At 56.3% G+C, this 57671-nt stretch carries 39 protein-coding genes (2 of these 39 only partly in view); 24 read left to right on the plus strand and 15 right to left on the minus strand.

What is annotated here, in order from left to right; genetic code table 11:
- Both Poly51_RS19715 and Poly51_RS19720 read right to left on the minus strand, forming a co-directional pair.
- Positions 1–638, minus strand: the 5' portion of a protein-coding gene (locus tag Poly51_RS19715) for an NAD(P)/FAD-dependent oxidoreductase (RefSeq protein WP_146459500.1). Its footprint begins 508 nt before the window's first position; only the first 638 of its 1146 coding nucleotides appear in the window; its start codon is at positions 636–638; its stop codon lies off the left edge, out of view.
- Entirely contained in the window at positions 635–1450 is an 816-nt protein-coding gene (locus tag Poly51_RS19720) for a TIGR04282 family arsenosugar biosynthesis glycosyltransferase (protein WP_146459501.1), read from the minus strand. The genes Poly51_RS19715 and Poly51_RS19720 overlap by 4 nt, the downstream gene beginning before the upstream one ends.
- 289 nt (positions 1451–1739) lie before the next feature.
- Between Poly51_RS19720 and Poly51_RS19725 the strand changes: the two genes are divergently transcribed.
- The 4 genes from Poly51_RS19725 to Poly51_RS19740 all read left to right on the plus strand — a co-directional run bounded on the left by Poly51_RS19725 (position 1740) and on the right by Poly51_RS19740 (position 7802).
- Positions 1740–3251: a serine/threonine protein kinase gene (locus tag Poly51_RS19725; protein WP_246114623.1), complete on the plus strand. Its 1512-nt coding sequence runs from the start codon at positions 1740–1742 to the stop codon at positions 3249–3251.
- Between the two features lie 6 nt (positions 3252–3257).
- Entirely contained in the window at positions 3258–4478 is a 1221-nt protein-coding gene (locus tag Poly51_RS19730) for a lysophospholipid acyltransferase family protein (RefSeq protein WP_146459503.1), read from the plus strand.
- 37 nt (positions 4479–4515) lie between these two features.
- Positions 4516–6390 carry a sulfatase-like hydrolase/transferase gene (locus Poly51_RS19735; protein ID WP_146459504.1) on the plus strand — a complete coding sequence of 625 codons (1875 nt, stop codon included), beginning with the start codon at positions 4516–4518 and terminating at the stop codon, positions 6388–6390.
- Positions 6391–6521: 131 nt separating this feature from the next.
- On the plus strand, positions 6522–7802 hold the full coding sequence (locus Poly51_RS19740; protein WP_146459795.1) for a Gfo/Idh/MocA family protein: 1281 nt from the start codon (positions 6522–6524) through the stop codon (positions 7800–7802).
- A gap of 141 nt (positions 7803–7943) precedes the next feature.
- Here Poly51_RS19740 and Poly51_RS19745 read toward each other — a convergent pair whose 3' ends face one another.
- The 4 genes from Poly51_RS19745 to Poly51_RS19760 form a co-directional block, all read right to left on the minus strand.
- A complete protein-coding gene (locus tag Poly51_RS19745; RefSeq protein WP_390621794.1) occupies positions 7944–9782 on the minus strand; it encodes a serine/threonine-protein kinase in 1839 nt (612 codons plus the stop codon).
- Positions 9733–10380: an ECF-type sigma factor gene (locus tag Poly51_RS19750; protein WP_146459505.1), complete on the minus strand. Its 648-nt coding sequence runs from the start codon at positions 10378–10380 to the stop codon at positions 9733–9735. The genes Poly51_RS19745 and Poly51_RS19750 overlap by 50 nt, the downstream gene beginning before the upstream one ends.
- A 128-nt stretch (positions 10381–10508) precedes the next feature.
- Entirely contained in the window at positions 10509–12812 is a 2304-nt protein-coding gene (locus Poly51_RS19755; protein WP_146459506.1) for a sulfatase-like hydrolase/transferase, read from the minus strand.
- A 101-nt stretch (positions 12813–12913) separates the two neighbouring features.
- The gene (locus tag Poly51_RS19760) at positions 12914–13594 is read right to left on the minus strand and encodes a carboxymuconolactone decarboxylase family protein (RefSeq protein WP_146459507.1); all 681 of its coding nucleotides are present in this window, start codon (positions 13592–13594) and stop codon (positions 12914–12916) included.
- Positions 13595–13770: 176 nt separating this feature from the next.
- Here Poly51_RS19760 and Poly51_RS19765 point away from each other — a divergent pair, with 176 nt between their 5' ends.
- The 3 genes from Poly51_RS19765 (at position 13771) to ald (ending at position 19111) form a co-directional block, all read left to right on the plus strand.
- On the plus strand, positions 13771–15060 hold the full coding sequence (locus tag Poly51_RS19765) for a DUF1552 domain-containing protein (protein WP_146459508.1): 1290 nt from the start codon (positions 13771–13773) through the stop codon (positions 15058–15060).
- Complete coding sequence (locus Poly51_RS19770; RefSeq protein ID WP_146459509.1) at positions 15057–17609, plus strand: DUF1592 domain-containing protein; 2553 nt, start codon at positions 15057–15059, stop codon at positions 17607–17609. Before Poly51_RS19765 ends, Poly51_RS19770 begins: the two co-directional genes overlap by 4 nt.
- Positions 17610–18010: 401 nt before the next feature.
- The gene (gene ald / locus Poly51_RS19775) at positions 18011–19111 is read left to right on the plus strand and encodes an alanine dehydrogenase (protein WP_146459510.1); all 1101 of its coding nucleotides are present in this window, start codon (positions 18011–18013) and stop codon (positions 19109–19111) included.
- Positions 19112–19145: 34 nt separating this feature from the next.
- Here ald and Poly51_RS19780 read toward each other — a convergent pair whose 3' ends face one another.
- The 5 genes from Poly51_RS19780 to Poly51_RS19800 all read right to left on the minus strand — a co-directional run bounded on the left by Poly51_RS19780 (position 19146) and on the right by Poly51_RS19800 (position 25449).
- Complete coding sequence (locus Poly51_RS19780; RefSeq protein ID WP_222435897.1) at positions 19146–19820, minus strand: class I SAM-dependent methyltransferase; 675 nt, start codon at positions 19818–19820, stop codon at positions 19146–19148.
- Between the two features lie 23 nt (positions 19821–19843).
- Entirely contained in the window at positions 19844–21013 is a 1170-nt protein-coding gene (locus Poly51_RS19785; protein ID WP_146459512.1) for a glycosyltransferase family 2 protein, read from the minus strand.
- A gap of 26 nt (positions 21014–21039) precedes the next feature.
- Complete coding sequence (locus Poly51_RS19790; protein WP_146459513.1) at positions 21040–22443, minus strand: ArnT family glycosyltransferase; 1404 nt, start codon at positions 22441–22443, stop codon at positions 21040–21042.
- 63 nt (positions 22444–22506) lie between these two features.
- The gene (locus Poly51_RS19795) at positions 22507–22992 is read right to left on the minus strand and encodes a hypothetical protein (RefSeq protein ID WP_146459514.1); all 486 of its coding nucleotides are present in this window, start codon (positions 22990–22992) and stop codon (positions 22507–22509) included.
- A gap of 180 nt (positions 22993–23172) precedes the next feature.
- Entirely contained in the window at positions 23173–25449 is a 2277-nt protein-coding gene (locus Poly51_RS19800) for a ribonuclease R family protein (protein WP_146459515.1), read from the minus strand.
- 201 nt (positions 25450–25650) lie between these two features.
- On the opposite strand from Poly51_RS19800, the gene Poly51_RS19805 reads away from it, so the two are divergent.
- Together Poly51_RS19805 and Poly51_RS19810 are read left to right on the plus strand one after the other, a co-directional pair.
- Positions 25651–27294, plus strand: a complete 1644-nt coding sequence (locus Poly51_RS19805) for an SPFH domain-containing protein (protein WP_146459516.1) — start codon at positions 25651–25653, stop codon at positions 27292–27294.
- A complete protein-coding gene (locus tag Poly51_RS19810) occupies positions 27291–28877 on the plus strand; it encodes an SPFH domain-containing protein (protein WP_146459517.1) in 1587 nt (528 codons plus the stop codon). The genes Poly51_RS19805 and Poly51_RS19810 overlap by 4 nt, the downstream gene beginning before the upstream one ends.
- 91 nt (positions 28878–28968) lie before the next feature.
- On the opposite strand, the gene Poly51_RS19815 is transcribed toward Poly51_RS19810, so the two are convergent.
- The gene (locus Poly51_RS19815) at positions 28969–30642 is read right to left on the minus strand and encodes an alginate export family protein (protein ID WP_246114626.1); all 1674 of its coding nucleotides are present in this window, start codon (positions 30640–30642) and stop codon (positions 28969–28971) included.
- 598 nt (positions 30643–31240) lie between these two features.
- Between Poly51_RS19815 and Poly51_RS19820 the strand changes: the two genes are divergently transcribed.
- The 13 genes from Poly51_RS19820 (at position 31241) to Poly51_RS19880 (ending at position 49228) form a co-directional block, all read left to right on the plus strand.
- Complete coding sequence (locus tag Poly51_RS19820) at positions 31241–33280, plus strand: FAD-dependent oxidoreductase (RefSeq protein ID WP_246114627.1); 2040 nt, start codon at positions 31241–31243, stop codon at positions 33278–33280.
- Between the two features lies 1 nt (position 33281).
- The gene (locus tag Poly51_RS19825) at positions 33282–34670 is read left to right on the plus strand and encodes a cytochrome c3 family protein (protein ID WP_146459518.1); all 1389 of its coding nucleotides are present in this window, start codon (positions 33282–33284) and stop codon (positions 34668–34670) included.
- A 68-nt stretch (positions 34671–34738) separates the two neighbouring features.
- On the plus strand, positions 34739–35401 hold the full coding sequence (locus Poly51_RS19830; RefSeq protein ID WP_146459519.1) for a Tll0287-like domain-containing protein: 663 nt from the start codon (positions 34739–34741) through the stop codon (positions 35399–35401).
- A gap of 52 nt (positions 35402–35453) precedes the next feature.
- Positions 35454–35876, plus strand: a complete 423-nt coding sequence (locus Poly51_RS19835) for a globin family protein (RefSeq protein WP_146459520.1) — start codon at positions 35454–35456, stop codon at positions 35874–35876.
- 294 nt (positions 35877–36170) lie between these two features.
- On the plus strand, positions 36171–37691 hold the full coding sequence (locus Poly51_RS19840) for a CmpA/NrtA family ABC transporter substrate-binding protein (RefSeq protein ID WP_146459521.1): 1521 nt from the start codon (positions 36171–36173) through the stop codon (positions 37689–37691).
- Between the two features lie 190 nt (positions 37692–37881).
- On the plus strand, positions 37882–38997 hold the full coding sequence (locus tag Poly51_RS19845; protein WP_146459522.1) for an ABC transporter permease: 1116 nt from the start codon (positions 37882–37884) through the stop codon (positions 38995–38997).
- Between the two features lie 110 nt (positions 38998–39107).
- Positions 39108–40061 (plus strand): ABC transporter ATP-binding protein, encoded by a 954-nt coding sequence (locus Poly51_RS19850; protein WP_146459523.1) that lies wholly within the window; start codon positions 39108–39110, stop codon positions 40059–40061.
- Between the two features lie 12 nt (positions 40062–40073).
- A complete protein-coding gene (locus tag Poly51_RS19855) occupies positions 40074–40910 on the plus strand; it encodes an ABC transporter ATP-binding protein (protein ID WP_146459524.1) in 837 nt (278 codons plus the stop codon).
- Positions 40907–41764, plus strand: a complete 858-nt coding sequence (locus Poly51_RS19860; RefSeq protein ID WP_146459525.1) for a GAF domain-containing protein — start codon at positions 40907–40909, stop codon at positions 41762–41764. Before Poly51_RS19855 ends, Poly51_RS19860 begins: the two co-directional genes overlap by 4 nt.
- Before the next feature lie 25 nt (positions 41765–41789).
- Positions 41790–43490 (plus strand): DmsC/YnfH family molybdoenzyme membrane anchor subunit, encoded by a 1701-nt coding sequence (locus tag Poly51_RS19865; protein WP_146459526.1) that lies wholly within the window; start codon positions 41790–41792, stop codon positions 43488–43490.
- 110 nt (positions 43491–43600) lie between these two features.
- Complete coding sequence (locus Poly51_RS19870) at positions 43601–45766, plus strand: molybdopterin oxidoreductase family protein (RefSeq protein ID WP_246114659.1); 2166 nt, start codon at positions 43601–43603, stop codon at positions 45764–45766.
- Positions 45767–45771: 5 nt separating this feature from the next.
- The gene (locus Poly51_RS19875; protein ID WP_146459527.1) at positions 45772–47592 is read left to right on the plus strand and encodes a NirA family protein; all 1821 of its coding nucleotides are present in this window, start codon (positions 45772–45774) and stop codon (positions 47590–47592) included.
- Positions 47593–47641: 49 nt separating this feature from the next.
- Positions 47642–49228, plus strand: coding sequence for a sulfite reductase subunit alpha (locus Poly51_RS19880; protein ID WP_146459528.1), 1587 nt, complete (start codon positions 47642–47644; stop codon positions 49226–49228).
- 12 nt (positions 49229–49240) lie between these two features.
- Here Poly51_RS19880 and metH read toward each other — a convergent pair whose 3' ends face one another.
- Positions 49241–52942: a methionine synthase gene (gene metH / locus Poly51_RS19885; RefSeq protein WP_146459529.1), complete on the minus strand. Its 3702-nt coding sequence runs from the start codon at positions 52940–52942 to the stop codon at positions 49241–49243.
- A 312-nt stretch (positions 52943–53254) separates the two neighbouring features.
- Between metH and Poly51_RS19890 the strand changes: the two genes are divergently transcribed.
- Positions 53255–54376, plus strand: coding sequence for a hypothetical protein (locus tag Poly51_RS19890; RefSeq protein ID WP_146459530.1), 1122 nt, complete (start codon positions 53255–53257; stop codon positions 54374–54376).
- A gap of 33 nt (positions 54377–54409) precedes the next feature.
- Positions 54410–55783 (plus strand): tyrosine-protein kinase family protein, encoded by a 1374-nt coding sequence (locus Poly51_RS19895; RefSeq protein ID WP_146459531.1) that lies wholly within the window; start codon positions 54410–54412, stop codon positions 55781–55783.
- Between the two features lie 10 nt (positions 55784–55793).
- Here the strand turns inward: Poly51_RS19895 and Poly51_RS19900 are convergent, their stop codons facing one another.
- Positions 55794–56912, minus strand: coding sequence for a methyltransferase domain-containing protein (locus Poly51_RS19900; RefSeq protein ID WP_146459532.1), 1119 nt, complete (start codon positions 56910–56912; stop codon positions 55794–55796).
- A gap of 302 nt (positions 56913–57214) precedes the next feature.
- On the minus strand, positions 57215–57671 hold the 3' portion of the coding sequence (locus Poly51_RS19905; RefSeq protein WP_146459533.1) for a hypothetical protein. Its footprint extends 326 nt past the window's final position; the window shows 457 of its 783 coding nt (coding positions 327–783); the start codon falls outside the window, past its right edge — the gene reads right to left on this strand; its stop codon occupies positions 57215–57217.

Genomic DNA, 57671 nt, shown 5'->3' on the forward strand with positions numbered 1-57671 from the left:
ACGATCATCGCATCCGCCGAATACCATTGATCGCCGCAGCGGCATCGGGACGCGTTATCGCCGGATTCGATCGCTTCGACCGAAACATTTTCGACGATGGTCACACCGGCCGATCGACAAGCGGCCGCCAGAGCCTTCAAGTAGCGTGGTGTGCGAATTTGAGACTCATCGGGAACCCACCAAGCCGACGCAACCGGTTCGTCATTAGCCGACGTACGCGTGATCCATGACTTGATCGCCGGTTCGCGCCGCGCGACTTCGTCAACGGCGACCGCGTGACATTCGATGCCCAATTCGTCCCAGTAGCCGGTCATCCCGATCATCGAAGCGCGCTCGCCGGGCGTGTCGGCCAAATACCAACCCCCACACCGTCGCAGTCCGATGTCGATGTCCGTCAAACGCTGAAGCTTCGCGGCCCATTCGGGAAACAGCCGATGCGACAACCCGCGAAGTTGGTCGATCGGATCGGTGGCCGTGTCAAAATTCGCCGGGGGCAGAATCCCAGCGGCTGCCCAAGACGTCGCCTTGCCGACGCGACCGCGATCCAGAATCGTCACCTGGTAGCCTCGATTCGACAATTCCCATGCCGTCGCCAGTCCAATAACGCCGCCGCCGACGATCAGGATATGAGACTTCATGAAGGAATCTCCGGCGCAGTGGCGCCCTCGAGTACACGATCAATATTCCTAGCGAACTCGACCAACGACGACGATTCGTCCGACACGACTTGGCGAGACAATTGACGACGAAGGCCGTTGAGTTGCGTGACTGTATCGACGTCTTCGCGGACTTCCAGCATGGACACCTTCCAACCCAAATTGCCGATCCGATCCCGAGTCATTTCCAACACCGACGAGGTGCCCCAAGGGATCTCGGAAAACAGTTCACCCAGTTGGGTACGGACCGAGCGGTTTGATGCCACCCGATGCGACCGAATCGCGATCAAATAGTATCCGCCATCCATGGCCGGCCCCAACACGATATCGCACGTTTCCAATGCCGCCGCCGCTTGGCGCAGATCGTCTTGCGACAACAAGGGGCAGTCCGCACCAATCACGATCGCCGCGACCGGCGATTCGGAATGGACGTCCGAAAAAACGCTCGTGAACCACGTCTCCATTCGTTTGCCCAAGTCGCCGTCGGACTGAACGGTTATCGACCAGTTCTGTTCCAATCTCCATGCGACAAGTTGGCTCTGCAGCCGGCTTCCTGCTTCGGCGGGAGCGTAAACCAGCGTTCTTTCGTCGGCCGTCTGGGCAAGCGAGCGACACAAATGGTGGACAAAAAGTCGGTGCAGGGCGGCCGCCGCTTCGAATCCAATCGAGACCGCCAATCGCGTCTTGACTCGGCCGGGTTGCCAGTCCTTCATCATCAACCCGATACGAATCGACAGTCGCTCTTCGCCGGGAATGCGTTCAGCGGCTTCGGCGGGGTCAGCTTCGCGTGGCAACGGTCAAGGATGTAAGATTGAGTGGCGGAAATGCTTCGCAAGAACACACTCTTACGATTAGACTAAGGGAGCCGTGGGTGAACTTGCAGCGTCGTGACGGGGGACGCATCGCCGGAGCGGAAGCAACGGATTTTTGTTTACCGATGCAATAAAGCTTAACCACCCCATCCAAACCTGTTATCTTCTCACAACTTCATTTTACTCTCCATGGGGTCACGGTCGGCAGCCCATGTCGCAGCAACAGCTCACCTCGCAAAGATTCCTCGAAATCGTCGCTAAAAGCGGGCTCGTGGACGCCAAGGTTTCCGACCGCCTGGTCGTGAAGGTGCGCGAGAAGTTAGACGGCGGACTCCCGTCGAACCCGAAAAAACTTGCGGGAATCTTCAAGAAAGAAGGTTTGCTGACGGCGTGGCATATCGAGAAGTTGCTTGCGGGCAAATACAAGGGCTTCTTTTTAGGGAAATACAAACTGCTCGGCCACATCGGCACCGGCGGCATGAGCAGCGTGTATCTGGCCGAACACGTTCGCATGGGCGACAAACGGGCGATCAAAGTTTTGCCTAAGAGCCGCGTTCGCGACGCAACCTACTTGGCTCGGTTTCAATTGGAAGCCAAAGCGATCGCGTCGCTGAATCATCCCAACATCGTGATGGCGTACGACATCGACAACGAAGGCGATGTCCACTACATCGTGATGGAGTACGTCGACGGGCTCGATCTACAGCAGCTCGTCAAGCGTGACGGTGCGATGGATTTCTCCACCGCCGCCGAAGTCATCTCGCAAGCCGCGCGGGGCCTCGCTCACGCCCACGAACGTGGCGTCATTCACCGCGACGTGAAACCAGCCAACCTCTTGATCGATCCCGTCGGCGGCGTCCGGTTGTTGGACATGGGTTTGGCACTGGTGACGGCCGGCGACGACGAATCGTTGACCATTGCAAACAACGAGAACGTACTGGGCACGGCTGACTACCTGGCCCCCGAACAAGCGCTCAACAGTCACCAAGTCGATCATCGCGCCGACATCTACGGACTCGGTTGCACGTTGTACTTTTTGCTGACCGCCAAACCTCCATTCAGTGACGGGACGCTCGCTCAACGGATCGCCAAGCATCAAACTGAAATGCCGACATCGATTCGTCAACTCAGATCCGATTGCCCAGGCGAACTGGAAGGCATATGTGTCAAGATGATCCAGAAGGATCCGAAGTACCGCTATCAGTCCGCCAGCGAAGTTGCCGAAGTACTTACGAAGTTTGCAATGGCGGTCCCCAAAGGTTCGACAGTCACCGCAGGGATGGGAGCTCGACCGAACTTCGACGGCGCGGGGTCGTCTTCGATTTCGCTGGATGATCTACAGCGTTCATCCGTGGGCCAAGGTGACACGATCACCAACAAGAACGATGACACACTTGCCAGCGCTCGCAGCGAGTTGATCCGCGGCAATGGAATCAGCGCCAGTGATAGCGGACGTTTGGTGGATGTGAAGCAACGGCCGGACTTGATCGACGGCAGCTTCCTTGATCTGCAACTCGAATCGGGCTATCGCCCCAGCTCCAATGTCGCCCAACGAGGCTCGGCCTCCAACCCAATATCAGGCAGTATTTCATCCGTGGGTCGCCCCGCCATGCGATCGACGTCGACATCGGATGTCCATGAAGATTCGGGTTCAGGCAGCGGACGACGAAGACCATCGCAAGTCAACAAAGGACTTGACCCCATATTGATCGGTGCGTTGGTGACGGCCCTGTTCATCATCGCGTTGGCGATCGGGTTCTTTCTCGCGCGGGTCACGAGCTAAACGTACATGACCGTTGTTCTGGATCGCCCTTACCAATTTGTGCCACCTCATCGTGGTGATTGGTGGCCCTCGTTCATCCAAACGTTTCGCATCGTCGACTGGTATCTGAAGAAGGCCGAAGGCGTCGTCGCATACGAATGTCGCGGGCTCGAACACTGGGACGCGTCTCTAAAACGAGGCGACGCAATTCTGTTGGCGCCCAACCATTGTCGATACGCCGATCCGTTGGTCTTGGGATGGCCGGCCAGACAACTCGGATGCCACGTTCACGCGATGGCGTCATGGCACTTGTTCGCCAAAAGCAAATTTGACGCGTTCGCGATTCAAAAAATGGGCGGGTTCAGTATCAATCGCGAATCCAGCGACCGTGCATCGTTAGAAGCCGCGATCGGAATTTTGACCAAGGCCGAACGACCGCTGATTCTGTTCCCCGAAGGAACCACCAACCGAACCAACGATGTACTCAAGCCGTTACTCGAAGGTGTCGCGTTCATTGCTCGATCAGCAGCAAAACGACGTGAAAAAGAATCCGGCGGTCAGTTGGTCATGCACCCGGTGGCGATGAAGTATCTGTGCACCAGCGGCGCGCGGGACTGGGCCGACGAACAACTGAGGCAACTCGAATTGCATCTCGGATGGCGTCCACTGGCCAGCCGATCCATTTTGCAGCGAACGATACGGTTGGCCGAAGCCCTGTTGTCGCTCAAAGAGATCGAATACTTCGGCGGCGTTCGTTCGGGCGACTTACCCAGTCGACGTGATGGCCTGATCGAGCACGTTTTGGCGGCAAGCGAATCACGACTGGCAATCGCGAACGAAAACGCCGATGTCCGCAGCCGTGTTCGAGCGATCCGCAATGCCGTTGTCTCTGGACGGTTCAGCGCCGACACGCACGACATCTCCTCGCTTCAACATGACGCCGCGGCCGCCGACTTGGCACAAGAATTGATGTCCTATCCCGACGGATATCTGATGGCCGCCGACGTCACCGACACACGCATCGTCGAAACAATCCAGCGGATGCAAGAATCGTTCTTCGGCCGCGCAAACGTCGAGGTGCCACTGAAGGTCGTGATCCAATGCGACGCGCCGATTCGCGTTTCGCCCGACAAACCCCCGCGAGGCCAAGTCGATCCCGTCATGTCCCAACTGGAAAATCGATTGACGTCCATGATCGCCTCGCTATCGGCGGAAGCACGCGACGCAATCAGTTCCGGTCTGGTCTAAGCAACGCCCTGCCCCGCACCAACTTGAAATTCTAGCAATGCAAATCGAAAGGCTAACGATGAAGGCCCTGTTCACATCCGTTTTTGCACTCCTGACACTCTATGGAAACGTTGTCGCCGATGACAGACCCAACGTCATCATCGTCATGCCCGATGACGTAAGCCATGGGGTGTTTACTTACTACAATCCAGAATCGACTTCGCAAACGCCCAACATCGATCGATTGGCCGAAACGAGTGTCCGTCTGACCGACTTTCATGTTTCTCCCAGTTGCGCGCCGACTCGCGCCGCTGCGCTGACAGGCCGATCCAATAGCGTCTCGGGGATTTGGCACACCATCGCTGGCCGAAGTCTGCTTCGCAACGATGAAATCACGATGGCCGACATCTTCCGGCACAATGGATATGCCACCGCAATGATTGGCAAGTGGCACCTGGGCGACAACTATCCCTTTCGCCCCAAAGATCGAGGTTTCGAGTATGTTGCGTGGACCAAAGGCGGTGGCGCCGGCCAGCAACCCGATTACTGGGGCAACATGCATCACGCCGCCCACTACTGGGTGAACGACGCCTTGGTCGAAATGACGGACGAAGACGACGGATTGAAAGGAGCCTTTCTGACGAATTCGATGTTCAATCGAGCCTTCGAGTTCATGGAAGAAAACCAGAAGAACAACAAGCCGTTCTTCGTCTACTTGCCGACCGCCGCCGCACACAGCCCCTGGCCCCAGGGACCGGAAGATGCACGAAGCGGACTCAGTTCCAAGCCAGCCACGGTCGAAAACATTGATAAGAACGTGGGACGACTCGTCAGCTTTCTTGACGAGAAGAATCTCGCCGACAACACCATCCTGATCTTCTTCACCGACAACGGCAGCGGCGAATTCATGTATCGGGGCGGAAAGATCTCTTACTTTGACGGCGGAACGCGAGTCCCCAGCTATGTCCGTTGGCCCGCAGGCGGCCTGGGTGGCGACGGACGGGGAAGAGATGTGACTCCGTTGACGTGTCACATGGATTGGCTGCCCACTTTGATGGACATGATTGGCTTAGACGACGTCCCCAACCGACCAAAAAAACTGAAATTGCACGGCCAGAGTTTTAAGAGTTTCTTGGATGCCGACGCGGGCAACGATTCCGATTCAGATTTCCGAAACAGAAAAGTCACCGTCTGCAATATGCGGAGAGAAAAGTTTGATAAGTACCGAAATCTCTCCGTCAAAAAAGATGAATGGGACGACGATACGATTGTCCATAAGTGGCGACTGACCCGGTCCGGATCAAAATCCGAGTGGGAGCTTTGGGACGTACTAGCCGATCGAGCTCAGACAAAAAATCTGATCGCAGATCCAGCCAACGCCGACGTCGTGGCGGAACTCAAACAAGCCTATGAAGATTGGTACGCGTTAGTAGCAGAACGCCAAGACGAATTCGCCCGCATCGTGATTGGTCATCCCGCGGAACCAGTCACCCAACTCAACAGCCACGACTTTCACAACCAAGAATTGTGGAATCATAAAATCGTGGCTGAAGGAACAACGGGCAGCGGTTTCCTTGCCGTCGATTTTGCCACGCCAGGATCGTACCACTTTGATCTGCGCCGCTGGCCGAAAGAGGTCGAAGAAGAGTCAACGCTTACAACCGCGCCGAGCGGAAAAGTCTATGACGGCAAGAGCGTCCCCAAAGCGATCGACGTCGCCAGCGCGCGAATCAAGATCTGGAACGGAGACAATGTTTATACGGACCAAAAAAAGGATGCTGTAGCAGGCGCCGACGGCATCCCCTTTCGAATCGACAATCTTCCCAAGGGACCCGCATTCGTGCAAACGTGGTTTTACAACTCCGCCGGCGAACCCGAAGGCGCCGTGTACTACAACTACGCACGCCCGGCCGCGATCACGACGGCAGAATAGTCGACGGCAAAGCCGCGTGCCGCCAGTTCAGTTCAGGTAGGGTGCGTGGCGAGCACGCACCTTACTCCGCTCGTTCTCGATATTATTCCCACCCACACTGTCTCAGGACGACCATTATGTCGCAACATTCGATCTCACAGCGTCGCCAATTCTTGACGACCGCGGCCGCGATAACGGCGGCGCCGTACTTGGTGTCTGCCAAGGCATTCGCCCAAAGCGACGCCCCTGCTCCGTCCGACAAGATCACGCTGGGAGTTATCGGCATCGGGCCTCGTTGCACGTATGACTTGACTGCGATGCTGAAGCTTGGCGATGTGCAATGTGTGGCCATTGCCGACGTCCAGCAATCTCGACGCGATGCGGGCAAGAAACTGGTCGACGATCATTACGGCAATCAAGATTGCAAACTGTACCGCGATTTTCGTGAGCTTCTCGCACGCGACGACATCGACGCCGTGATCGTCGCCACCGGTGACCGATGGCATGCCGCCGCATCGATGTTGGCGGCCGAAGCGGGCAAGGATGTGTACAGCGAAAAGCCCTGCGGCATCACGATCGGCGATTGCCAAAAACTGGCCGACACGTTCGCGCGGACCGGGCGAGTCTTTCAAGCCGGCACGCAGCGGCGGAGCGTTCCCAATTTCCGCCGGGCCGTCGAGATGGCTCACGATGGAACGTTGGGATCGTTGCAAAAATTGGAAGCGACGGTGTACGTCCCGACGCTCGATAACAATTGGTTGCCCGCGCAACCGACGCCCGATCCAGCGATCTGTGATTGGAACCTGTGGCTGGGACCGGCGCGATGGAGACCCTACAACGAAAAATACGTGCAAGGCCGCTGGCGTGGTTATTACGACTTCGATTCCGGCGCGCGACTGCTCGATTGGGGCGCCCACACATTGGACCTATGCCAATGGGCCAACCAAGCCGACGACACGATGCCGGTCACTTACCAAGCAAGTGAGAACAACATCACGTGTACCTATGCCAACGGTGTTCCCTTGATCCTGGATTTCCTTCCCGATCCGTTCGGTGACCGCGGCCCCCGCTGGATCACGCGTCTGGGAACGTGTCCCGTTCGATTCACGGGCAGCAACGGTTCGGTCGAAACAGGCGACAGTGGTGAGATCGTGGTCAGCTCTGAGGACTTGGCCAGGAACATGACACAGGACAAGCAAGTCCGCGGATTGGATGTCACCGCGCATGCCAGAAACTTCTTCGACTGTGTCAAGGACCGATCCCAAACGGTCTGTAATCCGACGGTCATGCGCCGTTCGCACATCGCCTGTCATGCGGCAGCCCTTGCCTGGATGCTCGGTCGCAAGCTGACCCTCGATCCCGCTACCGAAACGTTTGTTAACGACGACGAAGCCAACCGACTGCGTCACCGCCCCAGTCGCGAATGGTCGTGATCGAAGGTGGCGTCGAATGACGGCGACCGAACCACCGTGTCGCGACAGAACGCCACTCTGTCAGCCAATGTGCGTCTGTATTCGGCACCCTTAATGGCAAACGAGCGATGTAGATCGCCGAGTCTGCGACCTGCAGGCGGCTCAATGAATCTGTGCATTTTCGATTTCATCCAGTGCCACATAGGCGGCGGCAATGCTTTCGCCAGACAACTTCCTTCGCCATCTTTCACTGGACGGGTTGCCGGACCTCAGCGCACGCCAATACAGCCATACCGAGACCGCAAACCCGACGACTCCGATCACAAGCGAAGGGACCAGCGAATTTCGATACAGCACGACTGCGTCGAACCCAATGGCAACGCAAACGGGAATCCACATCAGCCACCACACGAATCCGATGATGACGCCCGCACGCAGGTAACCCGATCGCGTGCTGGTCAATTTGCGGCGGATGTCGTCAACCGGTTTCGAGTAGTCAATACGCCTTAGTCGGGTAAGGACGAGCGCCGCTTGTGAAATCACGATCAGCCCATAGACATGCACGATCAGTCCATTAAGAAGGCGATGGGGAACATGCGTGTTTCGGGCCCAGCACTGCGCGCCCAGAACAATCAGTGCCACGCCAAATAGGATTTGCAAAACTTGTCCGCGAACCAGCGGCCGTAATGATTGTTCGACTCGATCCATCAACTGGCGACGCGTCAGCAATAGACGTCCGGCCAGATCCTGCTGTTCAAACGTTGCGTCAGCGGCTTGCCGATTCGCTGAGCGGGAAGCGATGCCGGAACTCGGATCGTAAACATCCGTGGGGGCAAGGGCCGGATCGTCGCTCGAATTTTGGTTCCGATTCTGGTTCCGATTCTGGGTCGACATGATCGACTGCACGTCCGATTTGATCTGACTGGCGTTCTGGTAGCGACGTTGTGGCTCTTTCTCGAGCGTACGCAGCACTACGTCATCCAGGCGGACGTCAATTTCGACTTTCGTTGACGGCGCGGCAAACCGGCCGATCGGAAGCTCACCCGTTAGCATTTCGTAAATGACGACGCCCAGCGAATAGATGTCGGCTCGGTGGTCGACGTTGTGTGTCCCTTCAAATTGTTCGGGTGCCATGTACCTTGGCGTGCCCATGACTTGATGGGTGCCGGTTAGCGATTGCTGCTGGCTTTCGTTTCCCAGTATTCGTGATAATCCGAAATCGGCGATCTTCACCGAACTATCGACGGACAACAGAATGTTTTCGGGTTTGATGTCGCGATGTACAACGCCTTTGTCATGCGCGTACTGTAGTGCGTCGCAAAGATAAGGGACGATCGCGAGTGCGTGCGGGGGTGTCAGTTCGCCGGCTTTCACGACGGCGCGCAGCGTCGAACCTTCGACGTACTCCATCAGGAAATAGTAGGTGTCGGCGACGTGACCGAATTCGTACAGGGCGACAATATTGGGATGGTTCAGTTTCGCCAACGTGCGTGCTTCCCGTGTGAACCGCAGCGCAAATTTGACGTCATGACCAAATTCTTCGGGCAGGATCTTGATCGCGACGACGCGGTCCAACCCTTGCTGACGTGCCTTATAGACGGCCCCCATTCCCCCGGCTCCGATCAATTCAATGATCTGCAGCGATGGAAACAACTCAGCCAGCCGCGCGACGCTCATGGGCGCAAACGCGGCGGTCGGTTTGCCGCCCACGTTGATCGCATCGTGAATGACTTTCGCGTCCGCAGGGAACCGGTCCAGGTATTCCTGGTCGCTCGGTGCCTCGCCACGACGTCGTCGATAGTCGACCTCCAACGCAATCAGTTCTGCCAATAGCGCGTCGCGCTGGCTCGATACGTCGGCAGCTTCTGTGTCGACAAGCGAATTTATCAGCGATTCGATTGATGGCGGATCCCCAGATTGCCATTTCTGTTCGAAATCGGCGCACAGATCATCAATCCGTTCCAGGGCTGCGATCGGTAGTTTTTTCCCACGCATGTTCATGATGTTCGAACACTTCTTGGTGACATTTTTCTCGAATCAGGTGCAGACGTCGCTCGATGGTCCGCTCAGAGCAGCCAAAACGCTCGGCAAGTTCCGCGTTGGAGTATCCCTCTAACTTGGCACCCGCTAAATCGCTGAGCTGCCCGACACCTAAATGAGAAAAAAACTCGGCAACCGATTCCTGCATCATCAAAACCATTTCAGGCGATGGCTCGTCCCCGATCGCTTCGATCAGGTTGCCATCATCGCCGGATTGGCCCAAGGAGTGAACCTGAACGTTGCCACCACGTCGTTGACGCTTGTCGCGTCGGCGCTTGTCGACGACCTTTCTTGCCGACATCCGCAGCAACAGTCGCCAAAGATCGTCCCGATCGGACAAGTCCGGAAACCGCCCTTTTTCGGCGGCGACGTAGAAGCTGTCGAAGACACTCAGAACGATGTCTTCTTCGTCCGAGACAGCTCGATTTTGCCCGTATAACCGGGCTCGAACCGCACGCACAAGACGGTCAAAGTAGTGCTGCCAAATCTGATTCGCTGCGGCCGAATCACCCGCCTTCACCAAATCAATCCAGTGGCTGACATTCGTGTTTTTCGACATTCAACAAGATCCCTTCATCCATATTACCACTTTCAACTGGCGGCCAGTGGTTGGGGTGTCCTCTGAGTTCTGAGAGGCCCCTCCGAAGTGAGAAAAAGTTGCACGGGCCCCTGGACCAGGGGGCCGTGCTACTCTGCTACCAACGTCACGGTATTTTCTGAGTACTGAATTCGAAAAATTGCTCCATCGGCGGCGACAACGGTTCCGTGTGAGTTAGCAAACTGGCCTTCGATGCGACCCGCCGTCACAATCGCGTACGTATCGCCGGACGATGGCGAACCCCCATTCGCAATCGAAATCGCTAACACGCCGTCAAGTTCGGCAACACCGTCGACGACAAGGCCAGGACGATTGTTGTCCCCCAACGAGACCTTCAACGTGCCGTCAGCCGACTGATGAAGATCACCTGTGACCTTCAGGCTAGGTTGCCCTGTTCCCGAAACCGAGACCACGCCACTGTTATAAACGGTCGCGTCGATCGTGCCGGATCCGTTTAGGTTGGCATCCGAGCCGACGTCAATCCAGCGTAGCGAAGACACCGTTCCATCATCGATAAATAGATCGCATTGGGCAGCGAGACGAATTTCGTTTCGCCCGGTCAGGTTCACCCCAGGACTCAAGACAACGGATTGCTTGGCGTTCGTCGCCGAGTTGCCTCGAATCTCGAGTCCTAGGAATTCAACGTCGGCATCGACACGAACCATGTTGGAAAGATCGCCCGTGTTTACGATTTGCGAAATCCATGAAAGCTGGGGCGTTCCACGGTCGGTCGCGTACGTGATCCCCGCGTTGGCATAAACGTAGTCCGACCAATTGCTGGCGTCCGACGCATTGTCGCCGTCGTCGCCGGTCCAGCGGTGGTAAGTGTTTGCGAACCCCTTCGGTTCATAGACTCGTTCGCCCATCAACAGGGTGGACAGCTCTTTGACGAGTTCGGGATGTTTGGCGGCGATATTGTTCGACTCGCCACGATCAACTTCCAGGTCAAAGAGACTCAAAACAGGCCCGACGCCGCTACCGTTTCCCTTCGCAGACTTTTTTGTTTTGGACGAACCTTCACTAACCAGCTTGAACTTACCGCGGATGATGGACTGGCCACCGCTGGCTTCGTGGATGATGAATTCGCGGTGCCGCTGTTGTCCAGCACCACGAAGCGTAGGGGCGATAGACACACCATCCACCCCCAGCGGCACGGGCTGACCGGCCAGTTCACAGAATGTGGGCAACAAGTCGGAAACATCCACAACCATGTCCGTGTTGGAACCTACCTTAAGGCTCGAACTTTCGTTGATCTTCGCCGGCCAACGCATCACCAGTGGGACACGAATACCGCCCTCCCAGACACTGCCCTTGAATCCCTTCAAGCCGCCGTTGACACCGAGTTCCCGGACGTTGTTGCCGGCAGGACCCCCGTTATCCGATTGAAAAATAACCAGCGTGTTGTCGGCGACAGAGTCTGATTTGTCACCATCGTTGTTGGGATCTTCCAGGGCGGCCAAAATGTTACCGAAGTGCGAATCGATCCGAGTGACCATTGCGGCCCACTGCTTAGACTGATCCGACAACGACGCGAAATCCGTGTCATCGGCATACGCATTGTCCCAGTCCGGAAGCTTCGCAATTTCACCAAACGGACCATGCGGAATCTGCACGGCGAGCAAGCCAAAGAACGGCTGTCCGGATTCGTTGTAGTTCTGGCCGCCCTGATGAACAAAATCTAGCGCCGCGAACGCATAAACGTCATCACAGTAAGCGGTCTCGGGATAGGTGGGATGATTCTGAAGGGCGGGAGTGCTTGGATACGCCTTGCTGCTTTGATACTTCGCCATCGAGTTGGGCGCCAGAAACAAACCGCCCGTCGAGCCCACGGGCGCCGGCGCAGTCCACAGCGTCGGTTGGAAAAACGTGTGCGCGCGGACGTGATGCAACTCCGCGACAACGTGTTGATATCCGTGCGAGGTTGGCAATGTTTGCAAATTATCAAGTGTCGGATTCTGCAGGTCCTTCGATCCTCCGTACCCCCACTTGCCCCAATAACCCGTAACGTAGTCGGCAGCGGCCAACGCATCGCCCATCGTGATGTCAGCCGCGCGGATGGCCTTCTTGGCGTTGTCCGGGTCGTTGCGATCAGCAAAGGTGTGGCCTTGGTGAAAGCCCGTTTGCTGCGAAGAACGCGCCGGCGAACAAACGTGACAGCCGTAGCCACGAGTGAAGTTGAGACCTTGCGCGGCAAGCCGATCCAAATTGGGCGTCCGCACATAGGGCAGCCCTCTAGCCTTCCGTTCCGCCTGTCCGTTCGGACCGATCGAACCCCAGCCCATGTCGTCAACATAAAAGTAAAGAATGTTGGGACGGTCAGGATCTGTGGCAGCGGCCTTCCGGATTCCGGCGACAGAAAGTGCAAGTGCCAGCAAAACAAGATAGAACTTCATTTCGGACTCCGCGAGGACAACTTTGAGCGATGGTGCAATTCAACTTCAAAAGAATAACCACTTGCGAGGTGAAACGTGGTTCGCATTGGCGACGCGTGCGGCTAAACGCTGTGCTTACCGATGGTCCAGCCGGATGGGGCGAGATGCTTTTGAGCGAATTCGGCGGACTCTGATTCCAACTCGGTCGCGAATGAATCGTTCCACCGATTGAGAAATCCGAACAGCGCGACGACGGCGCCGAGTTCCACGATTTGCTTCTCGCTATAGTGCTCGCGCAGATCTCGGAAATGCTGGGGCGTCACCGCGTTGGGTGCCGAACCGGCAGCCAACGCGAACCGCAGTGCCGCCTTTTCGGATTCGTCGAACAGCTCACTCTGTTGGAATTCCCAAACCGCTTCTAGCTTCTCGATCGGGACGCCTTGGTCGCGTGCTTCGCCGATCGTGTGAGCTTGACAGTACCGACATCCGGCGGCACCACTGGTGACATGCGCAACCAGATTTTTCAAAGCAAGAGGCAAACGATCCGGCGACTTCAAATTGCGAATCGTCCAAACAACGTTGCGAACGACCAGTCGCAGCCCCAGCCACCACGGCGTTGGGGCATCCTTTGCTTGCCCCAGGATGTTGCCGACCAACAACGTGAAGCTGCACAGGATCGCCGGTTGCCTGGCCATGGTTCGAGTCGAATTCGGCACGAACCCGAGATGCCCGCGCATCAGATCAAATAGCAACTTGCATTCTTTGGCTTCTTCGTCCGAGAGTGGCTTGAGTCCGGATTCCATGGTGCGTTTCCTGAGTGCGGATGCGTGTGAGTGAGTGGAACCAACATACCGTTCTATTGGATCACCACTAGCCACGCCCAAGTCTCGTCTTCCCGTGCCTCAAGTGGGTGGCAAACGGCCTTTGGTCGTATTCCGCGTTGCGTTGACCCGGTGTTCGCTTCAGCTAAACTCACTCTATGCAAAATCCCACCTCCCGACGCCGGTTTGTGCTTCGTTCGTTCACCGGCTCGATCGCAGGATCCCTCGCCCTGCCCTGGCTCACTTCACTGAAAGCCGACGATCCAGGCAGCGTTGTCCAAACCCACCGAGGCGCGGGAACGGGAGCTCGTCGTTTTGTTGCCGTCGGCAACTTGCTTGGGTTCCAACAGAATCACTTCTTCCCCGAAGACGCCGATGGGACGATTGACGAGACCACACTGCTAAAACCGCTCGCGTCCAACCGCGACAAGATCACGGTCTATCGTGGACTGGACCACGGGCTGCGTGGCGGACATTTCGCCGTTCACACTTTTCTATCCGGCGTGCTGCACCACGAGTCGAAAAATCGGGCTCAGGGAAACGTCACGATTGATCAATTCATCGCGGATCAGGTGGGTGGCGAAACGCGATTTCCATCTTTGACGGTAGGCTCGGAAGGCGGCATTCACGGCGGGTGTCAACTGTCGTGGACAAAATCTGGCGTTCGCGTGCCGCCGATCACAGGCCCGGCCGAGTTGTTCGAGCGATTGTTTGTGACTGAATCGGAAGATCGTCGTGCCCAGCACATCCGCGCCAACGCACTGCACGCTTCGATCTTGGATCGCGTCAAGGAGGAAGCCGGCGACCTAGCCAAGCGGATCAATCGGGAAGACAAGGACAAACTCGACCAGTACTTCACGTCGATTCGCGATGTAGAGAAGCGGCTGGCCAACCGCCAACGCTGGGCTGACAAACCCAAACCCAAACCGCCTTTCGAACGTCCCGCTGATAAGAACACCGTGGACGATTTGCCGATGCTTTATGAGTTGATTGCCTTAGCACTGCAAACCGATTCCACTCGCATCGCGACGCTTGAGATCGGTGGCAGCTTTCTGCCCCAGAATCTAGGCATCGACAAATCCTATCACGGCCTTTCCCACCACGGCAATGACAAGGAAGCGATCGCCAATTTGCTGACACTGGAAACCTATCAACTGGAACAGTTCAACAAATTCCTCACGCGACTTTCGGAGATTCAAGTCGGCGAGCAAACATTGCTGGACTCGACGGCCGTTCTGTTCGGCAGCGGAATGGGCAACGCCAATGCTCACACCAACACCGACCTTCCCGTCGTGTTGGCGGGCGGCGGGTATGGTCGTGGCCAGTATAAAACCGTCCCGACGTCCGGCGTTGCGAAGATACCGCTATGCAATTTGTTTCTCGACATCGCACAATGGATGGGAGTCCCATCTGACTCGTTCGGCACCAGCACCAGTACGTTTTCATGAACGGGAACGTCTCTCGCGTTGCGCGGCCGGTGGATATCTGTTCGCGTGTCTTCTTTTTCATTGCGTTCACGCTTGCTAGCGGTCACGCCTCGGCTCTGCAGACCGAAGCATCAACCACTGACGCAGCCCAGAACGACGATGTGAAGACCGTCACTGAGTTTCTCGGCACCTACTGCCTTCAATGCCATGACAGCGGATCGGCCGAAGGGGATCGCGAATTTGAAACGTTGCATCTGCCGCTGACCACGGAAACGCAACTGATCACGGCTGACGAGATCATCGACCAAATGACGCTGAAGCAAATGCCACCGCTCGACGTCGAACAACCGACCGACGCGGAACGGTTGGCGATCATCGAGACACTTCGAGGCTGCATTGCCGACGCCGGTGAGCATCGAAAGAAATCTGGTGGCCGCACGGTACTGCGACGTTTGTCGCATCGCGAGTACGAAAACACGTTGGCGGTCCTCTTCGATCGCCGCGTCGACACGTTGGGATTGACCGCGGATTTTCCAAAAGAAAACACGCTCCATCACATGGACAATATCGGCGAGTCGCTGATCACGTCGGGCTTCTTACTGGACCAGTACTTTCAAGCGGCTGATCGATTGGTCGAATCCCGTTTGGGTCAACCGGAAACCGAACCGAAGTCATGGCACTTTACCGACAATTTCAAACAGTACGAAGAACTGGAAGGCGCTCACAGGAGCGCATTGAAGAACAAGTTCCTTTGCCTCTACGAACAACCCAACACCGACACCCGCCAAGGTGGATACGGGCACATCGAAGATTTCTTGGAAGGCGTACCCGTATCGGGGCTTTACGACATCGAAATTTTCGCCCAAGCGATGCACCGTGACACGCATTATGACCCCCAAATTTTTCGAATCGATTTTTCAGAGCCATTTCAAATTGCGGTTGTTCCCGGCGACGTCACGAAGGGACACATTCATTATCCTCAAGCAATCGAACCGATTCTTGCCCAGGCCGTCGTGCCCGACGAAGAACCCGAGTGGTTGAAGTTTCGCGTTTGGCTGGAAGTGGGCCAGACACCGAGATTCATTTTTCCGAACGGTCCCTACGAGTCGCGCGCGTCGGTCATTGAAGTCAACAAACGCTACAACGACGAGTTCAAAAACAAGAAGGCTGCCAAGGGTGTTGGGCGGGCACATATCCTGTTGGAAGGCGAGCTCCCCCACATCCGCATCGGCGAAATCAAAGTCGACGGTCCGATCCAGGAGCAAGGCGGAACCCGCGAGGAAAAAGCCGTCTTCGGATCACATGGGTTTCAACCCGACACCGCCCTCGAGCAACTGTACTCCTTTGGCCAACGCGCCTTTCGTCGACCGCTCGATGAACGCGACCGCCAGCGAATCGAAGCGATCTATCGGCACCGACTTTCCGAAGACGCGACACCGCGACAGGCGGCCCTCGATTCCATCAAGTTGATTCTCTGCTCGCCTTCGTTCTTGTACCTGCAAGAGATCACGCCCGAGACGGAAGAACGATTGCGGCCGCACGACCTTGCGTCGCGACTTTCTTACGGAATCTGGGCCGCACCGCCCGACGACGCACTGTTCTCGGTCGCAAGTTCGGGCGAACTGACGAAGCCCGCCGAGCAAAAGAATCAAATCGAACGGATGTTGAATGATCCACGATCGGAACAGTTGGTTCACGGTTTTGTTGACAGTTGGCTGAACCTCCGTGACATCGGAAACCTGCCGCCGCCGCGACAAACAGCGGGCCAGTACTATGCCGAAGATCTGCCCGAATCGATGAAGCAAGAAGCGTATCTCTTTTTCAAACACATGCTGGACCAGGATGGCCCGGTGACCGACTTCCTGGATTCCGACTACACGTTCGTCGACAAGAAACTAGCGACGCTATACGACCTTCCCGAACGCAAGACACTGCGTTTGGCGGACGATTTCCAACGCGTGTCACTGGCCGGCAACGACCAACGTGGCGGTGTTCTTGGCATGGCAGGTGTGTTGACCGTCAGTGCAAACGGCGTCGATACGTCTCCGGTTACAAGGGGCGTTTGGGTCCTGGAGAGTCTGCTGGGCATCACGCCACCGCCGCCGCCCGATGAGGTACCATCGATCGACGCAAATGTCAGCGGATCGAAAACGATTCGCGAGAAACTAGCGAAACACAGCCAAGACGCGACCTGTTCGGTTTGCCATCGCAAGATTGATCCGCTTGGTTATTCGCTGGAACGTTTCGACCCGATCGGCCGCTGGCGAAGCAAGTACGCCGCACCCAACAAGAAAGCTCCCGCGCCAAAGATTGATTCATCCGGCACGTTGCCGTCGGGTGAAACGTACAAGGACTTCGCCGACTTCAAAACACTGTTACTGAACACACGACGCGAATTGTTCCTTCGCAACTTGGTCGACAAACTTTTGATCTACACCAGCGGACGACAAACCGAATGGTCCGACCGCAAAGAGATTGACGCCATCGTCAAACGCGCCCAAACCGATGGGTCCGGCCTAAGATCGATCGTGACGGAAGTGTTCACAAGCGAACGTTTCGTTTCTCGCTGATCCAGCGATGGACCTACCCAATAAATTCGGATTGATCTCTGCGGTCTTCCAATCTCTGCGGTGGAGAACTTTGCACCGCGAGAGATCGGAAGACCGCAGAGGTTTTCACTTTTGATTCTCGCCAGTGCCTGCCAATACCGGCGAAGGTCCAGCCACATTCCGTTTCCAAAAACGGGATGCCCTCCCTGCTCATTCCTCCTCTTTTGTCTTTCCAGCGATGAACCGACCCAAGGACTCCGAATTGTTCTCCGCGGTCATCCAGTCTCTGCGGTGGAGAACTTTGCACCGTAAGAGATTCGAAGACCACAGAGGCGTTCTGTGTTGATTCGTCGTTGACGGACGTATGATGACCATTCCCTTTCTTGCACACTCCCCTACAACGTTACGAGTTGGATTCGATCATGATCATTGGTGTCCCGCGTGAAGTGAAGACGGATGAGTACCGCGTTGCGATGTTGCCCGTCGGTGTGGAATCGCTGGTGCAAAGAGGACATAGCGTCGTCGTTGAAACCGGCGCGGGATTGGGCAGCGGTATCGCCGACCACGACTACCTTCGAGCCGGCGCCGAGATGGCCGCGTCGGGGGCCGACGTTTTCTCCCAAGCCGAATTGATTGTCAAAGTCAAAGAACCCCAGTCTGATGAGTACCCCCACATTCGTCCGGGACAGATTCTGTTCACCTACTTTCACTTCGCCGCCAGTCGTTCGCTGACCGATGCGATGATCGAGAGCGGTTCGACTTGCATCGCGTACGAAACATTGCGAGACGAAAAGGGTCGCTTGCCGCTACTGACGCCGATGAGCGAAGTGGCCGGTCGGATGAGCATCCAAGAGGGCGCCAAGTATCTTGAAAAGCCTCAGATGGGGCGAGGCATTCTACTGGGCGGAGTTCCAGGCGTTGCACCGGCGCACATCACGATCCTGGGCGGCGGAATCGTTGGCGCCAACGCGGCCCGGATTGCGGCGGGTTTCCAGGTCGATGTTGCGATTCTTGATGTCGACCTTGATCGGCTGCGATATCTCGATGACGTGATGCCTGCCAACGTCAACACTCTGTACAGTGACCGACACAACATTCTTGAACAGATCGAACGGGCCGACTTGGTGATCGGTTCAGTCTTGATTCCCGGCGCGAAGGCGCCGCAGTTGGTGCGTGCCGAAGATTTGAAACGAATGAAAGCGGGCAGCGTCATCATCGATGTCGCCGTCGACCAAGGTGGCTGTATCGAAACCAGCCGACCGACCACACATAGCCAGCCGACCTATGTCATCGACGAGGTTGTCCATTACTGTGTCGCCAACATGCCCGGCGCCGTGGGCCGAACCAGCACCTTCGCGCTGTGCAACGCAACGACGCCCTGGGTGATACGGTTGGCGGACTTGGGATTGGATGGAATCCTGTCGGCCAAAAGTCCACTGCGAGCCGCGATCAACATCCACGCCGGCAAAGTGGTCCACCCGGGTGTCGCGTCCGCGTTCGATCGAACGTGCGAATCGCTGTGACGATCGATGCCATTTCGATTTTAACGATTCAACATCAACGTGGCTTCCCGACGTACGCGAGCTTCCCCCAACTCATGTCACATTGAACGGTATCGAAGTACCTAGAAAAAGACTGCATCAGCACGTCTGGCATCCCTAGCCACTGGAAATACGTTTCCGATTCGTGCTCGGTCATCGTCGCCAGCGCGTCTCCCTTGGCGTACAACTTGCGAACGATCGGTTGATCGGTAATCGCGTGAGCGATTCGCAAGAATGGGGTCATCCATGGTTCGATCACGTACAGCCGCCCGCCCGGTTTCAAGATCCGGCGAGTCTCCGATAGCGATTCATTCAAGTCATCGGGCAAGTTCGGCAAGTGATGCAGCCCACCCTGGACGATCGCGATGTCATAGGTCGCGTCGGACATCGGCAACGAACGGCAATCCGCCAAATGAAGCTGGGCCGGGCCGCGGTAACTTTCAAGCAGCGTGTCCGACAGATCGACGCCCTCGACGTTGGTGAATCCGAGTCGCTGCAGAGCAACCAAGCCGCCACCGCGACCGCAAAACAGTTCGATCACGGACGACTGCTTGTCGAGTTGATCGACGCCGAACTTTCGCAATCGCTTGATGAACTTCGCAATCTCTTCTTCGGGTGTTTCAAACCGTTCGTAGGCGGCTTCCCAAACCGGATCGCAACAAAGCTGTCCAGCTTCGACGTGCCGAATCATCGCCGGCGTTTTCCCACCGTTGCTCATCGCGATCCCCCGGCGGCATCTTCGCTGGATTGCGTCGTCGAAAAGTTCCGCCGATGCATCTTCAACACGCCCGCCATCAGCGCCGCCATCGCGGTTTGAAATCCGATCGCCACCAACGTGACACCCGGAACGACCAATCGCATGGTTTGCGGGTAATCCAATCGACCGAAATCAGCTCGGTACCACTGGACGATCACCGCTCCAATCAAAACCGCGCCGACGGCTGCGGCGATCAATCCGAAAATGAGCCCCCGTTCGACGGTTAGTTTTTCCAAACGATCATGCGGCGGCATCATACCTTCCCGCGCGGCAAAGATGCGGGCCAGCGTCGCAAGCAGCACGCATTGCCAACCGAGAAGTCCGGCAAGGCTGGCCACCAACAACGTGTGAACATCCAGAGCCGCACCACCGATGCGAACTTGCGGAATCGCCAGCGCGTAACCGATTGCCGCGACACCGATCAGAACCAAGCCCGGTCGAAAGAACGTCCACTTGGGACTGAACACCAGAAACAATCGCAGCGTCCGCCAACCATCGCGAAACGTTCGCAAGTGCGGCCCGTGGTTCTTGCGTCCGTCGGGATGCAGCGTGATCGGGACCTGGGACATCGTCGCGTCGTGCAGACCGCTCTTGATGATCATTTCCGTTGCGAACTCCATCCCCGGCGAACGCAGATCCAATCGGTCGTACAGATCGCGAGTAAACCCGCGCATCCCGCAGTAAACGTCGTTGATTGGGATTCGAAACATTTGCCGGACCAACCACGAAAGCGCCGGGTTGCCGAACCAGCGGTGCAGAAACGGCATCGCGCCCGGCATCACTCGGCCGCCGCCGCGAGGCAGACGGCACCCTTGAACCAGATCGTATCCCTCACGCAGTCGTTCGACGAAAGCGGGAATCGCCAAGAAGTCGTAGCTGTCGTCGGCATCCCCCATGATGACGTACTTGCCATGCGATGCTTCGATGCCATGCATCAGCGCGGCACCGTAACCTCGCTCGGCGACGTCGATCGTTCGAGCCCCCAACGACTGGGCGATCGACTTGGACGCATCGGTGCTGCCGTTATCAGCGATCAACACTTCGCCGTTGATGCCCGCGTCGCTCATCGCACGCAGCGCCTTTTCGATGCAGATGCCAAGCGTGTCGGCTTCGTTGAGACATGGCATCACAACCGAGAGTTCTAGGTTATCGTTCACGTGGATGAGTTCGAAGAAGGCTTGGCGGGCATGGTTCGTTTAGACCACAGGATAGCGATCGCGGCGCCGACCGTGCACACCGCAAGCGGTTCGACCACCATTCGATATCGGTAAGCTGGGATTTCAAAAACGCCTGTCACAACGGCAAAGTAGCCAAAGATCAACACGATCCAAACCCCATGCATCCGCGTCGGTCGATGGAAAATCACGATGCAGGTTGCCGCCGCAAGGAAGAACAGAATCGTTGTATTGACCCATAACAGGTTGCCGGCCCGATGCCGAATCATCGCATCAACAACGTCGCCGATCATCGGCACATCGTACTGCCACGTTCGCTGGCCATAGAATTGACCATCGATCCCTGGGGTGGGTATTTCGGTCGATCGCGTGCGCCAAAAGTTGACAATCCGCTGGACAGCTTTGACCGCAAACCGTTTCGGATCTTGCTCAATCGCGTCGACGGCAACCTGCTTCATCAGCCGATCGGTCTGCGGGTCATTCAGTCCGGAAGCCACCAGTCCGCCAGCAACGGTCCACGTCAGGTCCCGATCGTCAACGACACCGACGCGGTCCAATCGCCCGGTCAGCAAAACCGCTGCGTCCGTTTCGGGAATCGGAAAGGCGCTTCCCGATCCGTCTTGGAACGTAACGATCCACAGATTGCGACCAACGAACTCCGTCAAGAATGGTTTGCCGAACAGCAACTGATTTCGGACCAACCAAGGACTGATGATCGTAAACGCCATGATGGCGGCGATCATCCCGTGCAGCAGTCGGCGAGACCAAGGAAATGGGCGTGACGCCAACCGGTTCAGCCTTCGACGGCGAAGATGCATCAACCCAACGAATGCGACGTGGACGGTCCACAACAGCAACACGATCGGGCGAGTCAGAAGCGTGATTCCAAACGTCACGCCGGCCCATAAAGCGGCCCACTTGGATTGCCGCTCGACATAGTTCTGGACCGCCGACAAGTTCACCATCAAAACAAAGATAAACAGGGTCTCGGACAACATCGTGGCGTTGTACACCAGCGAAGCAATCATCGGCAACGATGCCAGCAGCGCGATCGGGGTCGCCCTTGGAAGCTGGGTAATCCGTGCCGCCAAGCGAGCCGCGATCCAAACCGACGCAAGAGAGAGCAATCCTTGAATCGCGGCAATCCACATCAATGCGTCGGCCCCCGACAACGATCGGACGCTGGCCAAGAACCAAGGGTACATGGGCGTACGAAAGGCAATCGGTTGATCCAACATCAACCATTCGCCGCCCATGACACTGGTCGACAACAACCAGTATCCGGCCGCATCCATTTCGATTGTAACCGGACCGCGCGCTAGCACCGCCGCCGTTTTCACGGCAATCAGGGCGAGCAGAAGAACGGTTGCCAATCTACGCAAAGCGGGCCTCGTTACGAAAGAACGTCATCCCTGACATGCTAATCGATCAAGGCCTCGAGCGGATCACTGCTGTAGCATCGGCGTCAAATAACTATCGCGCCGTGACGAAGGACGATCCAGCCGGCGAACCGAATCGTCGTGCGTCGGGTTTTCCACATGCAGGATGAACTCTTCGACAAACAGTCGTTGAGCGTACAACACGCGATCAAACTGACCGATCAGATCGTGGTGCGGCGTGTACTTTCCAAAGATTTTCGCTTCCGTTTCGGATTGCAACGCGGCAACTTTTTTCCATTGGTAATTCAACCGATTGAAATGACGTGGGTTTCTGGCCGCCAACAACAGTCTTGCGGTCTCGTCGTCCCAACGATCCACCAATCGCTCGTCAAAACGATCGATGCCGCGAATGTGCAACACCGTCGCCTCAAACGCCTTGACCTCGGCGTGATACTGGGCCGCCAACCGACATAGCGGCGTCGTGTCGCCGGCGCGGGCGAGAACGGGTGCCGCAAAACAGATTGCCAAGATCGCGATCAGGTAGCGTGTCATCTTCAAAGCTCATTTGGTGCTTGAACTGTTTTGCAGTTCCGTTCCCGCGAACGGAGTCGCGGGTCCACATTGGGTTGCCCGTTTACTTGGATGGTGCATGGTTTGTGCCAATCGCCATTTTCCGTGCCAGACGGGATTTCCGAGGCGTGCAGCCAACCGATTGACTACACCTTTGTCGTCTTATCGATTCTTATGCTTCTTCTTTTTCTCTCGCCGTTCTTTTTGGCGTTTTGCCTTGTACTTCGGCTTGGAAGAACCCGACTTCGATGTACTCGACTTCGATGCCGATTGCGATTCGCCGCGGGCGGTCTGGTTCTTGATGACTTCCAAATACAACTGCCGATCTTGCAAATCGACTTTGGCGACTCGGACCGTCAACAGGTCTCCCAGCCGATATCGGTTGCCTTCTTTGGCCCCCTGCAGGATGTTGCCGCGGCGTTCGAACCGATACTTGTCGTCGGGCAATGTCGTGATCGGCACAAATCCATCGACAGGCAACTTGATGCATCGGGCGTGGATGCCGTCGGCGAACACGCGGCTGATGACCGCTTCCATCGTTTCGCCGATGTGCTTTTTCAAGAAGTGCAGCAGCTTCAACTCGATCAAGTCACGTTCGGCCTGGGCCGCATTGCGTTCCATGTCGCTGCAGTGAAAACCTAACTTCACCAGCGATGGGAATGGATCATCGGGTGTCTTCACACCATCGAGCAACTTTTGCACCAAGCGATGGACTGTCAAATCCGGATAGCGGCGAATGGGGCTGGTGAAGTGACAATAGTGTTCCATGTCCAGCGCGTAGTGGCCGTCGGTTTGCGGACCGTACACCGCTTTGTTCATGCTCTTTAGCACGGCAAAGTTGACCGCGTCTTCCAACGGCGTGCCCGCGACCATGTCCAACACCGCTTGAATCTCGAAACGACTCTCGACGTTCTCGACCTTCAGACCAAGGTCTTTGCAAAACATTGCGAGTTGCCGCAGCTTGCGTCGTTCCGGCGACGGGTGAATGCGGTGCAAGTACCCCAGCCCCAAGTCGTCCAGCCACGTCGCGACGGCTTGGTTGCCGGCCAACATGAACTCTTCGATGATCTGGTGGCTTTCGGTGTTCTCGGTACGGAACGCACCTTTGACTTTTCCCGATCGATCAAATTCCAACTTGATCTCGGGCATGTCCATCGACAGCGCGCCGCCTTTGAAGCGAGCTTTCCGCATCTGCATGGCCAACTTGTGCATCCGCAACAACAAATCGCAAACCGGTTCGCCCCACTTATCGCGGAACGTGTCGGGCGACGCCAAGAACTGATCGACTTGTTCGTAATTCAACCGCATGTCGCTGTGGATGGCGGCGTTGTGAACTTCGGTATGCGTGATCGTCAAATCGTCCAGCATCTCGATCTCGACCGTTTTGACCAAGCGGATTTTGTCCGGTTGCAAACTGGCCAAGTGGTTGCTGATGATCTCCGGAATCATCGGGATGACGCGATCGGGCAAGTAGACGCTGGTCGCGCGTTGCTTGGCTTCCTCGTCAAGCGCGCCGCCGATCGGAACAAAGTGGCTGACGTCGGCGATGTGTACCCACAATCGCCAACGACCTTCTTCGCGTTCCAGCGAAATCGCATCGTCAAAGTCGCGAGCGTCGAACGGGTCGATTGTGATCGTCAACAACTTCGTCAAGTCTTTGCGGCCCTCGGGCACGACACCGTCTTTGAAGGCATCGGCCTGTTTCCGGGCGTCGTCCAGAACCGCGTCGGGGAACTCGTCGGGCAGCGCGTATTGCCGCATGATCGTTAGTGTGTCGATCGCCGGATTGCTGCTGCTACCCAAGCGTTCCAAGATCACCGCTTCGCCGCCCGAACCATCGTCCAGCGGGTACTCGACGATTTCGACAAACACCTTGTCGTCGTTTTCCAGCGGCAAGCCACGCACATCGCCGACCGATACCGGTTGTTCGTAGGGCGTGCCGTCCAGGAACACGACCGGCTTTCCACCGATCACTTGAAACGTGCCGGTGAATTGTCGGCGAGCACGCTCCAGTACTGCGGTGACAACTGCTTCGTTGCCGCCTTTGCGGCTGGGACGGACCTTGGCTTCGACCAGGTCGCCCTCGAGCGCGCCGCCGGTCGATCCCGGTGGCACGAACAGATCCTCCATCAGATCGGCGCTCGCATCGCCCGAGTGGTTGGGACGTAAGAATCCGAAGCCGCCACCCATCGCACGGCGGAATGTTCCGCGAACGGAGTCTTGCGGACCACCGATGCTGCCGGTGCTCAGCACCAAGTGGTTCGATCCGTACACCAACCGACCTTCTAGCACTAACTGCTTGACCACGCGTCGGAGTTCGCGGTACCCATCCCCATCGAGGCTAAGCATCGACGCGATTTGTTTGGGTTTGCTCGGTCGGTAATCCACCGAGACGACCAATCGCATCAAGCGATCAGCCAATTCATTTGAAATATCCATCGCTCAAGGATAGCTGATTCCGGGGCAAATATGACGTGGGTCTCGACCGTTACGCACCATTTCTGCCCCATCGGGCGATTCGATTCGTTGATCGCGACGAGCATTTTTCATGTTTTGCGCGCCACCGGGTGCTAGGTTTGGGTGCCCAAACGAGTGGGGCATCACTCAAACCGTTCCTTTCTTGCGTATGAAAGCGATCAAATGTCGTCAGATTTCGAGAATTTCAACCAGGCCGACGCCATCCGGCGATTGAAGCAGGCCAGCCGCTTCGGGGCGGTCGCTTTGGTCGGGATCGGCGGATTGATCGGATTAGCCGTGTGGGTCTTTCTGTTCTGCCAGATCGAAGTGCCCAGCGGAAAGATCGCGGTGCTGACCAAGAAGACCGGCCAAGAAATCTCCAACGAGATGGAAATCGTGCCCGAGAGCATGTCGGGACAATACAAAGGCATCGAAGAAAAGGTGCTGACCGAGGGACGCTATTTCTATAACCCTTGGAAGTGGGATTGGGATGTCGTCAGCCAAGTCGAAGTGCCCGAGAACCGATTGGGCGTTCGGATTCGCTTGTACGGTGACGACCTCGGATACGGCAACCTGATTGCTGAAAAGCAAAGCGAGAAAGGCATCTTCGGTGAAGTACTTCGCCCCGGACGTTATCCCCTCAATGCGATTGTCTACGAAGCCAATACCGAACCGCAGCCGACGCGAAACAACTTCATCGAATTGGTCGAGTTGCATCAGCCGGTCGTCATCCCTGCCGGTTTCATCGGCGTCGTGACGCTGTTGTCGGGACCGCCGGCCGATGACCCGAATAAGTTGATCGTTGAAACGGGCAAGCGAGGCGTTCAAAAAGAAACGCTCGATCCGGGTGTCTACTACATCAACCCCTACGTTCAACGCGTCAACTTGGTTGACTGCCGCAGCCAGCGATTCAACCTTTCGACGGGCGGTGAAATGGGTTTCCCCAGCCGTGACGGGTTCTGGGTCAAATTGGATGGACGGATCGAGTTTCGCGTCGATCCGGCGCGTGCCGCCGAAGTGTTTGTGACCTACAACGACGGATTCAATGACCGTGGTAATGACGCCGTCGTCGAAGAAGAAATCATCCAAAAAATCATTCTGCCGAACGCGCGTTCGTTCTGTCGGCTACGCGGCAGCGATAATTCCGGACGCGACTTCATCCTGGGTGAAAAGCGATTGGAGTTTCAACAAGACTTCCAAAACACTTTGGAAGTTCTGTGCGAACACCAAGGCATCGAGATCATCCAAGCGTTGATCACGCGAATCTCACCACCTCAACAAATCGCCCTACCCGTTCGCCAACGACAAATCGCTGTTCAAGAAGCCGAACAGTATGTCAAGCAAATCGAACAGCAACTCAGTGAACAGAATCTAAAAGTTGAACAAGAACTGGTCAAACAGAAACAAGTCCTGATTGCCGTCGAACAAGAGGTGGTCAAGTTGACCGTCGAAGCTCAACGTCAACAGGAAGTCGCGGTCATCGGCGCCGAACAACGCAAGAAAGTCGCCGAAGTCGAATTGGCAGCCGCCAAGGACCAAGCTCTGGCGATCACCGCCAAGGGGAAAGCCGCCGCGGAAGTCATCAACTTCGAAAACGAAGCCGAAGCGGCGGGATGGAAGAAGTCCGTCGAAGCGTACGGCGATAGTGGCGACGAATTTGCTCGCTGGGTGATGCTGAAAAAGATGGCGCCAAGCTACCGCCAACTGATGATCAACACCGCCGACAGCCCGCTGATGGACATCTTCAGCCAATACAACGTCGCCGCTGAGAAACCAGACGCAAGCGACGCACAAAACAACAACCAAATTTCGGGAGACAAAGAATGAGTTTAAAACGACACAAATCGCTCGCCGGAATGTTGTTCAGTTTCGTTTGGGTACTGGGACTGCTTTACATCGGATTCCTGTGGTTCATGTGCCGCGTCTATGTGCCTGATGGTCATAGCTTGCTGTTGCGATACAAGGGTCCCCTCGTGTTCCATACCGCTGGTGAACCCGAACCCGGCCGACTCGCCCGCGAAGGCGAAATCGGCGTCCTCGAAGAGATGCGTGGGCCGGGCCGTCACTTTTACAACCCGATCTATTGGGAACGCACGATCGTGCCAGATCAAATCGTGTACCCCGGCCAGATCGCCGTCGTGACTAGCAAGGTAGGCACGCCGTTGCCGCCGGGTGAGTTCTTGGTGGATGGCGACTTGGACGGCGACAACCGCGCTAACCAAAAAGGCATTCTGCGAAAGGTATTCGGACCGGGTCGCTATCGTGCGAACCCTTACGCGTTCGAATTCAAAATTGTCGGTCGCGAAGTGATCAATGTTGGCAACCAAGAAAAGACGAGCGGTTGGGTCGAGATTCCAACGGGATACGTCGGTGTCGTGACGATGCAAACCGACAACACCGCGCTCGGTGTGAAAGCTGGCATCCAGGACAAGGTCATGCAGCCTGGTCTGTACCCCGTCAATCCGAAAGAACAACAGATCGACGTTATCAATGTCGGCTATCGCGAAACCAGCATCCAGGTAGCCGAGCAAACCGATAAAACCGGAAAGCCAATGTACGACGAGCAGGGCGAACCACTGGCCGTTGCCGGCACAGGGATCAACTTTCCCAGCAACGACGGCTTCGACATCCAACTGGACTTTTCGACGATCTGGGGTGTGATGCCCGATCACGCGGCGGAAATTGTCCGAACGTTCGGCAACATTGATGCTGTCCAAGAGAAAGTGATCGAACCGCAAAGCGAAAGCATTTGTCGCAACAACGGGTCCAAGATGGGCGCAGTCGAGTTGCTGATCGGTGAATCACGCGAAGAGTTTCAAACATCGGTCAGCGACGAATTCAAATCGGTGTTGGCCAGTAAGAACATCTCGCTGCTTTACGGTCTTGTCCGCCACATCTATATCCCCAAAGAAGTTCGAGAGCCGATTCAAAAGGGCTACGTCGCCGATGAACTGCGTTTGACGCGCGACGAAGAAACGAAAACCGCACGCATCGAAGCCAAGCTGCGTGAAGCCGAAAGCAAGGTTTTGCTGGAAGCCGAACGGACTCGCGTCGATACCGACCGGATGCGCGCTGGTGTGGCGGCCGAGGGCGAGAAGAAGGCCAAAGAAATCGAGGCATCCACCACACAACTGATTGCCGCGATCGATCGCGAAACGGCCGAACTGGATGCGCAAAAAACGGTCATGCTCGGTCGCGCCGAATCATCGTCCAAGCAGATTGCGGCCGAGGCGACGGCTGACAAATTCCGCTTGGCGGTGGAAGCCTTCGGTTCACCCGCCGCATTCAACAAGTGGGAGTTCGCCGAGCAATTGCCCAGCGACCTAGAACTAAAACTGTTCTACGCCGGCGAAGGAACCCTGTGGACGGACCTGAACAACATCCAGCCCACGTTGCCGCTGAAGAAGTAGTTCGGAACGCAAGAGTTGCAAAAAACAAACGCCGCGTGGATTGCTCCACGCGGCGTTTCGTCTTTCTCAACTCTCGATCGTCGTCGACGATTTAGAATTGCGTTTGATACTGGAAGTAGAAGAAGTCAGCGTCGTCGCTGCTTGCTACGCCCGGTGTCGTGTCAAAGTAGTCGCCCGCATTGAAGTGCGAGTAACCGACCAAAACGTTGTTGCGAGCGTTCAAGTTGACGTTAACGAGAACGTCGATTTCTTGCCCCAGTTCGCGATCTACTGCTGCGTTGCCCGCGTTGTATGGCGTCATGACAACGCTGTACGGCGTCGTGGCTTGGTCCAAGAAGAAGTGGTGATACCACAGCAACAGCGAAACCTTCTTGCTGAACAACGGTGTGATGAACTGGGCGTTGATGTCGTGCAAGTTGCGACGACCGAACAAGTCCATGAAACCGTTGTACTTGTGTGCAAGGGGGAACAAGTGATCGAAGCTATCGTCACCACGCGCGGCTGGAACGTCGTCGCCGCCCGATGCGTAGTCATACCAGAACCAAACGGTTGGCTTCCAATCGCCCAGGTCTAGCTTACGACCCAAACCGCCCGTGATGAACTCGGCGCTGTGGTCGCCGAATCCGGGACTGTTCGAACCGAACTGAACACCGCCTTCGAACTCGTATAGCAATCCGCCATCGGTATCACCAGCGACTCGTGTACCGATCGTGTGATAGCTGAAATCAGCTTGATCGTCGTTGAAGCCTAGGTAGTAGGCGTCAACCGTTCCGATGTCTAATCCCTTGCGGGTTCCATAGACGCCGTAGAACTGTTGATCTTCGTTGGCATCATCAATCTTGTCTTCGGTCGCTGCGTTTCGGTTGACCGGGTTGGTCCAGAATCCGTCGACGTCCCAATTTTCGCCAGTGTAAGTTCCGCGAACACCTTGGAAGGTGCGACGAGTGTTGGCCCAATCCAGAGGCGAAACCAAGCGTTGGTTCCCTAACAACAATTCTTGGCGACCTACGCGAAGCGTCAAGTCGTCCGTCAACTTGGTGTCCAAGAACAAGTTTTGAATCTCGCCACGATTCTCTTCGATCGGACGATTGTTAAAGAACTCTCCGCCCGAATCGGCATACAGGTATTCGCCGTACAGTCGGAAGTATTCGTTGACGCGATAGTTCGCGAAGAAACGCAACCGAGTCAGCCAGAAATCGTCATCGCGTCCGGTCAAGCCGAGGCCGCGCATGTTGTTCTCATTGTGGTAACGCACACGAGCTTCACCGCCGAGATCCAGCTTGCCGTTGGCCAAACCCTTTAACGAATCGCCGAGCATCGGCTTGCCGTCATAGCAAGGGTCGTTCAGGTAGCTAAAATCGTTTGCGAAGAACAAACCCTTGTAGGCACCCTTCATCTTCTCTGTCGCGGCTTCTGTTTTTTCTTTGGTGCAGCACGGTGTGTTGCAACAGTTACAGGGAGCCACATCCATCAAGACAGGTTGCGAATAGGTTTCGGCTGACATCGCGACGGGCGCGGGCGCCGGCACCGTGTCGGAGGTTTCCGCAACGGGATCTTCGATGGCAACCGGCTCGGGAATCACCACCGAATCGGCACCGTCTTGCAACAGTGAGTACACGGTAACTTGTTGAACCAAGTCACCCAACGACAAGTCCGTGACTCCGGGAGCCGCAGGCGAGTCCGCAAAAGCGGCTTGGCCGGTCATCAGGCTGCCCAGCAGAAATCCTGCGAGTGCGCGCCGGCGGGAAAGGTTGAGATTTTGCATAAGAACGAGGTTCCTTCCTCGACAAATTTGATTGTGTGCAAACAGACGAACGAAACTGGAACAATGGATCGAAGCCGAGTCGTTGGGATCCGCCTGAATCAACAACCTTTTGCCAACCGATCCATGGCGGCAAACGAAACACCCACCAACTCCGGCGTGCTGGTGTGCGTCTTGAATCAGGTATCGGCCGGAGAAAATTAGAATCATGACCTCGTTTCGACTGCCTCCCTATCCAGAAGAACTGTGTTGAATCACGCAATCGCGCAACTCGAAGTGCCCGACACTGTTGCAATCACTGCATCGGATACGTGCAGGGATGGCCATCAGCCACGTTCGACGTCGGCGACTTAGCCGCATCATTGGCACCTTTCGCGAAGGTACGCAAAGTTAACGGTGCCGAATGCGACGTAGCACGCGTGGCAGCGTGTTTCACGCGTTTACGGCACGTCCGTTGCGTACGATGGATCTCATCGGCATCGATGATGCACCGGGCAACCGGTACGTCGTTGCGCCGGTTCGCTAGGCGGAGCGATCCTTAAAAAAATTCTGACGAGGCTGTATCAGCCACGTCGCTCGATCGCAAAAGGGAACTTCGCACTTGTCGATAGCGACCGCCAACAACACATCATCGCCGAACCTGGCCGAGATCAAGTCACGCGTACGAACGAGACTGCTGATCGTTGGCGGGGGGATGGCTGCACACCAATTCTGTCGACAATTGGTGTCGAGCGGTTCGATCAAGAAGTTCGACGTCACCATCTTTGGTGGCGAATCGAGACTGGCCTACGATCGCGTCAATTTATCTCGCATGTTCGAAGGCAAGGGCGAAAGCGATCTCTTATTGGCTCGCCACGATTGGTACGACGAGAACGCGATTGAATTCAAAACGAACTGTGTTATTTCGCAACTCGATCGACCCAATCACGAAATTGTTGACGAAAAGGGCAACCGTTTTGGTTACGACAAGCTGGTGCTAGCGACCGGATCACGTGCGTTTGTACCGCCGGTCCCGGGAAGCGATTCGGAGGGCGTGTTTGTCTACCGAACGATGGATGACTTGGAGAGAATCCAACATCACGTTGTCCAGCGAAGTGCCACCGTGGGTGCCGTCATCGGCGGTGGATTGCTAGGACTCGAAGCCGCCAAAATTTTGAAAGATCTCGGGCTGCGGACGTCCGTGATCGAAATGGCACCGGGGCTGATGCCCCGCCAACTTGATCGCGATGGTGCTGCGAGACTGAAACAGCATGTCGAATCAATGGGCGTCGACGTTCATTTGGTTCGCCGAACGCAATCGATCGAGCCGGACGGATCCGGAGGGCTCTCGATTCGGTTTGGCAATGCCGATCCGATCGATGTTGACGTGTTGATCATCGCCGCGGGTGTGAGACCGAACGATTCCCTCGCTCGCGGTTCCGGTTTGGCTTTGGGACCGCGAGGCGGAATCGCCGTCGATGCCTGTTTGCAGTCGAGTGACCCCAACGTGTTTGCGATCGGTGAATGCTGTAGTTTTCGCGATCACATCTATGGCTTGGTTGCGCCGTGCTATCGAATGGCTGATGTGCTGGCGAATCGCTTGAGCGGCAACGACGTTGTGTTCCGAGGTGCAGATGAATCCGCCGAATTGAAACTGCTTGGCGTCCAAGTCGTCACGCTCGGCCGCGCGATTGGCGAATCCACCGAGGGTATCGTTTTAGCTCACCGCGACGAGCATTCGTACCGGAAACTGATCCTGGAACGGGGCAAGCTGGTGGGAGCCGCATGCGTCGGTCCCTGGGATACCGTGCCACAGATTCGCCATGCCATCACGAAACAAAAAATGATCTGGCCGCTGCAGCGGACGCGTTTTTTGCGAACGGGTTCACCCTGGGCACCCGGCGATTCGTTGCCCGTTTTCCAATGGCCGGCCGATACAATCGTGTGCAGCTGCATGGGAATCACTCGAGGCCAAATCAGCCAAGCGATCGCGGACGGTGCAGTGAGCGAAGAAGAAATTGCTCACGTCACAAGTGCGTCAACCGCCTGTGGAAGTTGCCGTTCGCTCGTGTGCGAAATGGTGGGTGGCGACGCAACGCAGATCCCCGCGCCGGGCTCGACGACGATGTTGTTCGCATCCATCACGGCTGGGGTCTTGGCGATTCTTTACATCACGTTTCCCGCACCGAGTTTCGCGACCAGCGTCACCGACTCATGGCGAAAGATCGACGTTCTTTGGCGGGACGACTTTCCTCGCCAAGTGTCGGGCTACACGACGCTGGGGCTGACATTGATAGGGCTAGTCTTTTCGCTACGAAAGCGAATGCAATGGTTCCAGTTCGGAAGTTACGCGTTTTGGCGATCGGTACATGCGGTTCTGGGCGTTTTGGTGATTGCATGCGTCGCCATTCATACCGGATTGCGGATGGGCGAGAATCTGAACTTCCTGTTGGCTTCCACATTCTTGGGTGTGGCTGCGATCGGATCGCTGGCAGGGATTGCCAGCGGTCTTGAATCGCGTACGAGCGGAACCGCCGCCGTGCTGGTCCGACGGTGGCGGCCTCGACTGACGCGACTGCACACGTGGCTGTTTTGGCCGCTGCCCGCTTTGGTGGTGCTGCATGTCGTTTCCTTCTATTGGTTTTCCGACGGAGGGAAATGAGATGGTGAAAAAATGGTTTGCACGTCCGACGCGACAGTGGTGGTTGTGGTCAGGAATCAATTTGGGGCTGATCGCGTATTTCGGCTATGCGTTCGTCGCACCGCCGTCATCGGTCAAGGCATCGCTTCTGCCGGGCGAAACGACTCATGGCCACTACCAGATCGAACTGGATTGCAATGCTTGTCACTCGCCGACGACGGATTCCGCCGAACACTCCGCTGGCAATGTGATGACCGATGCTTGCAACCGATGCCACGCCGATCAATTGAAACGGGTCAACGACACACACCCGGCGAAGAAGTTTCGTGATCCGACGAACGCCGAATCGTTGAGCATCCTGGACGCACAAGACTGCCTGACGTGCCACCGCGAACACGTCCCCGAGCAGACCGCATCCATGGGATTAACGTTACCGACGGACTACTGCTGGCATTGCCATGACGACGTCGGCGAGAGTCGTCCGTCCCACGCCGAAATGAAATTCGATTCCTGTGCGACGGCCGGCTGCCACAACTACCACGACAATCTCGCGTTGTACGAAAAGTTTCTTGACGATCACTATGGCGAACCGGACCACCTGATCACGGCGGTCGTTCCCGCACGCGACTTTGCTTCGCAGTGGCGCGGAGGCCACACTCACGTCGGCCCGCTGGGGATCGAAGACTCCGATGGCCCGAACAGAGCATCTTCGGATCCGACAATCCTTACCGACTGGTTCGAAACGGCGCACGCGGTCGCGGGTATCAACTGCAGCGGATGCCACGAGTCTCGCGACGCTGCCGGTGCGAACACCTGGAACGACACAGTCGAAATGTCCGTTTGCGAAACGTGTCACAAGCCACAAACCGACTCTTTCCAAACCGGAAAGCACGGGATGCGTTTGGCCATGGGGATGTCGCCGATGCAACCTTCGTTGGCGCGGTTGTCGATGCACGCCGGCGCCTCGCACCAGAACCTGAACTGCAATGCCTGCCATGCCGGGCATCGCTTTGACACGCAATATGCCGCGGTAGACGCCTGTCAGCAATGCCACGCCGATTCGCACACGCTGGCCTATGCGAATTCTTCGCATGCTCAACTTTGGCGAGCCGAGATGGCCGGTGAACTTCCAGCCGGCAGCGGTGTGTCGTGCGCCACTTGTCACATGCCACGCATCGCCGGCGATGACGGAATTTGGGTCAACCATGATCAAAACGCCGTGCTGCGTCCAAGTGAAAGCATGGCTCGCGAAGTATGCGGGCATTGCCACGGAATCGAGTACGCACTGAGCGCCCTGGCCGACCCGGATCTAGCGATCTCTTGCTACGACGCACCCCCGCGCGATCGTATCCGATCCCTAGGAATGGCCCATGACTATTTCGAGGCTCGTCGACAAAAGAGCAATCGCTGACGATCCCCCCACTGAAACACAAGCGTTCCATTTCTATGTTCCCTGCCCTACCCCTGGAGTCCTTGACCATGAAGCGAAATGAATTTCACACGACCGTTTCGACCCACAATCGATGCAACCAAGCTAACACTGCACTGGCTACCTTCGCGACAGCGGCGGCCGTCGTCGCCTTGCTGTGCACATCCGGCTGCAGCGACCCCGCCGCCGCCTCCTCATCACCGTCGTCGGTGGGTATCTCGCCACAAAAATTTGCCGACGGCGTTCACGCGGTGATGATGGCCGACCGTACGGTTTATGCGACGCACGTTGTCACGAACCTAAAGAAACAGTCCTCGCCGGTATCGGCCGACGAGTACTGGCAAGACTCGACCAACGCGATTCCGTTGCCGGCACAAATGTTTCGGATGGGCGCTGAATTGGTCGACGAAAACCCCGAAGCCGGATTCACGTACTCCCTTCGCAGCGAGTGGCCGCTGAACGAGCAACACAAAGCGAAAAGTGAGTTCGAGACCGAAGCGTTAAAGTACATCGCGGCAAACCCCGGCGAGAACTACTACGGCGAAGAAGAACTCGGTGGCACCAAGTACTTCGTCGCCGTGTATCCCGATCGCGCGGTCGCCGAGGCTTGCTGGTCCTGCCACAACGAACATCCCGATCGCGGCGCCGACTACCCCGAGTTTGGCAAAGACGATGTCATGGGTGGCGTTCTCGTCCGCGTGCCAATGCCGTAGGCGCGAGACTGACTCTGGAAAATTTACGTTTCTCTTCTTGGAATACACCACCATGACACCTGATCAAATTACCCTCGTGCAAGACTCGTGGGCTCAAGTAAAACCCGTCTCCGAACAAGTCGCCGAGCTTTTTTACGGCCGACTTTTTGAACTGGACCCGTCTCTTAAATCACTCTTCAAAGGTGACATGACGGAACAGGGCAAGAAGTTGATGGCAACGCTAAACCTTGCCGTTACATCACTCACGAAATTGGAAACCATCCTACCAGCGGTCAAGGATCTGGGGCGTCGCCATGTCCAATACGGCGTCCCCGACTCAAGCTACGCAACCGTCGGTGAAGCACTGCTGTGGACGTTGGACAAAGGACTCGGCGAAGCATTCACCGAGGACGTCAAAGCAGCCTGGACCGAAACCTACGTGACGCTAAGCAACGTGATGCTGAACGCTGCGAACGAAGGCCGGGCCGCGGGCTAGCCCGCCTTCCAAATTTCTGCACAAGACGGTGCTGATTTCTAAGGCAGCCGCGAAAACGCCTGCCATCAGACTAGGCAGGGACGTCCCCGCCGCTGGGGGAACCAAAGGTTTGTTTCCGAAACGCGTCCCGGCCGCTCGGCGCGAATCGGCACCATTGGGCGAAACATTGCAGTCGCCAGTTTCGCGTTAGGAGACATTCTTCGGCGTGAAACTTTTTTGGCGTGACGGTTGCTCCCTCCAGAAAAACCAGAGCGTTCAATCTGTGCCACTCTCCCCCTGAACTTTGGATCGCAAATGTTTTTCCGCGGACACCGACTGCTTCATGCCCAACTTTTGTGCCTTGCGACACTGACCCTATTTGCCGGTTGCAGCAGCAACGAAATCACGCTCGATGACTTGGAAGCAGCTGCGGCTAAGTTGGACAAGGCGAACGAAGAGAATGCTGCCGCCGGTGGCGAGGAGATTCCATCACCGACCGGTGAAGTAGCCAAGACCGACACAGCAGTGCGAGAGATGCTGAACGTCGAAAAGCCAAACTTGAAGTTTGGGTTCATCAAGCTGACCGACTGTGCCCCCTTGGTGATCGCGAAAGAAAAAGGGTTCTTCGAAGATGAAGGTCTGAGTGTCGAAATCGAGGCGCAATCGAACTGGAAAATCCTTCTCGACCGAGTCATCGACGGCCAATTGGACGGTGCCCACATGTTGGCCGGCCAACCCATCGGAGCGACCATCGGTATCGGTACGGAGTCGCCGATCATTACCGCTTACAGCCTCGACTATAACGGCAACGGCATCACGGTCAGTAACGAAATTTGGGGCAAGATGCAGGAGAATGACCCAGAGCTGAAGAAACCACAGCCAAAGCATCCCATCTCCGCGGCTTCGTTGAAGCCGATCGTTGATGACTACAAACGCGAGGGCAAAGACTTCAACATGGGAATGGTGTTCCCCGTATCAACCCACAACTACGAAATCCGATACTGGCTTGCAGCATCGGGTATCCATCCCGGCTTCTACAACGAACAAAACATTCAAGGCACCGTCGATGCGGACGTCATCTTGTCGGTGACTCCGCCACCACAAATGCCATCGACTCTTGAGGCCGGAACCATTCTTGGTTACTGCGTCGGCGAACCCTGGAATCAAAAGGCCGTCGTCGACGGCATTGGTGTCCCGGTCACGACGAACTATGACATTTGGAAGAACAACCCCGAGAAGGTATTCGGAGTTGCCGATCAGTGGAACGAAAAGTATCCCAACACGCACATCGCGGTCGTCAAAGCCTTGATTCGTGCCGGCAAATGGCTGGACGAAAAAGACGGAACTGGAAAGTTGATCAACCGCGAAGAAGCTTGCCAGATCTTAAGTAAAAAAGACTACGTCGGAGCCGACGTGGACGTGATTGACAATTCGATGACCGGCACATTCGTTTTTCAAAAGACGGACGTTCGGCCGATGCCTGAATTCAATGTCTTCTTCGACAATCAAGCAAGCTTTCCGCACTACAGCGATTGTGTTTGGTTCTTGACCCAGATGCGCCGTTGGGGCCAGATCACCGAATCCAAGCCGGCCAGCTGGTATGCAGAGACGGCTAAGAAAATCTACAAGCCGGAAATCTACCGAACGGCTTCGGCCATGTTGATCGCCGAAGGCAAAGTGTCGAAGGATGAATTTCCTTCCGCCGACTACGACGGGTACCGCCCCGTGACGAATGAGTTCATTGACGGAAATGCGTACGACGGAAGAGATCCCATCGGCTACATCAACAGCTTCACGATCGGAAACAAAGAGGACAGCACGCTGTCAAAACAATAGCTCGAATTCTCTCGCGACATTGTTAGCGAGATGCGGCAGGCGAACGCTAAGGCGACGAACTTTCGTGATCGGTTGACCGCCTCAATCGGTCGCGTTCGTGAAACGGCCATAGTGGTCGGGCGTTGTGGTCCGGTGCCCAACGTCCGACCCGGCCGTGGATTTTTCCGAAACATTAAAAGGTTTGAAATTTATGAATTGGCGTGGCAAAGCTCTTCGTTTTTGTGAAGTTACTGGTATGCCAATGCTGGAACCGTTCGTTCGGCTTGCAGCCGGCGAAGATCCGAAAGAACAACTCGCCGGCATTGCGAAGTATGTGTTGTTACCGTTCGTCGCGGTAATGATCTTCTTGGCGATGTGGTCGGCCGCCGCGAAAACGATTGTCACGGACAGTGGTCAACTTCCTAGTCCCACGGCGACGTGGGAGGCGGGAAAAGAATTGATTGCGATGCATCGCCAACAACGAAGCGATGATGCGGCAAAAAAGCAAGAAAAATTGATGTCCGCCGTTCAGTTCATGGCAGATGGAAAGGCCTTGGAACGGCGTGCGACGACCGCGAACGAAGCAGACAAAGCGACGTTGCTTTCCAACGCTTTGGTATTGAAGAAGAAAGCGGTTCAGGCGGCCAACTACAAACCGACGAGCGCCCCAACGTTTGTCGATCAGATCTACACGAGTCTGAAAACGGTCTTCTTCGGTTTCATCTTGGCAACCGTGATTGCAGTCCCGGTCGGTGTGCTGTGCGGAATGAGCCCTTGGTTCAATGCCGCCATGACGCCGTTCATTCAAATTTTCAAACCCGTGTCACCCTTGGCGTGGTTGCCCCTTGCAGCGGTTGTGATCATTTGGGCCTACCGCAACTCGCAACCAGGTGAAACCTTTTTCGATAAAGCGTTCCTGATATCGGCTGCGACGGTCTCACTCTGTTCACTTTGGCCGACGTTAGTGAACACGACGTTGGGTGTCGCCAGCGTCGACAAAGACTACTTGAATGTTGCGAGAGTCTTGAAGCTTTCATGGTCGCAAAAGCTTTACAAAATCATTCTTCCGGCGAGTTTGCCGCTGATGTTCGCAGGCTTGCGAATCAGCCTCGGCGTCGGATGGATGGTTTTGATCGCCGCCGACATGTTGGCTCAGAACCCCGGTCTCGGAAAATTCGTTTGGGATGAGTTCCAAAACGGATCGTCGCTGACGTACGCACGCATTGCGTTCAGTGTGATCGTGATTGGCGTGATCGGCTTGGTGCTTGACCGAACGATGATCTGCTTGCGAAACCTGGTCAGCTTCGGGAATAGCGCGGCGGCATGATCGATTCCTTACACGGACGTCAGCTTTCAACTTCCTGTCTCCACACAGGTGGATCTGAGCAATTGCCACGGATGGCTTTTTCAAATACTTCGCCCGCTTGAGGACTAAAAATGAGTGTTGCCATCCGACCGAACCCGTCGATTCAGACTCGCGTTCAAGCAAATCCGCCTCAACCGGTTCTACGGATGCAAAGTGTTTGCAAGGGCTACGGTGCGGGCGCGACGCGCAGCGAAGTTTTGACGAACATCAACTTGAATGTTCGTGAGGGAGAGTTTTTGGCGGTTGTCGGTTTCTCGGGAAGCGGCAAGTCAACCTTCATGAAGCTGTTGGCCGGACTCGAATCGGCAGACAGCGGTGTGATCGAAATGGATGGGACGCCCATTGCCGGTCCCGGTCCGGAACGCGGCCTCGTCTTCCAAAACTATTCGCTGCTGCCATGGTTGACGGTTCGCGGAAACATTTCGTTATCGGTCGACAGCGTCTTTCGCCACTGGGGTAAAGGCGAACGCCGAGACCACGTGGAAAAGTTCATCGAGATGGTCGGGCTCGCGCACGCCGCCCATCGTCGACCGCACGAATTGTCGGGTGGGATGCGACAACGCGTATCGCTTGCCCGAACGCTGGCGATGAAACCCAAGATTCTGTTGCTCGACGAACCGTTGTCGGCACTGGACGCGTTGACTCGCTGCGTCCTGCAGGAAGAAATCCTGAAGATTTGGGAAGAGGAGCGGCAAACATGCGTGATGATCACTAACGATGTCGACGAAGCCATCCTGGTCGCCGACCGCATCGTCCCTCTCAATCCTGGCCCCAATGCTTCACTTGGACCGGCCTTCACGGTCGAGCTTGATCGCCCCCGACGCGCAACCGAACTGAACTCGAATCCACACTTCCGCGGCCTGCGAAATGCGGTCACGAACTACCTGGTTGCGGTTCGTCAAAAGAGTCGTGACGACGAAGCCGCTAAGTCCGTGGTGCCGAAAATCGAGTTACCCAATCTGCAACCACGCAGTCTAGCGCTGCCGCGAAAAGCGACCATGAATTCACCCTTAGTAAGCAAATAAAGGCTTGATCGTATGGCGGGATACGTCGAAATGTATCGTCTCGGAAAAACTTACGACACGCCCAATGGGCCTGCCGTAATTGTCGAAGACTTCAATCTCAACATGACCCTGGGTGAATATGTTTGCCTACTCGGGCATTCGGGTTGCGGCAAGTCAACGGTACTGTCGATGGTTGCCGGTTTGAATCCGATCTCTGAAGGCGGCATCGTCGTTGCCAACCACGAAATCGAAGGTCCAGGACCTGATCGAGGTGTTGTTTTTCAGTCGCCTTGCTTGATGCCTTGGATGACCGCGATGGACAACGTGATGCTGGGCGTCAATCAAGTCTATCCGCACGGCACGAAAGCGGAAAAACGCGACATCGCGGCCTATTACTTGACGCTTGTCGGTCTCGGAAGCTCCTTGACGAAACGTGCAAGCGAGTTGAGTCAGGGTATGCAGCAACGCGTCGGAATCGCTCGTGCGTTTGCCTTGAAGCCCAAGATGCTTTTGCTAGACGAACCCTTCGGAATGCTGGATTCGCTCACCCGCATGGAGCTTCAAGAGATTCTTTTGGAGATCCTTTCACGCGACAAAATCACGACTCTGATGATCACCCACGATGTGGACGAAGCTCTGTTCATGAGCGACCGTGTCGTGATGATGACCAACGGTCCGCGGGCAAGCGTCGGAAAGATCTTTGATGTCCCGTTCGACCGCCCACGAGTCCGCGCCGATGTAATCGATCATCCCGACTACTACGACTACCGAGCCGACATGATCGGATTCTTGGAAGAACAAGACCACAAGAAAATGAAAGAGAACGCTGCGAAGCTCGAGGCGGCCAAAGAGTTGCAGGAGCAGTCATGATCGCGCAGACCGACATTTTGACAAAGTCACTGCTAGTCGATCTTCGTACGTTCCAGGTACGTGATGGGCGAATCGTTGACCATGATGACGGTTGCTGTGCGCGGCTGGCATCGAAGTCCATTGCGACTGGCATGGCTGAAGTCCTAGTCGGTATCGATGGTGAAGATGACTTTGGTGGTGCCGTCTCGATTCCGATTTATCGCGGTGGCGAGATTGTTAGCACGGTCGTCATGGCGATCGCGCCCAAGTCGGCCGGCGTTGGCGTTTTCGAAATCTGGGAACCCGTCGAACCGTACGAGGAAGTTCGCTTGCGAGGCGGATACTTTGCCAGTCTCGAACGGTTTTCGAATGTCAGTTCGTATGTGCGGTTCGAAAAAGGAAACGGTCTTCCAGGTCAAGTTTGGTCGCTTGGAAAGGGGATCATTCACGACAACCTTCCCGAGCATCCCGGGTTCCTGCGTGCCGCCGGCGCGTCGGCCGGTTTGTTGCAAACGGCAATCGGAGTCCCCGTGCTTAGCGAGAATCTGATGTCGGCTGTCGTGCTGATCAGTTCTGCCGCGACGCCAATTGCGCGTGGTTACCAAGTCTGGTTGGCTGACGAAGACGGATTCGTATTGGATGCGGCAGCCTATCAAGCCGTTGTGGAAGAAGACCGCTTCGCCATCGGGACGAAAATATCTGCAGAGACACCGTTGATTGCCCTCGCTCGCGATTGTGGCGGAGCCGTGATATCGGGCGCCGATGAAGTCACCGAAATGAGTCGATCGGGTGCCGGCGCCAATCTATTGGGTGGCTTGGCGATTCCGTTTTACAGCGGCGAAAAAATGCAAAGCATCACAGCTCTGCTGTTCTAACTTCTCTCCGTTTTTATTGACAACAATGTCTTCAACACTGCCTATCACCGAGCGACCAAACGACTTGATCGGTCAGTTGCTTTCCGAGCAACAATCGATGTCGGCGGTAGAACGTTTTAGTGCGCGGCATGAAGCAGGTGATTTAGAAACTGAGACGATTCCTGCACAAGCGAGATACTACCGTGACTTGCTTCCGGCCTCGCCTCCGGGACCCGGCCAGCAGTTTGCATTCGAGGTGAACTTAGATACTTGCAGCGGATGCAAAGCTTGTGTGGTTGCATGCCACACCTTGAACGGCTTGGAAGAAGACGAGACATGGCGTCGCGTGGGAACGCTGACCATCGGCGAATCTTCCAGCGATCCGTTGCCGGTGATCCAGCATGTGACGACGGCCTGTCATCACTGCGAAGATCCTGGGTGCTTGAACGGTTGTCCGGTCAAGGCGTACGACAAAGATCCGATCACGGGAATCGTTCGTCACTTGGACGATCAGTGCATCGGTTGCAAGTATTGCACGATGATGTGCCCCTACGAAGTACCTCAGTACAGTGATCGTTTGGGGATTGTTCGCAAATGCGACATGTGCCACCAACGTTTGAGTGCCGGGGAAGCGCCCGCTTGTGTGCAAGCCTGTCCCAACCAAGCGATTGCCATTTCCGTTGTCGATCAGGATACAGCGTTTTCCGCCGAGTCCCGTCTCGCACCCGGCGCTCCGCTGTCGACCATCACCAAACCCTCCACTCGCTACACCACATCGCGAGAACATGCCGTACACGCGGCGATGCCCCAAGATACGGGTATCGACCATGTCGCCGAAAGCCATTGGCCCTTGGCTGTGATGTTGGTTGCGACCCAAGCGTCGGTCGGCGCCATCGCCGTCGAGCGATCGATTGCATTGATCGGATTCACGGGAGGCTTGGGGACGTCGATCGATTTGATGCGTTGGACGACGTTGGTTGCGTTGCTGATCGGTGGAGTGGGGCTGAACGTGGCACCGCTGCATTTGGGAAAACCGCTGCGAGCATGGCGAGTCTTCCTCGGACTGAGAACCAGCTGGCTCAGCCGCGAAGCGATCGTACTTGGAAAATACATGGGACTGTTGTCCGTCGCCGTTGGATTGGCATGGTTGCCCGCCTTCGCGGACTATCTACCCGACGCATTGGTGTCGATGATCCCAGTCTGGGCCGCCGATGTCACCCTGACAATCGCGTTGCTGACGGGGCTGATCGGTTTGTTCAGCAGCGGCATGATCTATGTCGCAACCCGTCGACGGCTGTGGCGAATGGAGCGAACGATGGCTCGCTTCTTTGGCTCGGCTGTGGTTCTAGGTTTTACGACGGTCGCGATCGTTTCTACCGCATTGGATTACCAGGTGATTGCAATCGCAACCGGTGTGCTCGGCGCCGCGTCGATGGCAATCAAGTTGGCTTGGGAGTGCAAGATCCTGCTGGGAAGAACTCCGTCTTCTCTCGGCGATAACGAAGATCATCGCAGCCAGCGGTTGGTCCAACGTGAACTCGGCCAATGGGCATCCCTTCGGTTGACGATGGGTGGTGTTGGCGCAGTTTGTCTGATGCTCGGATCGGTGTCGTCGCCGGCTTCGATGTCGCTGGGGTTGGCTTTGATCGGCACATCCTTGGTGGCTCATTTGGGCGGTGAACTGATGGAACGCTTACTGTATTTTTCAAGTGTGGTGTATGACCGCATGCCGGGGACATTCAGATGACGATCGAAGCGGAATCCAAGTCCACCGAAACTGCGCGTTCGCTAACGCAATTCAACTCGTCCACATCGCGACGTCAGTTGCCAATGCTGTTGCAAGCCCGCGACGGAACGATGACTCGCGAACTGTTGCTGCACCCGGGCCAGCACGGGCTCGGCATGACTCACGAATCACTTGCAGCCGACACCACTACAACAGCCGTTTGTGGATACTGCAGCACCGGTTGCGGGCTGAAACTGCATGTACGTGATGGCCAAGCCGTCGGCCTGACACCCGAAACCGACTATCCGGTGAACCTTGGCATGGCTTGCCCCAAAGGTTGGGAGGCGTTGCGAGTTCTGGAATCCGACGATCGTGCGACCGTACCGAAGCGACGTAGCAGCGACGGTGACTTGGTCGAATTGTCGTGGAACGACGCCCTAGAGCTTTTTTGTTCGAAATTCAAATCGATTCAAGCGAAGCACGGCAACGATTCGGTCGCATTTCTGAGCACCGGCCAAATGCCTTCCGAAGAAATGGCGTTCTTGGGCGCCTTAACTCGTTTCGGTATGAACATCCGACATGGTGACGGCAACACGCGTCAGTGCATGGCGACCGCCGTGACCGCATACAAAGAATCGTTCGGGTTCGACGCCCCGCCGTTCACTTACGATGATTTCGAACAGAGCGATTGTTTGGTTTTCATCGGCGCCAACCCTTGCATCGGACATCCGATCCTATGGGAACGGGTGCTTCGGAACAAAAACAATCCTGAAATCATCGTCATCGATCCGCGCCGTACCGAAACGGCCATGGCGGCGACGGATCACGTTCCATTGAATCCCAAGAGTGACCTCAGCCTACTTTACGCGATCACGAATGAGTTGATCACAAACGATTGGCTCGATCGCTCGTTCATCCGAGAACATACCCATGGCTTCGAGCAATTGAGGTCGCACGTCGCTCGCTTCGACGCCGAATCCGTCGCACGTTCCAGCGGTGTATCGGCGGATCAGATTCGACGCGTTGCAGCGAAGATCGGATCGGGGAAAGCAGTTTCGCTTTGGTGGACGATGGGCGTCAATCAAAGCTACGAAGGCACCCGAACCGCACAGGCGATCATCAACATCGCACTGATCACCGGCAATATCGGTCGACCGGGCACCGGCGCTAACAGCATCACCGGCCAATGCAATGCGATGGGCTCGCGACTATGGAGCAGCACCACCAATCTGTTCGGCCACCACCGATTCGACCTTGCCGAGGATCGAAAGAAGGTTGCCGAGGCACTTCACTTTCCCGTCGAATCGATCCCTTCCGAACCGAGCTGGTCCTATGACCGGATCCTCGAGGGAATTCGAAACGGCGAGATTCGCGGCCTCTGGGTCGTTGCGACGAATCCCGCACACAGTTGGATCGACCAGGACGATGCTCGCGAGCTTCTCAATCGCCTTGATTTCTTGGTCGTTCAAGACATGTATGAATCGACCGAGACGGCTCGTCATGCGGACTTGATTTTGCCAGCCGCAGGCTGGGGCGAAAAAGAAGGCACGTTCATCAACAGTGAACGGCGTTACGGAATGCTAAAGAAGGTCCGACAATCACCTGGACAAGCTCTCGCGGACTTTCAAATTTTCCGAGCCGTCGCGCACTACTGGGGACTCGGTGAAAGATTTGCCGAATGGACGGATCCCGAATCGGTGTTTCGAATCATGCAACGGGCAAGCGTCGGTTCGCCGTGTGACATTTCGGGGATCGAGGGATACGAACACATCGACCGCTGTGGTGGCATTCAGTGGCCATGGACCGCGGCCGATGCGGCAACCAGCAACGACAATATTCCGCCGATCCAGCGCCGTTTGTTTGCCGATGGAACGTTCTGTTATGCCGATGGCCGGGCCAAGTTGATTGTTGACGAAATCACGCCGCTGCCCGAGGTCCCGGACGATACCTATCCCGTGATGCTATTGACCGGGCGTGGCACCGTCAGCCAATGGCACACGCAAACGCGAACCAGCAAGAGCCCTGTCCTCCGGAAACTCTATCCGAAGGATCCGTACATCGAGATCCACTCCAGTGATGCTCAATCGATGGGCGTTTTCAACGGCGACTTGGTACGAATCACTTCACGTCGTGGATCGATCGTTGCTGCTGCAATGGTGACACCGACGGTCCGCCCCGGTCAAGCATTCATGCCCATGCACTATGAAACGACGAATCGGTTGACGCTTAGCCATTTTGATCCTCACAGTCGACAACCTAGCTACAAAAACTCTGCGGTAAGAATCGAGAAGGCGTAAACACCATGTCAGACGAACCATTTTCCGACGAGCAAAAACAGTATCTGTCCGGATTCACGTTCGGAGCCGATGTCGCACGCGCCGTCAGCGGCTTGCCCGTGTTAAGCGGTCGCGCCGCACCGGCCGGATCAATGTTGTCGGTTGGGGGCGGCGGCGCCGATTTGAATGGCCAAGTATTGCCGGTCGGCCCCGAGCGGATCGCCTTGCAGGCTCAAGCAGACACCGAAAAATCCGGCCGCAAACTTTGCAAAGAAGAACTCGCCAAACGCGACAAGAATCCGCTGGACATGTGGGACGAAATCGTTGCCCGGTCCAAGGCGGGTCAATTCCCGAAGGGAACCGATGTCTTTTTGACCAAGTGGCAAGGATTGTTCCATGTCGCACCGGCACAGGATTCGTTCATGTGCCGAATGCGTCTGCCGGGCGGCGTGCTGCACGCTTGGCAATTCCGTGGACTGGCGGATCTTAGCGACGTATCGGCAGGCGGTTACGTCGATGTGACCACGCGTGCCAACTTGCAATTGCGGGAAATCCCCGCCGATCAGGCAGCCAACATTCTGTACGGGCTTCGCGAACTGGACATCGTCACCCAGGGATCCGGCGGCGACAACATTCGCAATTGTACGGCCAGCGCGTTGTCGGGCATCGACGAATCCGAGTTGATCGAAACCATTCCGCTTGCTAAGCGAATGCACCATCATATTTTGAATCACCGCGAGATGTTTGGCTTGCCTCGAAAGTTTAACATCGCTTTTGAAGGCGGCGGACGAATCGCTTCGCTGGACGATACCAACGACATCGGGTTTCGCGCCGTTCGCGTCGATGAAACCAACGCGTCCGACGATCTGCCAGCGGGAGTCTATTTCCAACTGACGCTCGGTGGCATTACCGGGCACAAGGACTTTGCGCGCCCGACGGGCATCCTGCTTCGCCCCGATGAATGCGTCGACGTGGCCGGCGCAATCGTGCGAGTGTTCGTAGCCAGCGGTGATCGCACCGATCGAAAAAAGGCTCGCTTGAAGTACGTGTTGGACGATTGGGGTTTCGACAAGTTCGTGGAAGCCGTCGAAGCCGACATGGGTACGCCTCTACGCCGCGTCAACGCGAATCGACTGACGCCGTCGAACGCCGAAGACCGGTTGGCACATGTCGGTTTTCATCGGCAAGCACAAGCGGGACGCCAATACGTCGGTGTCGTGCTGCCGGCTGGACGGATGACCAGCGACCAAGTTCGCGGACTGTCCGACATCTCGCAAACGTTTGGCAATGGCGAAATTCGCTTGACCGTTTGGCAAAACTTGATCATCCCTCACATTCGTGATGCCGATGTCGACCAGGTCAAAGCAGCCATCGAAGCGATCGGTCTCGATCACGATGCCAGTTCATTTCGGGCAGGCCTGGTCGCCTGCACTGGCAGCGCGGGGTGCAAGTTCGCCGCCAGCGACACCAAGGCGGATGCGATGCGAATTGCGGAAACACTTCAGTCACGCTTCCAACTTGACGAACCGATCAACATCCACGTCACCGGCTGCCACCACAGTTGCGCCCAGCACTACATCGGCGATATTGGTTTGATCGGTTGCAAAGTCGAACGAGGAGACGACATGGTCGACGGTTACCACATTCACGTCGGTGGCGGATGGGGCGACCGGCAAGGCATCGCTCGCCTGCTTTTGGAATCGGTCCCTTCGGACGAGATTCCCGAAGTGGTTGCATCCGTCGTGGGTGGCTACATCGAAAAGCGACTTGGCAACGAAAGCTTCACGTCATTCGCAAAGCGTCAGACGATCGACGATTTGAAAACACTATTGACTGTAAATGCATAGCGGACATCGGTTCCCTTGCTTCCTTCACTAACGACACGCGACGATTCTTATGAGTAGCTTCATTCCCGCGACGGCGCCTTTCAATGAAGAACAGCGTGCTTGGTTGAACGGATTTTTCTCTGGTCTGATGGGCGTGCAGAATGGTGCGACGGCAGCGGATGCGTTGTCGGCGGCCGGTTTCATCAACACCCCGATTACTGTTGAAGAAGACGCCGAAGACGACTTCGCTTGGCACGATTCGACGCTGCCGATCGTGGATCGAATGGAATTGGCGGAAGGAAAACCGATCGAACGCAAACTGATGGCCGCCATGGCTCAACTGGATTGCGGATCGTGTGGCTACGTTTGCCAGACCTATGCGGAAGCGATCGCATCGGGAACCGAAAGCAACTTGACGCTCTGCAGTCCCGGCGGCAAAGAAACGAAGCAAATGATCAAGCGATTATTGAAAGAGGGTGGTGAGTCCGACACACCCGCGGCAAGCAATGGAAACGGCAACTGCGCAGCGATGCCGACGGGTTACTCGCGGTCACGCCCCTTCGAAGCGAAACTGATCGAATCGCGACCGCTCAATCAAGAGGGATCGGCGAAGGATACGCGTCACGTGGCGATCGACTTGTCCGGCTCAGGTCTGACCTATCATGTGGGCGACGCGTTGGGTGTGTTCCCGGTCAATTGCGATGCTTTGGTTGCAACGATCATCGAACGCATCGGGGCCGATGCGACGTTGAATGTGACCAGTCCATCGGGAATAAGTAAATCGTTGGCGGCGGCCTTGCGTGAAGACTTTTGCTTGAAAGATCCGTCAGACGAATTGCTGGCGTTGGTCACGGATCGCGCCTTGGACAATGACAAACGCGACATGCTTCAAACGATGGCGGACGAAGGCGTCCCCGAGGGCTTTGACGTGCTGGACGTATTGGAAGTTGCACGATGCGATGCGATGACGGCAACGGAGTTTCTGGAAACGCTCGATCCGCTCAACCCACGTTTGTATTCGATCGCTAGCAGCACCAAGATTGTCTGCGACCAGGTTCACTTGACTGTCGGCAAGGTCGTCTACGAACGCGAAGGAAGAACTCGTAAGGGCGTGGCCAGTACCATGCTCGCCGATCGCGTCGAATCGGGTTCGACGGTGCGAGTATTCGTCCAACCCAACCACGGCGGATTCACGGTTCCCGCCGACCCCCATCAGCCCATGATCATGGTCGGCCCGGGGACGGGCATCGCGCCATTCATGGCGTTCCTGCAGGAGCGCGACGCGACGAAGGCGGCCGGCAAGAATTGGCTGTTCTTTGGTGACCAGCACGAATCTTTCGATTTCCTCTATGAAGACGAATTGAAGGCCTACGTCGATAGTGGACTGCTGACGCGTTTGGATACCGCATTTAGCCGCGACGGAGATCGCAAGGTCTACGTCCAAGATCGCATGCGAGAGAATGCCGCCGAGCTTTGGCAGTGGCTGCAGAGTGGTGCAACGTTTTTCGTGTGCGGCGATGCCTCGCGGATGGCGGCCGATGTCGAACGAACTCTCGTCGACATCGCCGAGGAACAAGGCAACATGAGCACCGACGAAGCGAAAGCCTATGTGAAAAAACTCGCCGCGGACGGCCGATACGTCCGCGACGTTTATTAGTTTTTCACTTGCCTATACGGGGTCGTATGCCAAGTTGGGCGATAACCATCGCTCGACTTCGCGAATCGTTTCGCCTTTACGCTTTGCGTAGGATTCGATTTGATCCTTGGTGACGCGGTCGACCGAGAAGTAACGTGCTTCGGGGTGGCCAAAGTACAAGCCGCTGACTGCCGCGCCCGGGTACATCGCGTAGCTGGATGTCAGTTCGACGGTGGTGTTGGCGGTTGCGTCGAGCAACTCGAATAACGTCTTTTTTTCGGTGTGGTCCGGGCAAGCCGGATAGCCCGCTGCGGGACGGATGCCGCGATACTTTTCATCAATCATTTCTTCGGCCGACAGATTTTCGCTCTGTCCGAATCCCCAATCCACGCGGGCTCGTTGGTGCAGCATTTCTGCGAGAGCTTCGGCTAGTCGGTCGGCGATGGCTTGAACAATGATCGATGACTCGTCATCGAGTTCGTCTTTGTACTTCTTTGCTAAGGCTTCGGCGCCGATGCCAGCAGTCACGACAAAGCCACCGATATAGTCTTCGCGACCGCTATCAACCGGTGCGACGTAGTCGGCAAGCGAGCGATAGTCGGTCGTGCCTTTGCGTTCCCATTGCTGACGCAGACAGTGGAACCGTTTCGCTTCGGTCGTCCGCGATTCGTCGGTGTACACGATGATATCATCGCCATCGGATGCGGCCGGCCAAAACGCGTAGGCAGCTTTGGCTTGCAGCAAGTTTTCGGCGATCACTCGATCCAACATCGCGTTGGCCTTTTCGTAGACCTCTTTGGCGATTTCGCCAACGACTTTGTCTTGGAAAATCTTGGGGTACTTGCCCTTCAATTCCCATGTCATGAAGTACGGTGACCAGTCGATGAACGGTCGAATTTCGGCAAGCGGAATATTGTCCAAGACACGCGTGCCCGTGAACGAAGGCTTGTCGATCGCGACGGTCTTCCAATCTGTCGCAAATCGTTTTTCGAGAGCCTCGGCATAGGTGACCAGTTTCTGTTGTCGATCGCGGTAACTGGCGACCAACTTCTCTTGTTCGACGACGTTGGCTTTGATGAACTCGTCACGATTGTCTTGGTTGAGCAACTTTTCGACGACACCGACACTGCGACTCGCGTCCAAGATGTGCAACACCGGGCCATCGTAAGCTGGGGCGATGCGAACGGCGGTGTGCTTCGCACTTGTCGTCGCGCCACCAACCAACAACGGCATCGTCATACCGGCGCGTTTCATTTCACGGGCGACGTGGACCATCTCATCCAAGCTGGGCGTGATCAACCCGCTCAATCCGATCATGTCCGCGCCATGCTTGACCGCTTCTTCCAAGATCTTTTCGCACGACACCATCACGCCCAAGTCGATGACTTCGTAATTGTTGCACTGTAACACCACGCCGACGATGTTCTTACCGATATCGTGGACATCACCTTTTACCGTTGCGATCAAGAACTTGCCGCGTGCATCGTCGCTCTCGATCCCCGCCAGACGCTTTTCCTCTTCCATAAAGGGTTCAAGGTAGGCAACCGCCTTTTTCATAACACGCGCGCTTTTGACGACCTGGGGCAAAAACATTTTGCCTTGGCCGAACAGGTCACCCACGACACCCATGCCATCCATCAAAGGTCCCTCGATGACTTGCAAGCACTTGTCGTAGTGCTGTCGTGCTTCCTCCGCATCCTCGACAATGTACTTGTCGATGCCCTTGATCAACGCGTGCTTCATCCTTTCTTGGATCGTTCCCGATCGCCACGCCAGGTCTTCGCCGGACTTTTTCTTGGTGCCGGTGCCCTTGAACGATTCGGCGAAATCCAACATCCGGTCAGTCGCGTCGGCGCGACGGTTCCACAGAACGTCCTCAACGTGTTCAAGCATGTCTTTGGGAATTTCTTCGTAGACCTCGAGTTGGCCCGCGTTGACGATGCCCATGTCCAAGCCAGCTTTGATCGCCCGGTAAAGGAACGCGCTGTGGATGGCTTCGCGGACGACATCGTTGCCACGGAAACTGAAACTGATATTGCTGACGCCACCGCTGGTTTTTGCGCCAGGGCATTCTTTCTTGATCCGGGTGACCGCATTGACGAAGTCGACGGCATAGTTGTTGTGTTCATCCATGCCGGTGGCGACCGTCAGAATGTTGGGATCAAAGATGATGTCTTCGGGTGGGAAATTGACCTGGTTGACGAGCAAGTCGTAGGCTCGTTTGCAAATTCGAACCTTATTGTCTTCGTCGGCGGCTTGGCCTTCTTCGTCGAACGCCATGACGACGGCGGCCGCACCGTATTGACGAACCAAGCGCGCGCGGCGAAGAAACTCAGCTTCACCGTCTTTCAATGAAATCGAGTTGACGATCGATTTGCCTTGAACGTTTCGCAGGCCTGCTTCGAGAACTTCCCACTTGCTGCTGTCGATCATCACCGGCACGGTCGCGACGACTTCGTCACCGGAAATCAAACGCAAGAATCGCGTCATCGCTTCGGCGCCGTCCAACAGCGCGTCGTCGAAGTTGATGTCGATAATCGTTGCGCCGTTTTCAACTTGTTCGCGGGCGACTTCGACGGCTTCTTCGTACTTTTCATTGCGGATCAGGTTGGCGAATTTTCGGCTGCCCGTCACGTTGGTGCGTTCACCGACCATCGTAAAGGGAATCTCAGGCCGCATCGCCATCGGCAAGGTGCCCGACAAACGGGTCAAAGTCGGCAGCGATTTGATCTTTTTGGGCTTCGAGCGTCCGATGCGATCGGCCATCGCCGCGATGTGATCGGGGGTCGTACCACAACAGCCGCCCAGAATATTGACCCAACCGTTGTCGGCGTATTCACCCACCTTGGCCGCCATCGCCGCCGGGCCAAGATCGAACTGCCCCATTTCGTTGGGCAAACCCGCGTTGGGGTGACAACTGATCGGTATGCCTGCGACTTTGGACAACTCTTCGATGTGCGGACGCATCACGTCCGGTCCCATCGCACAGTTCATTCCCACCGATAACAACGGAAAGTGATTGATCGCCGTCCAGAATGCCTCGACGCTTTGAGCGCTGACGAACGTGCGACCGCCATCGGCGAATGTCCCCGAGGCCATCACGGGAACCCGTCGGCCACCGCCGTCGAAGTAGTCCGAAATGGCGAACAAACATGCTTTCAAGTTCAGCGTATCGATCGCCGTTTCGGGCAACAGGATATCGACGCCGGCTTCGCAAAGCGATTTGACTTGGGCTCGGTAGCTGTCCACCATTTCCATGAATTCGGCGCCACGGTGGGCCGGGTCTTCGGTGGTGCTGATCGCCAATTGGCGGGTCGTCGGACCGATGGATCCGGCAACGAAACGTGGCTTGTCGGGAGTCCGCTCAGTCCACTCGTCCGCCGCTTTTCGGGCACATGCGACGGCCGCGTGGTTGATCTCATCGACCAATTCAAGCGGCAAATCGAATTCGATCATGCCGACCGGACTGGCCCCGAACGAGTTCGTTTCGACGATGTCGCTGCCGGCTTCGTAGTATGCGGCGTGGATACCGGTGATTTTTTCCGGATGGGTCAGGCACAGGATATCGGAGAAGTTCTTGAGGTCCTTATGGTGCTCAGAGAACCGTTCACCGCGAACACCGGCTTCGTCCAGCCCCAAACGCTGAATCATCGTTCCCATGGCACCGTCGAGCAGCAGGATTCGCTCGCGGATCAATTCGTTCAGTTGGGTGTCGGTCGAGTCGGCTTGAAGCATTTTTGGCTGCAGTTTCACGCGGGTACAAACGGGGATCGGTCGGGAATGAACCGGCTTAATCTTCGTTGTCCAACCGGGGTTTCACAACCCGAACAAATTGGTTTTGACGTTTAGTCTTGCCTGATCGTTCAACTTTGGCTATTCCGCAGAACCCTAAAGATCCGGAAGCATGATTCCGATGAGTAAGAACAGAACCACTTGGTTCGGGTTCATGGCATTTTTGAGAACGGGTCAATCAAGGTCTCGTCGGCGGGAAATCCCGTCGCCAGTTCACTGATTTGCACCGTTCACCCTCGACACCAGGAAGATCGCATGACCGTCTCGCCAAATCGGCCTCTAGACGGCAATCGCCACGCTCGTTCACACGCTGATCAACACGGCAGCCGACCGGGGCATGCCGATCAGCCCGAACAGTCGCTCGATTCCGAATCGCTCGCCTTACCACCGATCCTGTTCAAGCTGCGTGACGTGTCGCCTCCCGCTACGACCAGTCGAATTACGAGCACCGCTGCGCCGCAGACTCAAAAAACGGCTCCGCCGAATCAAATCCAAACGTCGCCGAATCAGAATGGCGCTCTGGCGACGGAATCGCTGGCGACGATGGGCATGAATTCAGTAACGGATTCAGCGCGACCCGCAATCGAAACGCAGCCAGCTGCCGATCCCTATCGAGCAACATTGCCCTTCCGAGGCGATTCTGCGGGGTCGGCAAAGGTGGCGCCCGAGTTGCCGAACACCACTTCGGGTGACGCGGCAATGCCTAAGCCCGAACGACCAACTTCGGACACCCGTCCGGCAGGCCGGACGTGGATGGAGGCGGCGATGGCCCACCGAACGGTCTTGGTCTTGCTTGCCGCAGCGATCGGTTTTGCGTTTTGGACCAGTCGCGGTTCATCTGATCCATCAGCCATCGATTCTTCGCTGGCAAAGATCGACGATGCGTTAGAAATCGACACTGGCGAATTGGCTGTGGAGATTCCGACGGTGGACTCGGCAATGGTCGCCAACGCGAAAGCGAAAGCCAAAGAGTTATTGCCGAAGCCGACGGAAGAAGATCTCTCGGCAGCGATCCTTGCGATCGAATCCGACGCACCGCCGGTCGCCCCAACGGCCCCATCGGTTGCTTCCTTGAGCCCGCCTCAACCGTCTGGCAACGAACTGTCCACGCCGGGGTTTGATCCGGCGATGCTGTCGACGAAAACACTCGGCGCGTCACCTGTATCCAGCCGAACACCCAACGCGATGGCCGGCGACATTGCAAGCGGTTTGCCGACACTCGAAGACCTGGAATCGCCGGCGAACGTCAACAGTGGTTTCTCGGGCACAAGTTTGAACGGGGCCAACCCGAACGTTCCCGTCATGTCAGCCACTCCGTCAGCCGTGAGTGATTGGTTGCGGTACCTACCGCCCGCCCATTCCGGTTCACCTCAGTAATTCATTCTCCTCCCCCATCTACGTGTTGCCATCATGAGCTCGAACGAACAAGCATTCGTAAAAGCATTTGCTCGCCGAAATCGAAACATCGACTCAAAACAGCCTCCGATCGACAAGGCTGTCGCAAAGGTTTCGAGCGCGCCGGAATTGACGTTGGACAAGAAGGTCGCCGGCACGGCTACGATCTGGATCGATCCGATCGAAGGCGAAATGGCGAGAGGCGATGCAGCCCAATCGGCAGTGCCCCGACCGCACGTCGAACCGGCCCACGTCGAACCGGCCCACGTCGAACCGAGGCGCCACACAGAACCGGGGCAAGCAGAACAGATTCAGCCTGAACCCATTTGGCGCGACGACCCTGGATCGCGACCCGCGGCACCGAAACCGGCGCCGTCGGCGGCAAAACAGTTAGAAGACGATCTCGCAGCGTCGGTCCACGGACCAGCCGGAACGACAAATGACGAAAACGGCATGGTCGACGAGGTCGCCCGCATGGTGGCTTCGCTGCAGCAAATCCACACGGCATACGCAACCGTCGAGTCTCGTGAACTGCATTGGCAGGGCACGCTGACCGATGTCGCGACGGAAAACACAACACCTCAACCGGCACGACCGGCAACCGCCCCGCAACAAGCGGTCGAATCGCCGACCCTGAAGCAACCCGCTGCTCCGAAGCCAACCATTGCACCGGAGCCAACAACTGCACCAGAGCCCGTCAATGAAGCAATGAGCACGTCCCAGCCTCGCTCGAAGGGGGCATTTCAAGCGGCGTGGGAAGTCGACGTGTTTGACATCCCGAAGCCCGTTGCCGATCTGTTCTTCAACGAATCGCTGTTCCAAGACCTTTCCGATCGGATGGCGGAAGCCGTTGCCGGCGGACTCCACTCGATGTTGGTGACCAGTGCTAAACGGGGCGAAGGCCGAAGTTCCGTCGCCATCGGAATGGCGTTGGCCGCTGCTGATTCGGGTATCCGCGTTGCTTTAGTTGATGCCGACATCGACGACCCGACGCTTGCCGATGACATGCGTTTGGATTTGGAATTTGGCTGGCTCGACACGTTACGAAGCGGCTTGTCGGTCAAGGAAATTGCCGTTCACGCCGTCGAGGATGCGTTGACGCTGATCCCGTTGATCGGCAACAACCAGTCACATCCCGCAACGGCAACGGAAATCACCCTACTAATGGACGAGCTTCGCCAGCGTTTTGACTTGATCATCATCGATGGACCGGCCGGAAACTCAGCGAGACTGCAAACATTGGCGTCGACGATCGATAGCGCGATCATCGTTCGCGATGCGAGTCGCACCGACGCGACCTCCGTGGACGACTTTGCCAAGTGGCTCAACCGTTCGGGCGTCCAGGGCGTTGGCATGGTCGAAAACTTCAGCCGACAAGTCCAAGCTTAGCGATCAACCGCTAACAGCAGCCTTCCGTACCACAGCAATCGTCACCGATCACGTTCATCTTGATCGAACGCTTCGGTTGGGTCGCCGGCGCGGTGGCGGATGCGTCCGTTTCGCCGACTTCGGCTTTCAAGCCGATGAAGTCTTCCACGTAGGGCGGTTGCATCAATCGATCAAGCGTCGCGGAAGCGATGGGAATTCGCACGCCACGGTCAAAGCAATTCCCGTGGTCATCGATCACGTGTTGGTAGGGGCCACGATAAATCACCGCATCGGATTCGATCGCGCGATCGTCCTCGAAGTGTCCCTTGTACGCGATCACCGTTGCCGATCGAAATTCGATGCCTTCCACCGTCTGCCATGGATCGCGTTGCAACACGGGCATTTCGACGCCATGAAATCCGGCGCGAACGAAGGCGTCGATGAATTCATGTTCTTCAAAGGCACCCGAGATGCATCCGCTCCAAAGTTTGGCGTCGCGTTGCATCTCCATGGGGACCGGTTGATCGCAAACGATGTCGCTGATTACCGCACGACCACCGGGACGAATGACGCGGAAGATTTCGTCGAACAGTTGTTCTTTTTCCAACGGATCGACCAGGTTCAACACACAGTTGCTGACCACGACATCGACCGAGTCATCCGCAATCATCGGTCGTTCGTTTCGCATTTCGGCGATGAACGATTCGAGTCGCTGCAAATCGGCTTCACAGGTCACCGGATGTTCCACCAAGTACGCGTCGACGACATCACGATCGACGGCCAAGTCTTGGATCTTGCCTTTGAAGAAATGAATGTTCTCGAATCCGATTGCGGAGGCGACTTTGGCTTGGCTCTGACGCGCCAGCTCCAACATCGTGTCGTTCATGTCCACACCGACGACCTTGCCTGCCGCACCGACGACTTGCGACGCGATGAAACATATCTTGCCGCCACCGCTGCCCAGATCCAACACCGTCTCGCCCGTACGGACCCACTTCGACGGATCGCCGCAACCGTAGTCGCGATCGATCACTTCCTGAGGAATCACTTTCAAATATTTGGCGTCGTAGTCAACCGGGCAACAAAGCTCGACTTCGCGCTGACCTGCGGCGGCCGAGTAACGATCACGAACGGCTTGTTCGGTATCCATTGATTGCGATCCATGTCCGAGTCATCGAGGGCAACACGTCGTCAAACGACGCATTGCAAATGCTTGAAGGGGCAAGTCTGCCATTCAACGCCGCGTCCGCCTAGCCTGCGAGTTTTGCCAATGGGCAGCGGACGTCGACGTGAATGCACGTCGCACCTTAACTCAAATGACCGAACGTCCGTGACGATCGCCATCGATCCGCAATCGCCGGCCCCCATTGAGTGCGGACGTGGCCGTACGGGTCACGACACCTGGGCTGCTGGACAACACACGAATCGCCCCGTGGCGATTCGGCGGAATTACTATTTACCGGAGGCCGATTCTGTGGCCGCCTCGCGAAAGGTGAGGTTGTCGTACAGGACGCCTGTGGGCTCTCCGTCTTGAGCTTCCGTTCGAAATCCGAATTGCAAGAGTTCTCCCTCGAATTCCTTTTCGATGGGGATCGAAATGGTGTGACTTGCCCACTCTGACTTGCTTGCCGATGTCGTTTCGAATTCGAAAGCGGCCATCGTTCCGTATGACTGATCGCTTGATTTCAACACCTTCACGAACGCGAACGTTTTTGACTTTCCGCCCGGTGAGAGCGTTCCCCCGTTTGCGCAGGTCGCCTTGTAGTCGAACTTGAATTCCCATGTCTTCCCACTATCCCCAACCGCGACGGGGTTATCTCGAAAAACGATTGCGTCGAGCCAAGACTCAGAGCCTCCATGGGCTTTCGCTTCGTTGTAATCGCTGTAGATATTGAGGTGCCGGGTTCCC

The organism is Rubripirellula tenax (assembly GCF_007860125.1).
Taxonomy (GTDB): domain Bacteria; phylum Planctomycetota; class Planctomycetia; order Pirellulales; family Pirellulaceae; genus Rubripirellula; species Rubripirellula tenax.

What these genes read in the sequence shown, in the direction of transcription:
- Poly51_RS19730 (WP_146459503.1), top strand. Translation starts at nt 3,258, where the DNA reads ATGACCGTTGTTCTGGATCGCCCTTACCAATTTGTGCCACCTCATCGT.
- Poly51_RS19735 (WP_146459504.1), top strand. Translation starts at nt 4,516, where the DNA reads ATGCAAATCGAAAGGCTAACGATGAAGGCCCTGTTCACATCCGTTTTT.
- Poly51_RS19745 (WP_390621794.1), bottom strand. Translation starts at nt 9,782, where the DNA reads ATGAACATGCGTGGGAAAAAACTACCGATCGCAGCCCTGGAACGGATT.
- Poly51_RS19750 (WP_146459505.1), bottom strand. Translation starts at nt 10,380, where the DNA reads ATGTCGAAAAACACGAATGTCAGCCACTGGATTGATTTGGTGAAGGCG.
- Poly51_RS19755 (WP_146459506.1), bottom strand. Translation starts at nt 12,812, where the DNA reads ATGAAGTTCTATCTTGTTTTGCTGGCACTTGCACTTTCTGTCGCCGGA.
- Poly51_RS19760 (WP_146459507.1), bottom strand. Translation starts at nt 13,594, where the DNA reads ATGGAATCCGGACTCAAGCCACTCTCGGACGAAGAAGCCAAAGAATGC.
- Poly51_RS19765 (WP_146459508.1), top strand. Translation starts at nt 13,771, where the DNA reads ATGCAAAATCCCACCTCCCGACGCCGGTTTGTGCTTCGTTCGTTCACC.
- Poly51_RS19770 (WP_146459509.1), top strand. Translation starts at nt 15,057, where the DNA reads ATGAACGGGAACGTCTCTCGCGTTGCGCGGCCGGTGGATATCTGTTCG.
- ald (WP_146459510.1), top strand. Translation starts at nt 18,011, where the DNA reads ATGATCATTGGTGTCCCGCGTGAAGTGAAGACGGATGAGTACCGCGTT.
- Poly51_RS19780 (WP_222435897.1), bottom strand. Translation starts at nt 19,820, where the DNA reads ATGATTCGGCACGTCGAAGCTGGACAGCTTTGTTGCGATCCGGTTTGG.
- Poly51_RS19785 (WP_146459512.1), bottom strand. Translation starts at nt 21,013, where the DNA reads ATGCCATGTCTCAACGAAGCCGACACGCTTGGCATCTGCATCGAAAAG.
- Poly51_RS19795 (WP_146459514.1), bottom strand. Translation starts at nt 22,992, where the DNA reads ATGACACGCTACCTGATCGCGATCTTGGCAATCTGTTTTGCGGCACCC.
- Poly51_RS19800 (WP_146459515.1), bottom strand. Translation starts at nt 25,449, where the DNA reads ATGGATATTTCAAATGAATTGGCTGATCGCTTGATGCGATTGGTCGTC.
- Poly51_RS19805 (WP_146459516.1), top strand. Translation starts at nt 25,651, where the DNA reads ATGTCGTCAGATTTCGAGAATTTCAACCAGGCCGACGCCATCCGGCGA.
- Poly51_RS19810 (WP_146459517.1), top strand. Translation starts at nt 27,291, where the DNA reads ATGAGTTTAAAACGACACAAATCGCTCGCCGGAATGTTGTTCAGTTTC.
- Poly51_RS19815 (WP_246114626.1), bottom strand. Translation starts at nt 30,642, where the DNA reads ATGCAAAATCTCAACCTTTCCCGCCGGCGCGCACTCGCAGGATTTCTG.
- Poly51_RS19825 (WP_146459518.1), top strand. Translation starts at nt 33,282, where the DNA reads ATGGTGAAAAAATGGTTTGCACGTCCGACGCGACAGTGGTGGTTGTGG.
- Poly51_RS19830 (WP_146459519.1), top strand. Translation starts at nt 34,739, where the DNA reads ATGAAGCGAAATGAATTTCACACGACCGTTTCGACCCACAATCGATGC.
- Poly51_RS19835 (WP_146459520.1), top strand. Translation starts at nt 35,454, where the DNA reads ATGACACCTGATCAAATTACCCTCGTGCAAGACTCGTGGGCTCAAGTA.
- Poly51_RS19840 (WP_146459521.1), top strand. Translation starts at nt 36,171, where the DNA reads ATGTTTTTCCGCGGACACCGACTGCTTCATGCCCAACTTTTGTGCCTT.
- Poly51_RS19845 (WP_146459522.1), top strand. Translation starts at nt 37,882, where the DNA reads ATGAATTGGCGTGGCAAAGCTCTTCGTTTTTGTGAAGTTACTGGTATG.
- Poly51_RS19850 (WP_146459523.1), top strand. Translation starts at nt 39,108, where the DNA reads ATGAGTGTTGCCATCCGACCGAACCCGTCGATTCAGACTCGCGTTCAA.
- Poly51_RS19855 (WP_146459524.1), top strand. Translation starts at nt 40,074, where the DNA reads ATGGCGGGATACGTCGAAATGTATCGTCTCGGAAAAACTTACGACACG.
- Poly51_RS19860 (WP_146459525.1), top strand. Translation starts at nt 40,907, where the DNA reads ATGATCGCGCAGACCGACATTTTGACAAAGTCACTGCTAGTCGATCTT.
- Poly51_RS19865 (WP_146459526.1), top strand. Translation starts at nt 41,790, where the DNA reads ATGTCTTCAACACTGCCTATCACCGAGCGACCAAACGACTTGATCGGT.
- Poly51_RS19870 (WP_246114659.1), top strand. Translation starts at nt 43,601, where the DNA reads ATGACTCGCGAACTGTTGCTGCACCCGGGCCAGCACGGGCTCGGCATG.
- Poly51_RS19875 (WP_146459527.1), top strand. Translation starts at nt 45,772, where the DNA reads ATGTCAGACGAACCATTTTCCGACGAGCAAAAACAGTATCTGTCCGGA.
- Poly51_RS19880 (WP_146459528.1), top strand. Translation starts at nt 47,642, where the DNA reads ATGAGTAGCTTCATTCCCGCGACGGCGCCTTTCAATGAAGAACAGCGT.
- metH (WP_146459529.1), bottom strand. Translation starts at nt 52,942, where the DNA reads ATGCTTCAAGCCGACTCGACCGACACCCAACTGAACGAATTGATCCGC.
- Poly51_RS19890 (WP_146459530.1), top strand. Translation starts at nt 53,255, where the DNA reads ATGACCGTCTCGCCAAATCGGCCTCTAGACGGCAATCGCCACGCTCGT.
- Poly51_RS19895 (WP_146459531.1), top strand. Translation starts at nt 54,410, where the DNA reads ATGAGCTCGAACGAACAAGCATTCGTAAAAGCATTTGCTCGCCGAAAT.
- Poly51_RS19900 (WP_146459532.1), bottom strand. Translation starts at nt 56,912, where the DNA reads ATGGATACCGAACAAGCCGTTCGTGATCGTTACTCGGCCGCCGCAGGT.